The 57,671-nt window shown below is 42.5% G+C and carries 46 protein-coding genes and 1 pseudogene (2 of these 47 cut by a window edge); 30 read left to right on the forward strand and 17 right to left on the reverse strand.

Features of this window, described 5'->3' with window-relative positions:
* Positions 1-1,565: the beginning of a caspase family protein gene (locus tag H6G32_RS08680; RefSeq protein ID WP_190457150.1), read on the reverse strand. It extends 2,212 nt beyond the left edge of the window; only the first 1,565 of its 3,777 coding nucleotides appear in the window; its start codon is at positions 1,563-1,565; its stop codon lies off the left edge, out of view.
* A gap of 956 nt (positions 1,566-2,521) precedes the next feature.
* Between H6G32_RS08680 and H6G32_RS08685 the strand changes: the two genes are divergently transcribed.
* The 12 genes from H6G32_RS08685 to H6G32_RS08740 all read left to right on the forward strand — a co-directional run bounded on the left by H6G32_RS08685 (position 2,522) and on the right by H6G32_RS08740 (position 19,022).
* Positions 2,522-3,340: a helix-turn-helix domain-containing protein gene (locus H6G32_RS08685; protein WP_190457152.1), complete on the forward strand. Its 819-nt coding sequence runs from the start codon at positions 2,522-2,524 to the stop codon at positions 3,338-3,340.
* Between the two features lie 1,319 nt (positions 3,341-4,659).
* Positions 4,660-5,760: a 3-deoxy-7-phosphoheptulonate synthase gene (gene aroF / locus H6G32_RS08690; protein ID WP_190457154.1), complete on the forward strand. Its 1,101-nt coding sequence runs from the start codon at positions 4,660-4,662 to the stop codon at positions 5,758-5,760.
* A 195-nt stretch (positions 5,761-5,955) separates the two neighbouring features.
* Complete coding sequence (locus tag H6G32_RS08695; RefSeq protein ID WP_190457156.1) at positions 5,956-7,653, forward strand: HAL/PAL/TAL family ammonia-lyase; 1,698 nt, start codon at positions 5,956-5,958, stop codon at positions 7,651-7,653.
* 11 nt (positions 7,654-7,664) lie between these two features.
* Positions 7,665-9,185: a class I adenylate-forming enzyme family protein gene (locus H6G32_RS08700; RefSeq protein WP_190457158.1), complete on the forward strand. Its 1,521-nt coding sequence runs from the start codon at positions 7,665-7,667 to the stop codon at positions 9,183-9,185.
* Positions 9,186-9,279: 94 nt separating this feature from the next.
* On the forward strand, positions 9,280-11,112 hold the full coding sequence (locus tag H6G32_RS08705) for a ScyA-related TPP-binding enzyme (protein ID WP_190457161.1): 1,833 nt from the start codon (positions 9,280-9,282) through the stop codon (positions 11,110-11,112).
* 14 nt (positions 11,113-11,126) lie between these two features.
* Positions 11,127-12,260, forward strand: coding sequence for a 3-oxoacyl-ACP synthase III family protein (locus tag H6G32_RS08710; protein WP_190457243.1), 1,134 nt, complete (start codon positions 11,127-11,129; stop codon positions 12,258-12,260).
* A gap of 42 nt (positions 12,261-12,302) precedes the next feature.
* On the forward strand, positions 12,303-12,716 hold the full coding sequence (gene aroH, locus H6G32_RS08715) for a chorismate mutase (protein WP_190457163.1): 414 nt from the start codon (positions 12,303-12,305) through the stop codon (positions 12,714-12,716).
* A 169-nt stretch (positions 12,717-12,885) separates the two neighbouring features.
* Positions 12,886-14,178 (forward strand): tyrosinase family protein, encoded by a 1,293-nt coding sequence (locus H6G32_RS08720; RefSeq protein ID WP_190457165.1) that lies wholly within the window; start codon positions 12,886-12,888, stop codon positions 14,176-14,178.
* A gap of 107 nt (positions 14,179-14,285) precedes the next feature.
* Positions 14,286-14,993 (forward strand): Coq4 family protein, encoded by a 708-nt coding sequence (locus tag H6G32_RS08725; RefSeq protein ID WP_190457168.1) that lies wholly within the window; start codon positions 14,286-14,288, stop codon positions 14,991-14,993.
* Between the two features lie 82 nt (positions 14,994-15,075).
* Positions 15,076-16,029 carry a hypothetical protein gene (locus H6G32_RS08730; protein WP_190457170.1) on the forward strand — a complete coding sequence of 318 codons (954 nt, stop codon included), beginning with the start codon at positions 15,076-15,078 and terminating at the stop codon, positions 16,027-16,029.
* A 99-nt stretch (positions 16,030-16,128) separates the two neighbouring features.
* Positions 16,129-17,049, forward strand: coding sequence for a DUF5602 domain-containing protein (locus tag H6G32_RS08735; RefSeq protein WP_190457171.1), 921 nt, complete (start codon positions 16,129-16,131; stop codon positions 17,047-17,049).
* A gap of 284 nt (positions 17,050-17,333) precedes the next feature.
* Complete coding sequence (locus H6G32_RS08740) at positions 17,334-19,022, forward strand: alpha/beta hydrolase (RefSeq protein WP_190457173.1); 1,689 nt, start codon at positions 17,334-17,336, stop codon at positions 19,020-19,022.
* Positions 19,023-19,263: 241 nt separating this feature from the next.
* Here the strand turns inward: H6G32_RS08740 and murD are convergent, their stop codons facing one another.
* Positions 19,264-20,652 carry a UDP-N-acetylmuramoyl-L-alanine--D-glutamate ligase gene (murD, locus tag H6G32_RS08745; protein WP_190457176.1) on the reverse strand — a complete coding sequence of 463 codons (1,389 nt, stop codon included), beginning with the start codon at positions 20,650-20,652 and terminating at the stop codon, positions 19,264-19,266.
* Between the two features lie 85 nt (positions 20,653-20,737).
* Positions 20,738-22,912: a glycine--tRNA ligase subunit beta gene (gene glyS / locus H6G32_RS08750; protein ID WP_190457177.1), complete on the reverse strand. Its 2,175-nt coding sequence runs from the start codon at positions 22,910-22,912 to the stop codon at positions 20,738-20,740.
* Between the two features lie 924 nt (positions 22,913-23,836).
* On the opposite strand from glyS, the gene H6G32_RS08755 reads away from it, so the two are divergent.
* The 3 genes from H6G32_RS08755 to H6G32_RS08765 all read left to right on the forward strand — a co-directional run bounded on the left by H6G32_RS08755 (position 23,837) and on the right by H6G32_RS08765 (position 25,905).
* Positions 23,837-25,129, forward strand: a complete 1,293-nt coding sequence (locus H6G32_RS08755) for a glycosyltransferase family 4 protein (protein ID WP_190457179.1) — start codon at positions 23,837-23,839, stop codon at positions 25,127-25,129.
* Between the two features lie 24 nt (positions 25,130-25,153).
* A complete protein-coding gene (locus H6G32_RS08760) occupies positions 25,154-25,486 on the forward strand; it encodes a hypothetical protein (RefSeq protein ID WP_190457258.1) in 333 nt (110 codons plus the stop codon).
* Positions 25,487-25,719: 233 nt separating this feature from the next.
* Positions 25,720-25,905, forward strand: a complete 186-nt coding sequence (locus tag H6G32_RS08765) for a high light inducible protein (RefSeq protein WP_190457181.1) — start codon at positions 25,720-25,722, stop codon at positions 25,903-25,905.
* 76 nt (positions 25,906-25,981) lie between these two features.
* On the opposite strand, the gene H6G32_RS08770 is transcribed toward H6G32_RS08765, so the two are convergent.
* Positions 25,982-27,892, reverse strand: coding sequence for a heavy metal translocating P-type ATPase (locus H6G32_RS08770; protein WP_190457245.1), 1,911 nt, complete (start codon positions 27,890-27,892; stop codon positions 25,982-25,984).
* 259 nt (positions 27,893-28,151) lie between these two features.
* Between H6G32_RS08770 and H6G32_RS08775 the strand changes: the two genes are divergently transcribed.
* The 4 genes from H6G32_RS08775 to H6G32_RS08790 all read left to right on the forward strand — a co-directional run bounded on the left by H6G32_RS08775 (position 28,152) and on the right by H6G32_RS08790 (position 35,384).
* A complete protein-coding gene (locus H6G32_RS08775; RefSeq protein ID WP_190457182.1) occupies positions 28,152-28,484 on the forward strand; it encodes a hypothetical protein in 333 nt (110 codons plus the stop codon).
* A 175-nt stretch (positions 28,485-28,659) separates the two neighbouring features.
* Positions 28,660-30,207, forward strand: a complete 1,548-nt coding sequence (locus H6G32_RS08780; RefSeq protein ID WP_190457185.1) for a hypothetical protein — start codon at positions 28,660-28,662, stop codon at positions 30,205-30,207.
* A gap of 151 nt (positions 30,208-30,358) precedes the next feature.
* Complete coding sequence (locus H6G32_RS08785) at positions 30,359-31,477, forward strand: precorrin-8X methylmutase (RefSeq protein ID WP_190457246.1); 1,119 nt, start codon at positions 30,359-30,361, stop codon at positions 31,475-31,477.
* Between the two features lie 541 nt (positions 31,478-32,018).
* Entirely contained in the window at positions 32,019-35,384 is a 3,366-nt protein-coding gene (locus H6G32_RS08790; RefSeq protein WP_242046531.1) for a substrate-binding domain-containing protein, read from the forward strand.
* A gap of 137 nt (positions 35,385-35,521) precedes the next feature.
* On the opposite strand, the gene H6G32_RS08795 is transcribed toward H6G32_RS08790, so the two are convergent.
* Positions 35,522-36,415 carry an ABC transporter ATP-binding protein gene (locus H6G32_RS08795; protein ID WP_190457186.1) on the reverse strand — a complete coding sequence of 298 codons (894 nt, stop codon included), beginning with the start codon at positions 36,413-36,415 and terminating at the stop codon, positions 35,522-35,524.
* A 15-nt stretch (positions 36,416-36,430) separates the two neighbouring features.
* On the reverse strand, positions 36,431-37,204 hold the full coding sequence (locus tag H6G32_RS08800) for an ABC transporter permease (protein ID WP_190457189.1): 774 nt from the start codon (positions 37,202-37,204) through the stop codon (positions 36,431-36,433).
* A gap of 197 nt (positions 37,205-37,401) precedes the next feature.
* Between H6G32_RS08800 and H6G32_RS08805 the strand changes: the two genes are divergently transcribed.
* The 3 genes from H6G32_RS08805 (at position 37,402) to H6G32_RS08815 (ending at position 40,824) form a co-directional block, all read left to right on the forward strand.
* A complete protein-coding gene (locus H6G32_RS08805) occupies positions 37,402-37,920 on the forward strand; it encodes a Ycf51 family protein (RefSeq protein WP_190457190.1) in 519 nt (172 codons plus the stop codon).
* A gap of 496 nt (positions 37,921-38,416) precedes the next feature.
* Complete coding sequence (locus H6G32_RS08810; RefSeq protein ID WP_190457250.1) at positions 38,417-39,607, forward strand: iron-containing alcohol dehydrogenase family protein; 1,191 nt, start codon at positions 38,417-38,419, stop codon at positions 39,605-39,607.
* Positions 39,604-40,824: an aspartate aminotransferase gene (locus H6G32_RS08815; RefSeq protein ID WP_190457192.1), complete on the forward strand. Its 1,221-nt coding sequence runs from the start codon at positions 39,604-39,606 to the stop codon at positions 40,822-40,824. The genes H6G32_RS08810 and H6G32_RS08815 overlap by 4 nt, the downstream gene beginning before the upstream one ends.
* A gap of 46 nt (positions 40,825-40,870) precedes the next feature.
* On the opposite strand, the gene H6G32_RS08820 is transcribed toward H6G32_RS08815, so the two are convergent.
* From H6G32_RS08820 to H6G32_RS08830, 3 genes are all read right to left on the reverse strand, one after another.
* Entirely contained in the window at positions 40,871-41,113 is a 243-nt protein-coding gene (locus H6G32_RS08820; protein WP_242046532.1) for a DUF4351 domain-containing protein, read from the reverse strand.
* A 51-nt stretch (positions 41,114-41,164) separates the two neighbouring features.
* Positions 41,165-41,992, reverse strand: a complete 828-nt coding sequence (locus tag H6G32_RS08825; protein WP_190457194.1) for a DUF4351 domain-containing protein — start codon at positions 41,990-41,992, stop codon at positions 41,165-41,167.
* A gap of 336 nt (positions 41,993-42,328) precedes the next feature.
* Positions 42,329-44,233: a WD40 repeat domain-containing serine/threonine-protein kinase gene (locus H6G32_RS08830; protein WP_190457252.1), complete on the reverse strand. Its 1,905-nt coding sequence runs from the start codon at positions 44,231-44,233 to the stop codon at positions 42,329-42,331.
* Positions 44,234-44,333: 100 nt separating this feature from the next.
* Here H6G32_RS08830 and H6G32_RS08835 point away from each other — a divergent pair, with 100 nt between their 5' ends.
* The 4 genes from H6G32_RS08835 to arsC all read left to right on the forward strand — a co-directional run bounded on the left by H6G32_RS08835 (position 44,334) and on the right by arsC (position 46,770).
* Positions 44,334-44,663: an ArsR/SmtB family transcription factor gene (locus H6G32_RS08835; RefSeq protein ID WP_190457197.1), complete on the forward strand. Its 330-nt coding sequence runs from the start codon at positions 44,334-44,336 to the stop codon at positions 44,661-44,663.
* A 111-nt stretch (positions 44,664-44,774) separates the two neighbouring features.
* Positions 44,775-45,464, forward strand: a complete 690-nt coding sequence (locus tag H6G32_RS08840) for an MIP/aquaporin family protein (protein WP_190457199.1) — start codon at positions 44,775-44,777, stop codon at positions 45,462-45,464.
* A 217-nt stretch (positions 45,465-45,681) separates the two neighbouring features.
* Positions 45,682-46,350, forward strand: coding sequence for an arsenical resistance protein ArsH (gene arsH / locus H6G32_RS08845; RefSeq protein ID WP_190457202.1), 669 nt, complete (start codon positions 45,682-45,684; stop codon positions 46,348-46,350).
* Positions 46,351-46,374: 24 nt separating this feature from the next.
* Positions 46,375-46,770: an arsenate reductase, glutathione/glutaredoxin type gene (gene arsC / locus H6G32_RS08850; RefSeq protein ID WP_190457204.1), complete on the forward strand. Its 396-nt coding sequence runs from the start codon at positions 46,375-46,377 to the stop codon at positions 46,768-46,770.
* Positions 46,771-46,837: 67 nt separating this feature from the next.
* On the opposite strand, the gene H6G32_RS08855 is transcribed toward arsC, so the two are convergent.
* From H6G32_RS08855 to H6G32_RS27260, 3 genes are all read right to left on the reverse strand, one after another.
* Positions 46,838-47,203: a hypothetical protein gene (locus tag H6G32_RS08855; protein WP_190457206.1), complete on the reverse strand. Its 366-nt coding sequence runs from the start codon at positions 47,201-47,203 to the stop codon at positions 46,838-46,840.
* 191 nt (positions 47,204-47,394) lie between these two features.
* The gene (locus tag H6G32_RS08860; protein ID WP_190457208.1) at positions 47,395-48,090 is read right to left on the reverse strand and encodes a hypothetical protein; all 696 of its coding nucleotides are present in this window, start codon (positions 48,088-48,090) and stop codon (positions 47,395-47,397) included.
* A 173-nt stretch (positions 48,091-48,263) separates the two neighbouring features.
* Positions 48,264-49,085: an RNA-guided endonuclease InsQ/TnpB family protein gene (locus H6G32_RS27260; protein ID WP_309232574.1), complete on the reverse strand. Its 822-nt coding sequence runs from the start codon at positions 49,083-49,085 to the stop codon at positions 48,264-48,266.
* 599 nt (positions 49,086-49,684) lie between these two features.
* Here H6G32_RS27260 and H6G32_RS08870 point away from each other — a divergent pair.
* Positions 49,685-50,191 (forward strand): M36 family metallopeptidase, encoded by a 507-nt coding sequence (locus H6G32_RS08870; RefSeq protein WP_190457210.1) that lies wholly within the window; start codon positions 49,685-49,687, stop codon positions 50,189-50,191.
* Here the strand turns inward: H6G32_RS08870 and H6G32_RS08875 are convergent.
* The 5 genes and pseudogenes from H6G32_RS08875 to H6G32_RS27370 form a co-directional block, all read right to left on the reverse strand.
* Positions 50,158-50,613 carry a phage tail protein gene (locus tag H6G32_RS08875; protein WP_190457213.1) on the reverse strand — a complete coding sequence of 152 codons (456 nt, stop codon included), beginning with the start codon at positions 50,611-50,613 and terminating at the stop codon, positions 50,158-50,160. The two genes, H6G32_RS08870 and H6G32_RS08875, sit on opposite strands and share 34 nt — an antisense overlap.
* A 216-nt stretch (positions 50,614-50,829) precedes the next feature.
* Positions 50,830-51,099: a Pvc16 family protein gene (locus H6G32_RS08880; RefSeq protein WP_190457215.1), complete on the reverse strand. Its 270-nt coding sequence runs from the start codon at positions 51,097-51,099 to the stop codon at positions 50,830-50,832.
* A 69-nt stretch (positions 51,100-51,168) separates the two neighbouring features.
* Positions 51,169-52,266 (reverse strand): patatin-like phospholipase family protein, encoded by a 1,098-nt coding sequence (locus tag H6G32_RS08885; protein WP_190457217.1) that lies wholly within the window; start codon positions 52,264-52,266, stop codon positions 51,169-51,171.
* 1,123 nt (positions 52,267-53,389) lie between these two features.
* Positions 53,390-53,941, reverse strand: a pseudogene (locus tag H6G32_RS27365) (RNA polymerase sigma factor); the annotation flags it as partial.
* Positions 53,942-54,125: 184 nt separating this feature from the next.
* Entirely contained in the window at positions 54,126-54,401 is a 276-nt protein-coding gene (locus tag H6G32_RS27370) for a helix-turn-helix domain-containing protein (RefSeq protein ID WP_375539792.1), read from the reverse strand.
* A gap of 772 nt (positions 54,402-55,173) precedes the next feature.
* On the opposite strand from H6G32_RS27370, the gene H6G32_RS08900 reads away from it, so the two are divergent.
* The 3 genes from H6G32_RS08900 to H6G32_RS08910 form a co-directional block, all read left to right on the forward strand.
* Positions 55,174-55,416 carry a hypothetical protein gene (locus H6G32_RS08900; RefSeq protein WP_190457260.1) on the forward strand — a complete coding sequence of 81 codons (243 nt, stop codon included), beginning with the start codon at positions 55,174-55,176 and terminating at the stop codon, positions 55,414-55,416.
* 281 nt (positions 55,417-55,697) lie between these two features.
* Entirely contained in the window at positions 55,698-56,690 is a 993-nt protein-coding gene (locus H6G32_RS08905; RefSeq protein ID WP_199328044.1) for a 1-acyl-sn-glycerol-3-phosphate acyltransferase, read from the forward strand.
* Between the two features lie 147 nt (positions 56,691-56,837).
* Positions 56,838-57,671, forward strand: the 5' portion of a protein-coding gene (locus H6G32_RS08910) for a flavin-containing monooxygenase (RefSeq protein ID WP_190457219.1). It continues 702 nt past the right edge of the window; only the first 834 of its 1,536 coding nucleotides appear in the window; the start codon lies at positions 56,838-56,840; its stop codon lies off the right edge, out of view.

A 57,671-nucleotide genomic window follows, 5' to 3' on the forward strand; every position in this document is an offset into this window, starting at 1 on the left:
TCTTGATTTCCCGATAAGATAACAATCTCCATCTCCACATCATCTGGTTTAATGTCACTTGTCGCGGGGTTGGCGAATTGGATAATATTGTGCCAACGAGCGATATGTTCTAAACGTCGGCTCACCAAAGTGGCATTTTCCAGTGTGTAAGCTGCTGGATTCGGGTATCCTGGAATTGGATCAACTAGCGATCGCTCATCTGCCGGTTGTGTAATCCAATATTGCCCGTCACGTGCTAACAAATGGCAATCTGCATCTGAAGCTTTGTCTATTTGACTCACAAACAAGGAAGGCTGAGGCGTTTGCAGTGCTTCCTGGGCCAATTCTACACCTGTAGCATCACCCTTGATATAAACTTTCAAAGACGGTAATGCTAGGTTAGTTACTAGGGCCCAATAGCTTTTAGTTATCGATAAGCTTTCCTCACCAATCACAATTTCTACCAGACTTTTTTGTGGTAATACTTGGGTAACTCGCCCTTCACCTACAGCCGCTGAGAGTTGGTGTAACTCTTCCCTAGTAGTTCCCACAGCAAAGAAAGCTAATAAAGTATCTCTACTGTTAGCCAGTTGAGGAATACCGTGGAGATTACCGCCGTCAATTACCCAGCTTTGATCATTCTGACTGTAGTTTAAGGTGAAGTACTCAGGACGTCTGCTAATTGCACCAGCCAAGAAAGGTTGATTTAATGCTTCGGGATCATTTGCTGTCACTTGCGGCGATTGATCCTTCATTTTACTATTAACCAGGGTATGAATATTTCTGGCTATATCAAGATATGTAATACTACCATTTGTGCTATTTAAAGCTTGTAACAGAAAGTAAGAAAATGCACCTCTAAATTCACCATCTTTTGTTTTGTATTCCTTTGCCAACTCATAGTCTCTACAAGCAGAAAACATAATATGCCGACCTTGAGGCACTACTATACCATTCCTCTGCTGTTTTCCGTCGCTAGTTACAGTTAAGAATTCATCTAACGCTGTTTTGTCATCAGCAAAAATAAAGCTGCTTAAAGAACGTTCCCGCCAGTCTATTGGAGAACGACGCACGGTATTTTCTGGTGATAAATCCCTAGTTCCAAAACCGGAGTGACAGCAGTCTAAAATGCTCAAAATATGGGGGTTATTTTGTGCCACTTTCGAGATTAGGTAGGCTAATTCCTTATCTGCTAAGTCTCGACTATCTTCTGTACGGCTGTCATAGCAAACTAAAGTTTTATCTAATCGGTCTGGTTCTAAATGCCAAAATTCCTCTGGTGTCTTCTCTTCGGCACCATGACCTGCATAATAAAAGAAGACTATATCATTACTGTCAGCATTACACAGGTGCTGCTGAAAGCCGTTGATAATTCCTTGACGGGTGGCTTCCTGATTTGTCAGTATCCACGGTTGATTACTGGGTTCAATCAGTTGCCAGTCGCTATCTTTAGTGATTCGCTCCCGAAGATAAGCTGCCATTTCCCTAATGTCGTTAATGCAACCATTTAAAGTCTGTACTGGGGGAATTGATGCAGGATCATATTCGTCAATACCAACTAGTAGCGCGTAAATTTTCTTAGCCATAGTGACCCTGCTTGCTCAAACTTTTTTGACTGTTGCCAATGGATATTTTTATGAAAAAATAGTTTAAAAATTAGTAATTTTTAAACTGCTAATTTGCTTTTTAATACTTAAATAGTATAGCAGCATTGTCACCCTTAATAGTTTTCAAGCAAGAGCATATTAATTCAACGTTTAAAACAATCACTTCCTCCTATTTACATACACTATAGTCCTTGACAATAACTGGAAAACAAAAAAGACTGATAAATTCTGGTACTGAAAAAAATTGCTATAGTAATTTTACATTTGTAATTGGCGATCGCCAAGTTACCAAGTAATTTCAGTCCGATGGTATGTCAACTCTCGCTTTTGCCAAATTTTTTTGGCACACCTGAAAAATATTAGTGCTGTTTGAAATGAACTAAAGAAGTTAAACATCACAGCTAGCAATCGGCTTCAGAGCAAACAAATTGGTTATCCTACCCTTAACTCCCAACCAGTTATATGAGAGTGAGGTTCCCATTGCAACGGTAGTACCTTCCAGGCAATATATCTACCCTAAGAGGTAAGTACATATTACGAGCAAGATGGTACAATTTGCGATTGTTACCCCACTATCTATCACTGCTACGACGAACGCAACTGTCACATTCACTGGACATCCATTAGGCTACGCTATCGAGCTTTTACCCCAGTGGGTCACCAGTTTGGAAATACCACAGGTAACAGCCTGAATTTCCGGAACTCTCTGGTTATGACAGATATGTCAGTCCAAATAAAGAAATTACTCACCAGTCTGACCTGCTGATTTAGTACAAGTGCTCTGATTGCGAGAAATGTGATAAAAATTCACCATTTTGCATAAAAGTGGTGAAACTTAATGAGTAAATATATGGAGCTTTCGCCAGTAGCACTTTTTTACCTTAAACCTTAATTTATTAAGGGCTTCTCAACCAACTGGTTTTAGATGGCAGACTGTGAAAAAAATATTAGTCATAGAAGGTACAGAAGAAACCAGAAACCTTTTCCTCAAAGCTATTAGGCTTCAAGGTTTCAGCACTATAGGTGCTAAAAACGGTCTGATTGGTCTCCAGAAAGCAAAGGAATATTTACCAGATTTGATTATCTGCGAGATTGTGCTGCCGGAACTGGATGGTTACTCTATCCTCACGGAGCTACGCCAAAACTCTTCCACAGCGATTATCCCCTTAATTTTTGTCACCGTGAAAAATACTCGGTCTGACATACGCAAAGGAATTGAACTAGGGGCAGATGACTATCTCACTAAGCCCTGTACATTAGAGGAATTACTCAGGGCGATCGCTACCTGTTTGGAAAAACGAGCCACCCTCCAACAGTGGTACGGAGCAAAGTCTCAGTCAGATATAGAGCCACTACCGACTGACACTGACACCACCATAGGACAGGCTATTTGTCACTCGATGTTTCCATCCGATCCCCAGTTAATCAAGGTCTTCCAGAAGGTCTTCCATTTTATTGAAGCCAATTATCACCAACCGATTACCCTCAGCGAAGTCGCCCAAGAAGTCGCTTACAACCCTGCTTACCTCACTAACCTTGTGCGACGCCAAACGGGAAAAACTTTGCAAGGGTGGATTATTGAGCGCCGCATGGCAGCAGCACGCTCCTTACTGCTTTTGACATCAGACAGAGTAGAGGATATTGCTGCTCAAATAGGTTATCAAAATGTGGTTCATTTTTTCCGCCAGTTTCGCCAACATCATGGGACAACTCCCCAAGCCTGGAGAAAGGCCCAGCTAGATCAGGAAAAATAAGATAAGAACATCAGAAACAATCTTAATTTTGTTACATTTGTTACAAAAAACATCTAATTTTCTTGATTAAAGAAACTTTTAATTATTCTAAAGAAAATACAATTTATATCCAGTCTGAAAGCCACAATTCCTATGTGAGGAGGCTTTCAAAAATCACGGTATTTTTTTATCTAGAGAAATAGCAGCATCAATAGAATTGTTAGTTAGATCTAACAAATTGTTTATTGTTTTTTTTACTGCGGTGCAATACTATGTATTTAGTCTAGAGATAAAAAACTAGAAAAACAAATCCTGTAACTACTATCCTTTACCTAATTTAATTAGTAGATTTCAAGCAGTTACACCTATGGATTCGTGAACAAACCAAGCACTTTTTCTGCTCAGATTGCCAGCTTTTGACTGAGAAAGTAAAATTACCACAATAGTTATCCTTCGATGAAGTTGCAAGCTGTATCAAGTATCTCCACTATACGCTTGCCGAAATATGTGTTCTTCTGGATCTATCAATAGTAGCAATTTCCTTGTTTAACAGAGCTATTGAGGAAGTTTAGCTGTTTGTATTGCCACAATATGCCTAGAGTGACATGATTTTCCAAAATCTTCTCAAAAACGCATAATTTGATGTTGCTTAAACCTAATAAAAACATAGAACCAACATCTCAGAAACTTGAAATGCCATTCAGGGCATAGAGTAGAGGTTAAGATTTTTATGGCATACAAACGGATAAATTCTATGAAATAGAAGAGTTGACCTCAATTTTTAGTTCGCAGGTAAGAGATAGAAAACCTTGGCATAATAAGCATTTTGAGACAGATATCCGGTGGTTAGCTATCTACCGTAGCTCACATTGCCAGAAAATGCCAGCTTTAAATTATTTTCTATTTCTTGCATAAAACTAGAAAATACTACAGACTAATAATGAGGAGCCAATGAAGGAACCTCCTCATCCAGACCTACCGAAAAAATTACTTACATCTGAAGCAATCAGCCTTAGATGTTTAGCATTTCCAGCAAAAAAATGCTGGTTGTAAAGATTTCCAGTCATCAAGGATGCAAATGACTAAACCTCAGAATGTAAAACGTTTAGCACAGAAGCTTTAGCTGTACAAATCAAAGGTAAATTATTCAGCACAACTATTGGTTAGCACTAACCCAAGTTAGCCCAAAGTAGAGTTATAAACAACAAAAAAAACTCACTTGCTTGCATAAAACCTAAAAAGCTGACTGAGTATTATCTAGAAGTGAATCAAACAAGCCAGATGAATATGGCTTACCAATAAACACTGTATTTCGCAACATATCAGGAGTATTTGAACCAATGATTATTATCATGAATCCCTCCACCCCCTCTGCCGAAATTGAGCGTTTAAGTGCAGAAATGTGCCGTCCTAATATCACACCAGAAGTCTGCACAGGTCAGCACAAAATAGTAATTGGTTTAGTAGGCGATACCTCAGAAATTGATCCTTGCCAAATTCAAAATCTCAGCCCATTTATTGAGAAAGTTATCCGTGTAAAACAGCCATTCAAACGCGCTTCTTTAGAATTTCGTTATGGAGAACATAGTCAGATAGTTGTACAAACTCCCAATGGGCCTGTAACCTTTGGACAGAACCATCCCATAGTTATAGCTGCTGGACCTTGCGCTGTTGAAAACGAAGAAATGATTGTAGAGACAGCCCATCTAGTAAAAGCAGCAGGTGCACAGTTTCTTCGTGGGGGAGCATACAAACCCCGTACTTCCCCTTATGCGTTCCAAGGTCACGGTGAGAGTGCCTTAGGCTTGTTAGCGAAAGCTCGCGAAGCTACTGGTTTAGGAGTTATCACAGAAATCATGGATGCAGCCGACTTAGAGAAGATTGTCGAAGTCGCAGACGTGATCCAAATTGGTGCCCGCAATATGCAGAATTTCTCCCTACTTAAAAAAGTAGGCGCTACTGGTAAGGCAGTACTGCTGAAGCGGGGACTGTCAGCCACAATTGAAGATTGGTTGATGTCAGCTGAGTACATTCTGGCAGCAGGTAATCCCAATGTGATTTTGTGCGAGCGGGGAATTCGCACATTTGACCGACAATATACACGGAATACTCTTGATATATCTGCGATCCCTGTCTTGCGAACTCTGACTCACTTGCCGATTATGATTGATCCCAGCCATGCCACTGGTAAATCAGAGTTTGTACAACCTATGGCAATGGCATCTATTGCAGCTGGTGCAGATTCCCTAATGATAGAAGTTCACCCCAACCCAGCGAAAGCACTCTCAGATGGACCTCAGTCCCTGACACCGGAAAAATTTGAGAAATTAATGCAAGAGATGGCTCCTCTAGGTCAATTCTTTGGTCGTTGGTCTAAAAACAATAGCGCAGCAGCAACACCAAAATTTGCTGGACGAATTCCCGCCACCGCAAATGTCTAAACTGATGGCAGTTTCTACTCTGTGGAATCTGTCAACAAATTTAATCTTTAGCTGCATAAAACCCTGGCATATCCCCAATAGGTTCACAACGGCATAAACCAGGGTCAGCTTATTTCACAGTTTCCTAGCTGGAACAGCCAACAAATATCTAATCAGTCAATTATCTGTGCAATCTAGGTAAAAAGTAAAAATTCTATGAACACAACATCTCTCAACAAGAACGAAACTTCCAATTTTTCGGCAACTTTTCTGGGTAATTCGGCTAAAACCTTATCTGTGGGGAACCACGACCTGACAATAGACGAGGTCGTTAGCGTAGCACGTCATGGCGCCAAGGTACAATTAAGCGATAATCAAGATGTTTTGCAAGGAGTGCAGGCATCATGTGACTACATTAAAAATGCTGTGGAATCTGGTCAGCCAATTTACGGCGTGACAAGTGGCTTTGGCGGCATGGCGAATGTCGTAATTTCCCCTGAATCTGCGGAGCTGCTTCAGAACAACCTGATTTGGTATCACAAGACAGGGGCAGGACAAAGATTACCCATAGCTGATATCCGCGCTGCCATGCTTTTGCGTGCTAACTCCCACTTGTATGGTGCATCTGGTATCCGCCTAGAAATCATCCGCCGCATGGAGATATTCTTGAATGCTGGCGTCACACCCCATGTATATGAATTTGGCTCCATAGGTGCAAGTGGGGATTTGGTGCCATTGTCCTACATTACTGGGGCACTGGTTGGTTTAGATCGCTGCTATACCGTTGACTTTAAGGGCGAAGAGATTGATGCACCAACAGCACTTAAGCGGTTGGGTTTAGAGCCATTGCAACTACTTCCTAAAGAAGGGTTGGCGATGATGAATGGCACATCAGTGATGACAGGTATCGCTGCCAATTGCGTCTACGACACTAAAGTCTTATTAGCTCTGGCAATGGGTGCACATGCCTTAGCTATCCAAGGTTTGAATGGGACTAATCAATCATTTCACCCATTTATCCATAAACTCAAACCACATTCAGGGCAAAAATGGGCTGCCAGCCAAATGCTAAACCTACTAGCAGGTTCACGGTTAGTGCGTGAAGAGTTAGATGGTTCTCACGACTATAGAGGTGAACATCCCATTCAAGATCGTTATTCACTGCGCTGCCTGCCACAATATATGGGCCCCATTGTTGATGGGATTGAGCAGATTAAAAAACAAATGGAGGTGGAAATCAACTCTGTCACGGACAACCCGCTGATCGATGTTGAGAACCAGGCTAGTTATCATGGTGGTAATTTCTTAGGACAATATATCGGTGTAGGAATGGATCAGCTGCGTTACTACATTGGGTTATTGGCTAAACATTTGGATGTGCAAATAGCCTACCTTGTAGCGCCGGAATTTAACAATGGATTGCCAGCATCTTTAGTGGGTAACCCCGAACGTAGTGTCAACATGGGTTTAAAGGGTCTGCAAATAGCTGGCAACTCGATCATGCCGCTGTTGACCTTTTATGGTAATTCCATAGCCGACAGATTTCCTACCCACGCGGAACAATTTAACCAAAATATCAACAGCCAAGGTTTTGCTTCTGCAAATTTAGCCCGGCGCTCAGTAGATATCTTCCAACAATATATGGCCATCTCCCTGATGTTTGCAGTGCAGGCGGTTGATTTACGCACCCACCTGGTTGCCGACCATTATGATGCCCGTGCTTGTCTGTCGCCCGCCACAAGAGATTTATATATGGCAGTGCGTAACGTAGTTGGACAACAACCCTCCGCTGACCGACCTTATATCTGGAACGACCACGAACAAGCATTAGACTTACACATTACCCTGATTGCAGATGATATTGCATCTGGAGGGCAGATTGTCGCGGCAGTTAACAATCTTTTGTCTGAGTAGTGTTGGTAGCCATGAACATTGCACATCATATAGAGCGTGGTCATCTGTGGTTTCCTGACAAAATCGCCCTGATTTTTGAGGATAAATCTTTTACCTACAAAGAGATTAATGAGTTGGCAGGGCGAGTTGCAAATGGGTTACAAGGATTGGGAATAAAAAGAGGCGATCGCGTAGCCTTGTTTCTGCCAAACATTCCAGAATTCATTATTTCCTATCTTGGTATTCTCAAAATCGGTGCTGTTGCCGTCTCAGTTAATGTCATGTTGAAAAGTGCTGAAGTCAGCTATATCCTTCATGATTGTGCTGCTAAAGTAATAATTACAACTGAGTCACAAAGCAATCAGGTACTAAAGGCAGATTTACCTGAATTGCAACACATTTTGATTGCAGAAGGCAGCGCCAAAGATGGAATTACTTTAGCACAACTGATGGAAAGTGCTTCCCCTAAGGCAATGGCCGTGGCAATGGATCGTCACGCTCCTGCTACCATTGTCTACACATCAGGAACAACAGGTTTTCCCAAAGGCGCTACCCTTTCCCACGGCAATGTAATTTCCAATATGTATTCCCAAAACCGTTGTTGTGGAATGGGGCCGGACGACCGATTACTGCTTTACCTGCCAATATTTCATTGCTTTGGTCAAAACGCTATTCTCAACGCAGCATTCAACATCTGTGCTACCGTCATTCTGCAACGACGATTTGACCTTGAGGTAGTACTTAACACGATAGCTGCTCATAAAGTAACAATGTTTTTTGGTGTGCCGACTGTATTCATAAAATTGCTGAATACGGACACCTCTGGCTACAATTTTGAGAGCGTGCGTTATTACTTTTCAGCCGCCGCACCCTTGCCACTTGAAATTGCCCAAAGTTGGCAGGAAAAGTATGGGTTTTTTATTCATGAAGGATATGGTTTAACTGAAACCTCACCTTGTGCCTGCTATAACCATGACTTGAAATATCAACTAGGTTCAATTGGCACTCCAATTGAGAATGTGGAAATGAAGATTGTTGATAGTGATGGTCATCAGGTGCAGCCAGGTGAGTTAGGCGAGATCGTAATTCGCGGACCAAACGTCATGCTTGGTTATTGGAATCGCCCATTTGAAACCGCAGAAGTTATTAAGAATGGTTGGTTCCATACTGGTGACATTGGTCGGATGGACGAGCAGGGATTTTTCTACATCGTTGACCGATTGAAAGACATGATTAATGTGTCTGGATTTAAGGTATATCCAACTGAAGTTGAAAATGTTATTTATCAACATTCATCTGTTGCTGAAGTAGCCATATATGGCGTTCCTGATGCTTTCAAAGGAGAGATAGTTCAGGCAAATATTGTCCTGAAACCTGGTCACAGGATTACGGAAGAACAAATCATTGACTTCTGTTCTGTGAGAATGGCAACATACAAGCTTCCCCGTGTAATTAATTTTGTCGATTCACTGCCCAAAAACCCGACTGGTAAAATTATGAAGCGGCTTTTACGGCAGCAATCAATCGCTCAATTATCTGCTGTTAATGCTTAAAATAAGCAAGACTAGCTCTTCTGTTGTTCATGCACTCAAAGCAGCATTATTTCTTTAGTTAATCAGTTTTTTGTAGTAATTAAAATTCACAGATATGAGCGTTGAATCTATTAATCAAACTGCAAATCCATCTAAGCAGTTACCAATAAAAACTCCTGTCCAACCTAATCACCTCTCCGTTGAACATTCAGTTGGTTCTTCTATTTTTTCACCACCCACAGCGCCAACTCCTAATGGCAAATCTATTCAGTTAGAACCAACCAATCTGACTGTTGCACAAGCTGTAGTGAAGATGCTGGAAGATTTAGGAGTACGCCGTGCATTTGGTGTTTCTGGAGGGGCGATCGCACCCTTCTGGGCTACCCTGACCCATAGTTCCATTGAGGTACTTCATTTTCGCCATGAAGCCGGAGCCGCTTTTGCTGCCACCGAAGCTTACATTGCTAATGGTGAGCCCGTTGTTGTATTCACCACCACGGGACCAGGTATCACTAATGCACTGACTGGACTGATGGCGGCCCGCTGGGAAGGTGCAAAGGTGATTTTCTTATCGGCTTCCACCTCTGCACCACAGCGAGGACGCTGGGGTTGTCAGGAAACCAGTGCCTACACCATGCCCATTTCAGGTATTTTTACCTCAGGCCCACTGTTCAATTACGCCACTACCCTCGAAAACGATGTTGAACTGCCAGAGGTTGCTTGCAGGCTGGCCAATGGCTTGGCACGACCAGAAGGCTTTGTAGCTCATATTAGTATTCCTACGGGCATCCAGACTAGTTTAAGCAATGTATCGATGCCACGGGTGAATTCCACACACACCCTTGCAACCCTGAATGAGGAAGCGATCGCCGAATGTGTACACTTGCTTTCTGAAGGATCATTTGCGATTTGGGTTGGCTTTGGTGCAAGGAATGCAGCTAAAGAGATCCGCGATCTGGCTGAAAAAACAGGAGCAGCGGTGATGTCATCACCCCGTGGCAAGGGAATCTTTCCAGAAAATCATCCGCAGTTTGTCGGTGTCACAGGTGTCGGTGGGGATGACTCAGTTCTTGCATATATGCAAGAGCAACCACCTTTACGTACCTTAGTCTTAGGAACACGCTTGAGTGAACCTACATCATTCTGGAGTCCAGTGATGATACCCTCACAAGGTTTCATCCATGTTGATATCGACCCAGAGGTGCCAAGAGTGGCCTATCCAACCGCTGATACCTTCGCTATCCAGTCTGACATCAGACTGTTCCTCAAGGCTCTGCTGAAGCAGCTTCCAGAAGGTATGGCTCGGTTCTCGACCCTTTCCTTACCTCGTCCTCAACGTGAAGTAATCAAGCCTAGCGCGGGTGGTCTAGTGCGACCAGAAGTACTCTTAGATGCTATACAACGCTTAATTGTCGAGGGTAGCGATGCAGTTGTCATGGCAGAGTCGGGTAACTCCCTGGCTTGGGGAAATCATATGTTGCGATTTGCCCAACCGGGTCGTTACCGGGTCAGCACTGGATTCGGTTCCATGGGTCATTTCGTTACAGGGGTCGTAGGTGCGGCCCTGGCGCGGAATGGTAAGGCCGTGGCCATAGTTGGCGATGGTGCCATGCTGATGAACAGCGAAGTCAGCACCGCTGTAAAATACCAAATTCCTGCGGTCTGGATTGTCCTGAACGACGGCGGCTACAACATGTGCAAGCAAGGAATGTCCTTGCTGGGCTTTAAGGGCATAGATGGAGATGTACCCCAGGCGGATTTCGTCGAAATTGCTCATGGTATGGGAGCTAACGGTATACGCGTCGAAACTGAGTCCGACCTAGAAGCAGCGCTGGAAAAAGCAATGGCATCACCTGTACCATTTGTTGTAGATGTGATCATTGATGCCAATCAGCCTGCACCCATTGGGGGTCGCGTTAAGAGTCTAATCTCACAAGGCGCTAAGTAATCAGGAGATTTATCATCATGTATCAACCAGTAGGTATTCGCTCACTTGCAGTCAGCTTTCCTAGCATCATCCGCACCAACGATTATTACAGAGAGAATTACCCCCACTTAATTGCCGAGGCTGAGAAAAAAACCTTATCCAGGGTGTTTTCTACTGCTGACCCCACCTCTCTGAATGAGTTTGACTTGGAAATGGCCCCCTATCTATCTGACCCTTTTCGTGGTACTGTAGAAAGAAGGGTATTTGCTCCTGGGGAGACATCACTGACCATATCATACAGCGCCGCCAAAGACGCTCTGGATGCGGCAAACCTCTCCCCCAAAGAAATTGATCTGATGCTCGTTGCCACAATTTTTCCTGAGCAAATTGTACCTGGCAATGCTGCCTTTTTAGCTGGTGAACTCGGATTGCAGGGTGCTGCCTGGAATATTGATTCCACCTGCTCGAATGCTATAGTCGCACTTCAGACAGCTTCCGCATTTGTGCGTACAGGAGATTACCGCAATGTGCTAGTAGTTATCTGCACTAACTACTCCAAGTTTACCGATGAGAATGATACCCTGGCATTTTTATCAGGTGACGGGGCAGGAGCCTTTGTGGTTAGCTCAGTCAAACCTAACCAGGGCGTCCTCGGTACAAAAATTATTAACACTGCCTCAACTTGCGGGACTTTCTTTAATGAGCTGACGACGGACGACCAAGGCAACCCACGTATGTATATACGGGCAGCAAAAGGTACAGGCAAGGTGCTGAGTGATACCTCTGTCAAGTTGGTTCGAGAATGCTGCTCAGGCGCCCTAGAGGCTGCTGGCGTGAGTCTTGATGAGATTGACTTTTTTGCCTTCAATACTCCTACCGCCTGGTACGCCAACGTCTGCGCCCGCGCCCTAGGCATAGATCCCCAGCGCGCAATCAACCTCAACGATCGCTATGCAAACATTGGTCCTATGCTCCCTCTGGCCAATCTGTACCACGGCGCAGAATTTGGCAGAATTCGTGAAAATGATTTAGTTTTGGTTTACACAATTGGTTCAGTATCTAACGCAGGTGCAAGTGTGATGCGTTGGGGCGATGTCGCACTGGGCCCTGCTCCCGCTCCCCCAGTGAGCCTTAATCGTCAGGAACACAGGATTCCTACTCTTTTGTGATGTGCGGTCAGGTCTTCATAACTAATTTTGGAGGAATTTGACATGGAGTGGAGAGTTAGAGCTATTCGTGGGGCAACAACTGTAGCGGAAAATTCTGTTGTGGCAATGCGAGAAGTTGTGAATGAGCTTCTAGATGAACTGGAAGCTCATAATGAGTTAGATCCCAGCGAGATTGTCAGTGTTACCTTTTCGGTTACTCGCGATCTAGATGCTATTTTTCCGGCAGCGATCGCTCGAGAACGTCTTCATTGGAGTAATGTGCCTTTATTAGATGTGCAGCAAATGTATGTCGAGGGTAGCTTACAACGTTGTATTCGTTTATTGATCCACTTCAATACAAAAAATCCTCTTGTGCAGATTTATCATCCGTATTTACGCCAAGCCAGAAATTTGAGACCAGATTGGAGTTTATCTCAAACAATCTTGCCATTGAAGACAATGGTACAGACAGGATGATCAGGGACTGATTTGGCGATCGCGCTGCTCTGTAAATCTAGGGTACAGAGGCAGATAGCTGGCAGTTCTAGACTTTCCTACCCCTAGATGTATTTTCATGTGCCAGCATGACTTTTGGTCGAGTCCCGAAAAACTGTGAGTATGTTGATCAAACAAAAAGGAGAAAAAGATGAAAATATTTCAAAAAACATTCACAATACTAGCTGTTAGTATTACTGCTGGTCTAAACATATTCGGGACTCGATCAATAGCCGCAGACCTTGCTGTTCGCAAGAACGTTGTTGATCTCACCTCACAGGAAAAAACAGCATTCGTCAGTGCGGTGAAGACATTATTCAACACGACCCCAGAAGGTAGTACAATCAATCTATATGAACAGTTTGTTGTCACCCATGTAGAATCAATGGGATTCGGCATGTCAACCCATCACCATGAGGAAGATACAGCTTATGGTCCAGCTGCTGAGGCAGGGGTTGATGCCGCCCACGGAAATGCAGGCTTTTTGCCCTGGCATCGCGAATTATTGTCCCGATTTGAAAATCTCTTGCAATCAGTAGACCCAACTGTCACAATTCCATACTGGGATTGGACTGACCCCGAGGCACTTGACATTGTCTTAGCTGACGACTTTTTAGGACCAAGGGGTCAGGGAGGAACCTTCACCTTCAACGGACAAACTATTGATGCAGGTTTAGGAACTTCAGCAGGGGGTCCTGTTCAGTCCGGTCCTTTCTCAGAAGCTGAGGGATGGGTACTCAAAAGTGAGATAAATGTTGATATGTTTGGAAATTCGCGGGGTACATCACTAGTCCGCTTTACCCAAACACCAGCTTTTAGTAATTCTTACTTACCCAAAGAAGATATCGAATTTGCTCTTAGTCAGGACAACTATACCGATTTTCGCCATGCCTTAGAAGGAGAGCCTTACACTGATAGCCAGGGTAACTATATTTCCAAGAATTTTTATAATCACAATGGCGCCCACCCATTAATTGGCGGGCTACTTTTTAATGAGAACAACGAGCCGGTCGCCGCTCTTGGCACTATGACCACTGTGACTTCTTCCCCTTATGATCCCGTATTTTGGGTGCTTCATTCTAATGTGGATCGCCTCTGGGCGGAATGGCAAGATAATGGACATACAGGTACCGCTTATTATCCTGCCGAGGGTCAACCCTATGGACACAATCTCAATGATCGAATGTGGCCATGGGATGGAGGTCAGTCCAGACCAGGAAATGTTGGCTCAGGTCATCTTGTAGATTTATTACCAGTTCTCGCATCAGATGATATTGTCACACCAGCAGACACTCTGGATTTCAGAAAGAGATATGGCTACACCTACGACACCCTTCAGACTAAAATCCCTGAACACAATTCTACATCAGGTCTATTGGGACTGGGGGCTTTAGGTGCAGGTTCTCTGCTGAAGCGTAAACAGAAGCAGATTACTCTGTCTTAGCTTTTATCTAGGTACTTACAGCCAGAGATGGACTTGTGAAAAACGAGATGCTTTGGCTGTGAAATTGTCAACACCAAAATTGTTCTAAATCAGAAAGGAGTTTGGCTATGGAAACCCAAAATGCAGTGGTTGGAGTGCAAACTAATCAAAATATCCTTCTTAACGACCCAAATTTTGTGCAGTCCCTTCTAGGGATAGCAACTAATCCTGAGGATCTTAGCTGGTATTTCAAACTAGAGGAGGCCATGAAACAGCTAGAGACAGTAGAAGTGTCTGAATATATTGAGCAGCTGCGGCTCACCCCTGAGGCAGACAAGTTGATTGAGGAACGCTATGTGGGACCTCAGTATAAATTAGAAGACCTGAATAGGAATTGCGCTCCTGGGACACTGGGCTACGTTTACTACCATCATATGACCGGCAATGGTATTCCTGCCTATGATTACGGCGCCTATGAGTCCCCTGACGATGCCACTTATATCAAACTCCGGAAGATGCAGACCCATGACATCTGGCACGTGATCACTGGCTACAAGACAGATGTACTGGGAGAATTAGCACTGCAAGGTTTTTGTCATGGTCAAGGACCAACAGTCTACCAGACTTTGATCATGATCGGGATGACTCTACACTTTGCTACTGCCAAAAATCAGATACTAAACAAAGCACTTGATGGACTATTTGAGGGTTGGCAGCGTGGACGTGACGCCAAGCCACTCTGGTCAGTGCGTTGGGAAGAAATGTGGGATCGACCCTTAGAGGATCTCCAGCGAGAGTTGAACGTGTTGCCTGGCCGGGTGCTGTTAGCTGATTAACAAGGCCCACGCCTCCATCCAACAACAAATCAAGACATCAAATAATACTATAACCAAGATGAATTTACGGGGAGTGTATTCTGTGGTGACTCTGAATAATAACTTAGTGGTAGCTCCCCTGGGAGCAGTGCTTATCGCTCTGGGAACAGTTACTGCGGCGCCTGCGGCAACCTTCTATGGAGAGTCGCAGTCATTAGGAGAGGGTAGTGTTCGTAGCTATTTCACAGTTGATGATAATACTGGAAAGGTCTTAGAGCTTGGTATATCCCTCACAGAAGGAGCGCTTTCTGTACCCACTGGCAATGATGCTCAAGAGGTCTCAAATGAGCTTTCGTTGTCATCTGAGGCTTCGGGAGCTACGGCAGTCCAGACGGCGGAAGTTATTTACAGCCCGAACAGTGGTGGTACGGGTCCCGAATCTGTCTTTACTGTGCCCCGCTACAGATTTTCTTTTTTCTATCTCAGTTCTGAGCAACGAGACCAAATATGCCCAAATCCCGGCACCGTGACTTATACCTTCATGGACCTGGTCAGCAGCTACACTTCCTGTGTTGGTGACGAGCTGGCACAGGCGGTCAAAACACCAGAACCAGAGGCTATCCCTGATGGTTTTCAGGGATTTGAGGCAGGTAATGAATTATATGCCCAGCCGCGCTATGGAACCCGTTATGCTGACCCCAGCCTCTTCGCTCCTGTAGCCATGGGGCAAGTGCCATTCACCTCTAACTACAACTATGGGTATTTCGATGGCCAATGGAGTTTCGCCTATATTGTGGTCACGAAGGACTTTTTGGAATCGAAACCAGATGGTGTGGTTAACTCTCTAGCCCAACCCGAAAAATATCCTGGGGATGGAATTTATCCAACTGAGTATGTCGTGACCTATGATTCCACTACTGAAGAATACAGACTGGGGCTACGAGGCTGGAAAACTGTCCCAGAAAATTCTCCAGCAGTGGGTTTACTAGGGCTTGGTCTTTGCGGTGCAGTTTTACTTGGGAAGAAAAAACTGAAAAAACTGAAGCTAGCTAGCTAATAGCAATAGCCAGCGGCATGACTCCTGTCCTCCGCTATGCAAATCTTCAACCTAATCACTGAAAGTATCGCTTTTATTCATGTTTGGAGAGTCTGTTCAATGGTTACTCTAAAAAAGTTTTCTTTGGCTCCCTTGGGGGCAATACTGATGACTCTGGGAACAGTCAGTGCAGCACAGGCAGCAACCTTCTATGGAGAAACAAAGTCACTAGGCCAAGGATTTATTAGTTCCTATGTCACCCTCGACGATATTACGGGGAAACCTTTAGATATCGGCGTAGCCTTCACCGAAGGCGCTTTGTCTTTATCTACCGACCCTGATGATCCTGGTGCTCAAATAGAGCTGGCCTTGCCCTCTGAAGCTTCAAGTACAGTATTCAGCGTCATTAACGTGGACTATAGGACGCGGGGTTATCCACCAAATCCAGAAGTCTTCAATGTGCCCAATTTTCGGATTAGTTATTTCGTCCCCACTTCCGAGGAGCGCGACCAAATCTGCCCAAATCCTGATACAAGTACCCTTGTAGCCACCTGTGTTGGTGAAGAGAAGGAAAAGGCGGCCAAAGCGCCAGAGGAAGACGCTATCCCTGAAGGTTATGTCCAATTTCCCACGGCTGATGCATTCTATGCACAGCCGCGCTATGGGTCGGGTGTTTATAACCCAAATGATGCTTTTGCAGTAGTAACTGGCCAGGAGCCACTCACCTCGCTCTCTAATTATGGAATTTACGATGGCGAAATAAATTCTGTGCAGTTATTGGTCGTGAAGGATTATCTTGAGTCGCAACCAAGTGTTACCAAGTCTCTTAGCCAACCCAAGACTTATGCTGAAACTGGCTATTTTCCAACTGAGTACAGCATAAATTTTGATCAGACTACTCAAAATTACAAGGTGTCCTTAGGGGGGTTAACTTATCGTACTGTTCCAGAACCCTCTGCTGGATTAGGTCTATTAGGGCTTGGTCTTTGGGCTGCTGTTTTACTAGGGAAAAACCTACCGAAAAAACTAGGGCAAAATTGACTGGATTAGCTTTGCTTCCGACTGTTTCAGGTAAGCGGCTGGTCTATTGAGTTAACGCTGTTTTAGGTACTCTCACACTGTATGCAAGCATACAGTGTGGGCAACAAGCGCTGTACTATCGGACATTAACTCAGCTTTGCTTTGAGTTTGTCAAATCACAGGAGTTACACAGCAATTCTCCTGTGAAATTTTGGTTGTCAACAAAAACTTTCTTAGCCCAGAAAGGTAGTAAAATACACAAATATCAGCTATATTCCCGTAATTACAAATTGGTGGAGAAGTTCGTGGGAAGAAGCTGGAAAGGTCTAAAAATAGCTGCAAGTTGTGTTTGTGCCTTGGGTAAAGCCTTTACTGTAGGCATCGCTCTGACGCAATTTTTCGGGGCAAATACCTCTGCACAAGCGGCTGAGACGATTGTTGTGCGTATTGGACTGTTGGAAGAATCTATCTCTCTTGCTGAGTTACAAAAGGCTGCGGACACTGGAGCATTTCCTCCGAGTTTAAAGCCTTATATCCAGGGATTATCAGAACAACAACGCCGCTTCTTTTTGGAGGGGCTAAAAATGTCTGTACCTATAAATGTTGTCAGCATTAATAGGTTACTTAATACCCAGTTGGGTACAACTATTCTTAACGATGTCTCTACGGCCGTAGTCCGCAAGGATAAAGCTGGAGTACAAGCACTAAGAGCAGGATTTGTGTTAGGTGCTACCGCTCCTCAGGGTCTTTCTGTACTCAGTTTTATTGCTGCTTATCCGAGTAAATATTTAACAATTAATTTACCCCAGGCACTGAGAGTTGCAGGCAGTTTAAATACTTCTTTTTGGCGGACTCAGCAATTTATGCTGGCGATCGCACCCCAACTCGACCCTAGACAACCGCAGATGTCTTTCTCCTTTGATCCCAGCCAAGGGGGAATAGCTCAAGTACAAGTACTCAACTTGAATTTGAATGACCAAAAGCGAGTTCGCAACATCCCCGTTGATGTTTATTGGTCAACTGCTGCAACCCCTGAAAAACCTGTAATTGTCTTTTCTCACGGATTCGCGTCAATTCGCACTGATTTGCGCTATCTGGCACAACATTTAGCTTCTCACGGTTATGTAGTTGCAGCTTTAGAACATCCTGGAAGTAATGGGACAAATACCAACTCTGCCATCCAGGGTAAAAATAGTTTCCTCAAGCCCCAGGAGTTTTTGGATCGTCCTAGAGATATTAGTTTTGTCCTCGATGAACTAGAAAAGCTCAACCTAACAGCTAATAACCCACTGCAAGGAAAACTGGCAACCAATAAAGCGATGGTTATTGGCTATTCTTTTGGTGGTGCAACAGCTTTATCACTGGCTGGGGCTGAGTTACAACTGGGGGGACTTAAACAACGGTGTCAGAATAAATTGAATGTGTTGAGTTTGGGTGAAGGTGTCCAGTGTCTTGCTCAAGGTTTACCAGAAAACAGCTATCAACTGCGGGATGAAAGAATCAAACAAGCGATCGCACTCAGTCCCACAACTTCTTTATTATTTGGTGAAACCGGTTTAACAAAGGTACAAATCCCCACCCTAATATTAGCAAATTCCGCTGATAAAACTACCCCAGCTTTAACAGAGCAGATTATTGGATTTGCCAAAATCCCATCTCCCAAATGGCTGGTTGGTGTACTTGGTGCTACTCATCTGAGCGTGAAAGACCCCAGCACAACTTTAGATCAAAAGGAAAAATTGAATACACCCTTTAGTGGTGGTGAAATTGTTGGTGATCAAGCAACTGATGTTCGCAGATTAGTGAATGCTCTAGCCTTAGCATTTGCTGCACAGATGACTCCAGAAGCTAGCAAATATATTGTTTTTCTCACCCCAGATTATGCTCAATTTGCCTCAACTCAGACATTTCCCTTTCGCTTAGTAACGGAGATTCCGCCTGAAGCTATGGGGTTAGTAAACGAATTTACTGGAAATCAAATAAGTCAACCTTAAAAAACATAAAATTTTTGTAATTAAGATAATTTTCAGCTTATGAAAAAGGGCTTGGAAGGGAAACCAAGCCCGAACTTCACTCAGGGTAAAATTACCTTTTAGTCTAAATAATTGCAGTAGGTAAAACATCTTTCTTGGGGTGGATGCACAATAAATAGGAGAGTTAAATTTAAAGAAACTTCCTAACATTAAAATCCCCCTCGCCCCCTCAATCATCGGGGGGCTAATTTCTCTCAGATTTTCAGGATTTTGCCCAATCAAGGCACAATTGGCGGAAATGATCGCCCCGCGCTTCAAAATTTGGATATTGGTCAAAACTGGCGCAAGCAGGGGAGAGCAAGACCACAGAAGCTTGATAGTGCTTGGCTAATTCCGCTGATTTAGGAATGGCATTGGACATGGTTTCGACAATTTCATAATTAGCATAGCCCACCTCTTCCAGGCGTTGGGCAAATGCAGGTGCAGCTTTGCCTATTAGTAAAACAGCAGCGGCTTTGGCTTGAATTTTTGCTAACCAGCCAGTATCATCACCTGGTTTAGCTTCGCCACCAGCTATCAAAATTGCCGGACTTTTTACAGATGCTAAACCAACTTCGGCTGCATCATAATTGGTGGCTTTACTATCATTAATAAAATCAATCCCTTCCCAAGTGCAGATATTTTCTAACCTATGGGAAACGCCAGGGAATTCACGGATTGCACTGGTAATTGCTTCGCTATCAATTCCTGCTAACCTTGCTGCTGCTACCGCCATCAGAAGATTTTGCTGGTTGTGCTCTCCCACCATTCGCAAAGCAGATACTTGGACAATGGGTTTTGGTGGAGTTTCGGCATTTAATTTTTCTATCACCCAGCCATCTTCTATATAAAAGCCTTTTTCGCTAATCAGGAAATTTTTGCCTTTGACGCTTGTCCAATAGGCATCAGGCCAATGATTTAAACCTAATTTGCTCAAGTAGGCATCATCTCCATTGAAAATTTGCAATTGAGACTGATGCAAAAGTTTAGCTTTAATGTTGTAGTAATTTTCTAAAGTTTGATGACGCGCTAAATGATCTGGTGTGAAAGTTGTCCAAACACCGATACGGGGTGCTAGGGAAACAGAAGATTCTATTTGATAGCTGCTAATTTCTCCAATTACCCAATCGGGAGGTTTTGCAGCGAGGGCGACTTCGCAGGCAGCATAACCAATATTGCCACAGGCGGGGGCGTTTAATCCTGCTGCTTGAAAGATGGCGGCTATTAAGGCGGTGGTGGTAGTTTTTCCGTTGGTGCCGGTAATTGCTACCCAAGGTATAGTTTGCAAATTTCGCCAAGCCAGTTCCATTTCTCCAATGGTTTCTATGCCTAATTCTCTGGCTTTGACTAATGGGGGAATATCCCAAGGTACACCGGGACTGACAACTATTAATTGGGGTAAATCAGGACTATTTAAATCCAAAGAATATCCTAATTTAACGGTAATTTTTTCGCCTGCGAGTTGTTGAAGGAGGGTTTCGGAGGTGTTCCGTGAAGCTATGCTGTCCGCGCTAGCGGAATCGCAAATTTCCACCTCCCAACCTCCCCGTTTCAACAATCTTGCCGCACCAACACCGGACTTTCCCAATCCAATAACGCGAGCTTCTGGCATAGACTGTGCAATAGATATCCCTGGTTAAGCACTCCCCATGGTAGCGTTAATCGGCAAAAATTACACCTTTTTTTGCTGTTCTATGCTACAGATTTTTCACAATTGCACCGAAATCTGCCAGGACACGGCCATGATTTCGCAATAATCCGAGCAAATTCAACCGATTGCGCTTGATATCAGGATTGGAATCCATGATTAACACGCTATCTGCACCATCAAAAAAGCTACTTACTGTGGGGGCAATTTTTTCTAGTGCGGCTACTAACAGTTGGTAATTGCGTGATTCTTGGGCTGCTTGGGTTTGGGGGACTAATTCAACTAAGGCGTTATAAAAAGCTGACTCGGAAGACTTTTGGAATAGTTCTGGGTTAACTACGGCTGTTGGTTCTAGCTGTTTGGTGTCTAAATCACCCTGTGCTGCTAGGCGGGTGGAACGGTTAACGGTTTCATAGATTTTATCCAATGTACCATCTTTGCGGATTTGTTGCAGATATAAAGCGCGATCGCGTACATCTAGTAAATCTTTTAATGCCCGTTTGGTATATTCTGGGTCATTTTCGCCCAAAACCGCATTTACCAAGTCATAATCAATCTGCTTTTCTTCTTGCAATTGGGTGCGAATGCGTTGCCAGAAAAATTCTTGCAAAGCGGTAATTAATGATTCTCTATCTTTACGAAAATCTACTGCAAAATTTGTTGCTGCTTGCGCCAATAAGTTTTCTAAATCTATCGGTAAATTAGCAAACCAAGTAATGTTAATTATCGCATTTGCTGCACGTCTTAAAGCAAATGGATCAGAGGAACCGGAGGGGATTAAACCTAGTCCGAAGATGCTAACTAATGTATCTAGTCTATCCGCCAAACCCACAACTTGACCTATGAGAGTTTGGGGTAAATCATCATCAGCATTCTTGGGTAAATAATGTTCAATAATTGCTTTAGCAACTTCTGGCTCTTCACCACTAGATAGAGCATACTTTTCTCCCATAATGCCTTGTAATTCTGGGAATTCATACACCATTTGTGTTACTAAATCAGCTTTACAAAGTAAAGCTGCCCGTAACACTTTTGTGATGAAGTCAGGAAAGTCAGTCGTTGAAATTAATTGCGCTTTTGTCAGATGATGCACAATTAGCCCAGCAATATCAATAACTCGATTTACTTTGGCGCGGACAGAACCCAAATCTTCTTGGAAAGTGACTTTTTCTAACTGAACTAAAAAGCTTTCTAATGGTTTAGCTAAATCGGCTTCGTAGAAAAATCTGCCATCAGCTAAACGCGCCCGAATTACTCTTTCGTTCCCGACAGCGATGATATCTGCTTTTTGAGGATCGCCGTTAGAAATGGTGATGAAATTAGGTAATAATTCTTGCTGGGCAATATCTTTGAAGACCGGAAAATAACGCTGGTGGCTAACCATGACTTCAGTAATTACTTCAGTGGGTAATTCCAGAAATTCATCTTCAAATTTGCCGATAACGGCTGAGGGGTATTCTACAAGATTGATAACTTCTTGTAACAAGTCGGGGTAAAATACTGTAGACCCGCCTAACTTCTGTACTGCTGCTTCAACTTGTTCTTTAATGATGTGTTTCCGTTCTTCTGGGTTAACGATAACAGAAGCATCGCGCAGAATGTTTACATAATCTGTGGCTTGGGGAATGGTTACAGGTTGGGGATGCAAGACGCGATGGGCAAGAGTTAGGCGATCGCTTTTTACCCTTTTGCCACCATTCTCTAATTCTAGCGGCAAAATTTCTGCATCTAACAAAGCTACCAGCCAGCGAATAGGGCGGGAAAATTTACGATCCCCACTTCCCCAACGCATCAACCGCTTACCTTCTAAATTCCAAACCCACTGGGGAACCAATTCTATGAGAATTTCCGCCACAGGACGTCCGGGAGTCTTTTTGTTCACAAAGACAAATTCCCCTTTGTCTGTAGGGCGAACTTCTAGGGCGTCAAGTTCCACACCTTGCTTTTTGGCAAAACCCACGGCTGCTGGTGTTGGTTTACCATCTTTAAAGGCTGCTTGTGCGGGGGGACCTTTAATTTCTTCTTCCTTGTCTGGTTGCTGGGATGGTAAACCTGTGACGAGTACCGCTAACCGCCGGGGAGTACCGTAAACTTCCACAGCTTCATGCTTGAGGCTATTTGCTTCCAGACTTTGGGGAATGCGCGATCGCCATTGTACTATGGCATCACTGAGAAAGCTTGCCGGTAGTTCTTCTGTTCCAACTTCTAATAAAAACGCAGGCATAGGACTCTGTTTTCAACTTCGCGTAGCTCAACTTTAGCAGTCAATCCCAATAGTGTACCCTGCCAGAACCCTGAGGGATGCCATGCCTAGCCGTTTCAGCTAGAATTGTTACAAGAGTGACAAACTTGGTTGAGACTCCACACCCCTGGTATCAAATGAGGGGCATAGACTTGACTTTAGCAGCAGTATAGCTATTTTACTCAATCTCATTGGCTGTGTTTTATCAAATTTACTCTCTCAGGAGAATATTTTTATTTCTAATTTTTTGTTGGGAAATATAAAGACAAAACATTGATGCTTTGCTGGCGACGATCAACCGAATCTTCTCAGGGATATTGGTGCATAACTAAGTCTAAATAAAATTTGAGTACCACAAGCATAAACAAGCATAAATATTACATAAAGAGATTTTAAAGTTTTGAATAATCTAAGTAAAATTTCTCATTGAGAACCATAAATATTGAATATAATGTTACAGTAGCCAAACAAAACTTAAGAGCAAGGAGTTATAATTCGACTATTGATATCATCGTTGTTACCACTAGGTAAACTTAATACTAGGACTCACGCACCATACAAGTTAACCCTCATCTGTGGTAATGGAACTCTGTTATTTCATGCTGTTGGTAAAAGCCCAAAGATAGGTAGCAATAGCTATATTGGAAAAATCAACCTTTAATGCCTGAAAAATCCCATACCATACGTGTTTTGTTCTGTCAATAGATAAATCATAAGTACTAAACCGTGTTTTTAGTGTGTTCTTAATCACTAAAATTGAATAAAAATACAGGCTGGGGATAAATCATCAGTGTTTAAAGCAACTGATACAAGAGAATAATAACTTAGTAAGAAAAAATACTAGACTTGCCTGATGTTAGGAATTAATCTGACAATTTCGGGCAGACTTCAGGAATTCACAAACTCATGCACATTCTGATTTATTCCTACAACTATCATCCAGAGCCGATTGGTATTGCTCCCTTAATGACTGAACTAGCAGAAGGATTCGTAGAGCGAGGACATAAAGTACGGGTGATTACAGGAATGCCTAACTATCCTGAGCGCGAAATTTACGAAGGTTATCGGGGCAAGTGGTACGTTACTGAAGAAAAAAATGGTGTTACCATCCAGCGAAGTTATCTGCGAATTAAGTCTAAACCCAACCTCATAGACAGGTTGTTACTTGAATTAAGTTTTGTCTTAAGTAGCTTGCCCCAAGCCCTCAAAGGCGAGCGTCCAGATGTAATTATTTTAACTACTCCTCCTTTACTAGTTACTTTGCCTGCAACCCTACTTGGTTGGTTATACAACTGCCCAGTAGTGCTAAATTTGCAAGATATTCTCCCAGAAGCTGCTGTGCGCGTCGGCTTGCTAAAAAACAAATTGATGATTCGCGGCCTGGCGGCTTTAGAAAAATTTGCCTATCGGACTGCACGCAGTATCAGCGTAATCACAGAAAGCTTTAGTGATAATTTAGTGAGCAAGGGAGTGCCTGTTAAGAAAATTGTTTGCATTCCGAATTGGGTAAATGTGAATTTTATCCGCCCCTTACCAAAGAAGAGCAACCCTTGGATATCTACCCATCAATTGCATGACAAATTTGTGGTACTCTACTCCGGTAATATTGCCCTAACGCAAGGATTAGAGACAGTAATCGCAGCAGCAGCTCGCTTGCGTGACATCAGAGAAATTGCTTTTGTCATTGCTGGCGAATCAACAGCTTTGACAAGATTGCAAAATTATTGTCTGTCTTGTGGAGCAGATAATGTTTTGCTGCTACCATTGCAACCACGAGAAGAACTACCCCAAATGCTAGCGGCGGCTGATGTGGGGTTGGTTGTGCAGAAGTGCAATATAATTTCTTTTAATATGCCTTCTAAGTTGCCTCTGCTGCTTGCAAGTGGTTGCGCGATTGTGGGTTCAGTTCCCGCCACTGGCACAGCTGCAAAAGCCATCAATGAGAGTGGGGGCGGCTTAGTTGTCAAGCCAGAATCACCAGCAGCTTTAGCGGAGGCAGTGCTAGATTTATATCATAATCCCGTGCTAGCGGCACAGCTAGGTAAGAAAGGGAGACAATTTGCTCTAGAACGCTATTCTTTGGAGCAAGCGCTGGATCATTATGAAGAGCTATTTTCTCAGATTATTACCAAGCGATCGCCTATTTGTCAGTCACAATTGAGAGCCAAAGAATCAGTGGAGTCAGCTATAGACCTTTAAACATTGGGTATGGGGATTGGTTCTATGAATACCAGCTTTTTATCTGACTTTCTGGCGAGAAAAATTCTGGGTGGCATTGGTGTAGAAAACAATCTAGACTGGCGTTATGTTTGGTATGGACTTGATCAAGTGATCCGCTTTGGTGCTAGGGCAGATCAATTAGAATTTGAGGCGTTGCTGATTGAGAATATGAATTTGTTTCGCGCAGAGGCGCAAAGGCTCAAAGGTACGAAGAAAAAGAAGGGTAATTTTGGCATTTCATACTTTGATTCAGCAACGCCGAATTTGATATGGGTACTTGGTCGGATGGCCAAGGTGTGCAGCCGATTACGGTTTATTTGCCATAACCACCTTTAATTTGATGCTGGGGAATTTCTCCCGATGCTTGGTTTACCACGCCTTTTTCTCACGATGAGTGGAATCTGCTGCAAATGGAGCGGATTAGACAGTTAGAGCAAAGTGCAAAAGATTGATTGCTGGGTTGTATTCTTCTAAGGTAAATGCAACATTCTTGCATTCTCTTAAAAATCTGTTACATTACGTTACAGACAGTTGCAACTGTCATAACGCAATACATTGGAGTTTTACTTATGTCAGGTTTCAAAAATCCTGCGCCTTCTCCTTCTACTTCAGAAGATCCAAATGCTTTGCGTTGGGGATTTACTCCTCAGAGCGAAAATTGGAACGGCCGTTTTGCAATGCTTGGTTTTCTCTCTGTGGCTTTGATTGAATTTTTCTCTGGCCAAGGATTTCTGCATTTCTGGGGCATCCTCTAAATTGGTGTAGGAGTTTTCGCCTACATTAAGATCCCTCCTAGCCAAGATAGGTTAGGGGGATAACCTAGGGTTGAGATTAGTTTTTCAGCAATCTTAAACCGCTGAGGGTAACTAACACAGTTGAGCCTTCATGGCCAATGACGCCGATGGGGAGGTTGATATTCCCTAAAAAGTTACCAATCAATAGTAAAATAATGAAGGCAAGAGCTACGGCGATATTCTGTTTTACTATATTGTGCGATCGCCTGCCCAAATGAATCGCCACCGCAATTTTTTCTAACTTGTCTGCCATCAATACTATATCTGCTGTTTCTAAAGCCACATCACTACCAGCGCCACCCATGGCAATACCTACATTCGCTTGAGCTAAAGCAGGAGCATCATTAATCCCATCCCCCACCATTGCTACAGTTTGATATTGTTTCTGGAGACTGCGAATTACATCTAGCTTATCTTCTGGCAAAAGCTCTGCATACACCCGCTCAATCCCCACTGTTTGGGCGACACTGTGGGCGGTTCGCTGGTTATCGCCAGTTAACATGACAATTTCTGCAACTCCCAGTTTCCGCAACCGGGTAATAGTTGCAGCGGCTTCTGCTCTTACTTGATCGGCAGCAGCAATTAATCCGATTACTGTTTCTGCTTGCGCTACCCAAACGACGGTTTTACCTTCTTTTTGCAAAGATTCCGCCATTTCCTGTAATTTATCTGGTAAATTGCCAACATAGCCCTGCACAAAATTGGCATTTCCAACAATGATCTTTTGTTCCAGAGCCATCCCCACAATACCTTGTCCTGGGATAGCTTGCACCTCAACAGTATGTACCCAATCTAAATTACCAGCCGCTTCGACAATTGCCTTACCGATGGGATGTTCAGAAGATGATTCCACAGATGCAGCGGATTTTAAGACATCTGCTGCGGTGAACTCATCAGCAGCAATCACTTGACACACCTGCACCTGTCCTGTTGTTAGGGTACCAGTTTTATCAAATGCGATCGCTCTGACTCTGCCAATCTTCTCCAACTGGGCACCATTTTTAAACAAAATTCCCTGTCTAGCACCATTAGCAATTCCCGACAGCAAAGTGGGCATAATAGCCGCCATTAAAGCACAGGGAGATGCTACCACCAAAAAAGTTAGCGATCGATAAATCGTTATTTCCCAATTCCAACCCAAGATAAACGGCGGTAAAATTGCCAGCAATATCCCAGCAATCACAATTACCCGCGCATAACCCCGTTCAAATTTCTCGATAAACTCTTGAGAAGGTGGTGCTTCAGTTTGCGCCTGTTCCACCAAACGAATTACCCGTTGGATTAAACTGCTTTCAGCCGGTTTGTGTACCTTCAACTTTAAAGCACCATAACCATTAATTGTGCCAGCAAAAACTTCCTCCCCCACAGTCTTTTCTACAGGTAAAGATTCCCCTGTAATAGCCCCTTGATTCAGAGCGCTGTAACCTGACACAATCAAACCATCAGTAGGAATTATCTCACCTGGTTTAACAAGAATTTCATCCCCCACCTGTAGCTGAGAGATAGGAACTTCCTCTTCTCTTCCCTGACGCAAAACCCGCGCCGTGTCAGATGTCAGTTTCATCAAACTGCGGATACTGCGTTCAGTGCTACGCATAGCGTAACCTTCCAAAGCGCCGCTAATGGCAAAGATGAGAATCAAAATTGCCCCATCAATAATTAGATGGTATTCCCGTTTCCATAATCCCAAACTAGCAGCACCTAAAGCCGCCACTATCATCAGCAAATCTACATCTAGTTCTTTTTCTTTAAAAAGGGTGGTTAGTCCCTCACGGGCGCTTTCATAGCCACCGATGACATAGGCAGCAGGTAACAGCAGCAGGGCTAATCCCAACCAGCCGAGATGCAAAGAGAACCAGCCGAGAAATAGTAGCAAGCCGCAAACTAAGGCGGCGAAGGCGTCGGCGTGTTCTTTGGTGAATTGGTTTAAACGCTGGGGGTAGAGCATTATGGGTTGCATTAACAAGGAGTGCTCTTACTCTAAACCTTGACATTAATGTCAATGTCAAGGCTTATAATGATTTTGAAACGCAAAGGGACGCTGAGGGAAGCGCAGAGGTACGCGGAGTAAAATCTTATTTTGGGTTGCTCAAGAATGAGGCAAGTACAGCAATTTGCTGTAAGATATGACACTGTGTTAGGAGAATAAATCAAAGAATACCGCAAACAAGTAAATTATTTATCTGTCGGTTTGGTTGTTTTGATTGATGCGGATAAAAAAAACAGTTGAGGAAAGGTTGAAACAATTAGATGTCGCACTGACAGCAGATTCTCAAGAAATTTGTAAGCCTGATGAAAGAATAGCAATCTTTGTGCCGAAAAGAAACATTGAAACTTGGATACATTACTTACAGGGAGAAACTGTTAACGAAACAGATGCTTATACTAAATTCCGCAAAAATGAGGCAATTTGCAAACCCGGTGTTGAACAATTAGTAACCCAGTGTTCTCAAGGAAATTTAGATGAAAATGTACCGCCATCTCTTCAGGCTGCTTGCGGTGAATTACAAAGACTTTTACCGCTATTAGATAGAATATGAATGCTGGTTTAACTATTAAAGAACTTACAGTTGTAGTCGATAGTCGCATTAACCAGAGTACGATTCCTCTTTTCACTCCAAGGCTTGGGGGAATTATATCTGTGTCAACCTGGCGGAAAATTGGTATAAAATATAAACCGAACGCAAAAAGAAATTTTTTCTAAAATACACACCAATGCTAGCAAAGAAAGTCAGCAGTCGTATTTCCCAGTTACCTTTTAATTCTCCTTGGTTTACTATATCTATTTTTGCATTTCTCGGTTTAATAGGCATTCTCAATCATTCGATGTGGAGAGATGAACTAAATCCCTGGCTGATTGTTAGAGATAGTGAATCTTTTGCAGGTTTACTGGCAAATATTCATTATGAAGGACATCCTGTTCTGTGGTATTTTTCTTTGGCACTGCTGAGAAGAATTGCAGATACACCTATTATTATGCAACTATTTCATTTAGGGATTGCAACCGGTTCTGTGGCTATTTTTTGGTTATACAGTCCCTTTAATTATAGACAAAAGTTACTTTTTAGTTTCGGCTTTTTTCCTTTTTCTGAATATCTGCTGATTTCTCGCAACTATGCTTTTAGTATGTTGTTTATTTTTGCTTTTTTGGCAGTTTTTCAAACTAGAGGAAAGACTTATTTATATTTAGCGATTTTCTTGGGATTATTGGCAAATAGTAATGCTTATGGGTTATTTGTATCATTTGCCTTGTTATTAACTTTGTTGGTGGAATTTTGGTTTGATATTGAACAACGAAACCAGTATTTGATTAAAAGTAAAAAATACGATTCCTTTTTAAGTATTGTAATTATTTTATTTTCTTATCTTTTAGCTATCTATATTATTACTCCTCCCGCTGATAGTTATCTTCATGGTGGGTTAAGCAATGGATGGTTGCTGCAATTAGATATGCGCCATTTGTTGAAAAGTATAGGCAGATTATTTGGTGGTTATTTTTTAATAATACCCACATCTAAAAGATGGCTGGATTTAATTATATGTGCCTCAATCGCCTTATTCATGGTGGGTTTAACCTTAATTAAGTTATGGAAAAAGCCTTTCGCACTCTTTTTTTATATCATAGTAAATTCTGGAATACTGGCATTTTCCTACTTTAGATTTATCGGTAGTACTCGACATTATGGGCATTTTTATTTAGTTCTTTTAGCAGCGTTATGGTTAGGAAGTTATTATCAAGAATCTAAGATTTTGATTAACAACAAATTCTCTCTACCAGAAAAATTAATCAAAGTTGTTAATCAATGGCATCATTTTACCTTAATGATAATTTTATTTATCCATTTTTGCGGTGGAATTTACTATTTTTCTAAAGACTTAGTTGTACCATTTTCTAGTAGTCGAGAAACGGTTGATTACATTCAGCAACACAAGTTAGAAAATGAATTTATTGTTGCCAGTCGCGATGCGAATATGGCAGGAATATCAGGTTATCTGAATCGAAAACTTTACTATCCTGAACGGCAAGGCATGGGAAGTTTCACCCTTTTTAAAAAAGGACGCCAAGGTGTGGAACAAGATGAGGTTCTCAGACAGATTAGTTTGCTTTTGAAAAATCAAGCAGACAGAAAGAGAATTCTGATGATTTTACATAACCAACTCAAGTTAAGCCGCAAAGATTTGAAGATTATGCCGATCAAGAATTTTGAGAGGGGATGGGTGGATTCTGAACGATTTTATCTTTATTGGGTGATGGAGAATTAAACATGACTTATACAACTGATTAGTAGGGTGCGTCAGACTCGATAATTCGTTAAAAATCAACAGATTTTCGACATCTGACGCACCCTACAATCTTACATTGAGTGTGAAATTGTAATATTTACATAAATCCTATTAAAGTAATATGCTGCCGATGAATGCAGGTTGCTTAACTATCAAAGAACTGACTGATGCGGTAGGTGGTGGTATGACACCGCGGATGGTAAGGCATTATCATCAATTGGGGCTGATACCGCAACCGATGCGATCGCCTAGTAATTATCGCCTATACACTCAAAAGGATGTCATCCGCTTACAGCGCATTGTGGCACTGAAGCAGCAAGGGTTTCAACTCAACCACATCCGTCACATTTTGGAAGTGGAACCGGAAGCAGACACCAATAACAACCTGATGGTGCTGCTTCAACAACAATATCGGGCGGTGATGCAACAAATTTCTCAACTACGACAAACAGCAGCAGCCTTAGAGGGTTTACTGGGGCGAGATCAGCATTGTCAAATTATGCAAGCTGAAGTTTTAGCCCAACTTAAGTTATTAGAAGTAGACACCCAAGCCGGATTGGGGGGACTAGAAAAACTGTGGCGTGGTTTGGATGCAGAGGTTCATACCCACTCAGAAGTGTTTCCCGAATCGTTGCAGCGCTTGCTACCTGATTTATCTGAACGTTCGGAAATTGAACAACACCTCATCTCTCAGTTAGTTTTAGCTTGTGGTGATGTGAGTTTAGTATCTTTTGTGAGATTGAGTAGAAATGCTATCGCCGCTAGTCGTCAATGCCTCAAGTCAGGCTGTGAGATTATTGTCGATATCCCCGCAGTTGCAGCCACCTTAGATCAAACCCGATTAATTAACTTGGGCTGTCGGGTGACAACATTAATTGATAACTCCCACATTACCACTGCCGCAGAGGCAGAAGAGTCCTTTTGGCAAAATCAGCAATGGCGTGATAAATTGCTGCAAATAACTCCGGGTAGTTTGCTGGTGGTTGGTTATGCTCCCTCAGTGCTGCTAACAGCCTGTACAGCCCTAGAAAACCAGAAAATTCAGCCTGCATTAGTAATTGGTATGCCCATTGGCTTTAGTCATGCACCCGCAGCCAAGCGACAACTGATGCAACAAGATGTGGCTTTTATCACTATTGAAGGGACTTTAGGCGGAGGCTTGTTAGCGGCTACTGCTCTAAATGCCTTGGTGGAATCACTGATTGAGAAGCCAGATTGTCATTGTTATCTGAAGGATGCCTTTAGGTAAAAGTTATTGGGGGTTTTTATCAAAAATCGCGGCAATTTAGGACTTTGTTAAAAAATATTGAATTTGTGATAAATAGCAACTTTTAGCAATTGAATAATTTATACTGTGGCGACAAGCTATCAACAGGGTATAAGTTGCACAGTCAACAACTCAATAATTTTTCCTAAATGATGCTTAATCAACAAAGTATAGATTATCATGTTTTCAATGCGGAGATAATTTTAATTAACTGGCAGAATATCGAGTCCTAACTCTAGAATCAAATCTAAAAATCTATCGCTTAAACTCAGCAATAGATTGAGGAAAATTCCCTCTAATCCTGGTTAAAACCCTAATTTAAAGGAATTTAAAACAATTAACACTCCATAAACATTGCTCGTAGACAAGCTAGAATTAGACGAAGTATAGATTTATATAAGTATAGTCAGTAACTGAGAAGAAAGAGAACAAGGATGTATAATTAGCGCGTCTCCTCCATAAATAAAAAGATAACCTTTAAGACTGGTCAGATTTCTGTTTCCAATCCGTTGATAAGGGGCATATGTGGCAACAAGAAAAAAAAGATAGGGCGATTGTCAATCTGGCATTATGGCTGGCCTTAGCTACCGCCCCAATGACAGCAACTTTATTGATGTCAGCACCCATGCTGGCAGAGACGGCAACTGATGATCCCACTTTCCCGCTGCCGCAAACAGTGGACAATGGAACTACAGTGCGGATTGATGGTTCAAGTAGCTTGGCGGCAATCAACCAAGGGCTAAAAGAAAATTTTGAGAAAGAGTTTTCAGGCACAAAGGTTGAAGTTGGAGTTAACGGTACGGATGCTGCCCTAAAAGCTTTGCTAGATGGCAATATTGATGTAGCCGCGATTCCTCGTGGACTGACCCCAGCAGAAAAGGCACAAGGTCTAGAGCAAGTCCCCTTGTATCAAGAAAAGATTGCGATCGTAGTGAGTACGGAGAATCCTTTTCAAGGCAGTTTGACTAGTAAGCAATTTGCTAGGATTTTCCGGGGGGAAATTACGGATTGGTCGAAACTAGGAGGGCCTAGGGGTAAGATTCGGTTAATTGATCGCCCAGCAACCAGCGATACCCGCAACGCGTTGCGCGATTATCCAGCCTTCAAGACTGCTGAATTTGCCACAGGCTCTAATGCTACCCAACTAGTTGAGGACAACACCGCAGAACTGATTAAACAACTAGGCAAAGACGGCATCACCTATGCGATGGCTAATCAGGTGTCGAAACTGCAAGATGTGCGAGTTCTGCAATTACAACAAATGTCGCCAGATGATCCCAAATATCCCTTCTCCCAGTATTTGGTTTATGTTTACAAGCAAAATCCCAGCCCAAGCGTAGGGGGTTTTCTCGGTTTTACCCTTGCACCACCAGGAAAGAAAGCGATAGAAGAAGCTAGAGCAGCTGAAGCATCTGCGATCGCCTCAAGTGTATTGCAAAAATTCACCACAGCAAATCAGCCTACCTCACCAACTGAGACTGCACCTGTTGCAACTGCTTCGCCAATTGAGGCTTTACCAGGGGTGACTGTTTCACCAACTGAGACTGCACCTGTTGCAACTAATAGAGAGCAGCTTAGGCTGCCTGCGGAAAACAACTCAGTTGTAGAAAGGGATACACCCTTGTGGTTGCTGTTACCTTTATTTGTTGTTTCTATAGGTGGAATCTTACTCTGGTGGTTCCTCAAAAGACGCCCATTATCAGATGGGGAAACAGATAGTCTAGCGGAATCAACTTCTAGTCCTTCCATCGCGGCGACTGATGACCCCAGCATTGCTTTCCCCCTTAACAACGGCAACGGTACCCAAACAAACGGCAAGTCTCATCTGACTGAAGACACAAACTCAACCGTATCCAACGTCATAGAAGATATCACCGCAAATAAAGCTGCTACTGCAAAAGGTGGTACAAGCATCTTGTCTGCCTTTGCTGCCAAAAGTTCACATACTGCAGTGACTAATACAGCAACAGTTAGTAGTACTGCTGAGATAATTTCTCTAGATTCTGGCGAAGTGGCATGGGATATAGAAGCACCCGTGGCTGTTGTAAATACTTCATATCCCCAAATGCCAAATATTTCAGAGTTGGCAGCCGATACGAAACCAGCAACAAATGAGGAAACAGATTCGCTTCCCGAATTACCGGATATAGAAACAGATTCTTTTTCTGAATTGCTCGAAATGCCAGAAGAGGCATTAAATCTGGAACTAGCAACAGCACCAGAAACAGATTCTCTTTCTGAATTACTAGAAATACCAGAAGAGGCATTAAATCTGGAACTAGCAACAGAATCAGAACCAGAAACAGATTCTTTTTCTGAATTACTAGAAATGCCAGAAGAGGCATTAAATCTGGAACTAGCAACAGCACCAGAAGCAGATTCTTTTTCTGAATTGCTCGAAATGCCAGAAGAGGCATTAAATCTGGAACTAGCAACAGCACCAGAAACAGATTCTTTTTCTGAATTACTAGAAATGCCAGAAGAGGCATTAAATCTGGAACTAGCAACAGCACCAGAAACAGATTCTTTTTCTGAATTGCTCGAAATGCCAGAAGAGGCATTAAATCTGGAACTAGCAACAGCACCAGAAACAGATTCTTTTTCTGAATTACTAGAAATACCAGAAGAGGCATTAAATCTGGAACTAGCAACAGCACCAGAAACAGATTCTTTTTCTGAATTACTAGAAATACCAGAAGAGGCATTAAATCTGGAACTAGCAACAGCACCAGAAACAGATTCTTTTTCTGAATTACTAGAAATACCAGAAGAGGCATTAAATCTGGAACTAGCAACAGCACCAGAAACAGATTCTTTTTCTGAATTACTAGAAATACCAGAAGAGGCATTAAATCTGGAACTAGCAACAGCACCAGAAACAGATTCTTTTTCTGAATTACTAGAAATGTCAGAAGAGGCATTAAATCTGGAACTAGCAACAGAAACAGAAACAGAAACAGATTCTTTTTCTGAATTACTAGAAATGTCAGAAGAGGCATTAAATCTGGAACTAGCAACAGCACCAGAAACAGATTCTGCTTCTGAATTGCTAGAAATGCCAGAAGAGGCATTAAATGTGATAGCAGATGAAGCTGAACCCACTGCCAATTTGACAGAGAAAATATCTCAGGTATTGCCTACTCCAGAGGACAATATCGCCAAAACAGTGTCTAAAGTTTCGGAAGTAACAGCTGAAGATGTAGCCTTAGCAGCAGGTACAAGCATTGGAACTTGGGCTACTGGTTATGAATTGAAAAACAATCTAGACTCAGAGGCAGAGGGGCAAACTAATACTGAAGAATTTGCTAATTTGTCAGATGCAAATAATGTTAGTAGCCGTGTTGTCCTCACACCCCGCACTCCCAAGTGGGCTTATGTTTCTTGGTATGTTTCCGAGACTCAGAAGAAAGCACTACGACAACAGGGCGACTCCTTATTAGCAGTGCGACTGTATGATGTTACTGATATTGACTTGAGTTATCAGAGTCCCCATCTAATACAGCAGTATGAATGTGAGGAAGCGACACATGATCGCTATGTAGCAATTCCCGCAGGCGATCGCGACTACATGATTGAAATTGGTTATGCTACTAAAGGCGATCGCTGGTTACCCATAGCTCGTTCAGTGACTGTTCGCATCTTCACCCGTCCCCATACAGATTTCTGGTTTGTCGCCGATACTGAGTTAATTATTCACGGAGCAACAGAACCAGATGCCAAAGTGAGCATTGATGGTCATCCCATTAAACTCAAGCAAGATGGTACTTTTCACTTGCGTATCCCCTTCTCAGACAAATTAATTGACTATCTCATAACAGCATCTGCTGCTAATGGGAAACAGACTAAAACTATCCATAAGAAGTACTCTCAAGACACTTCAGATAGTTAAAATCTCTTTCCTAGGGGCATAATTGCGCTGTAAGGGTTTACGCAAAACTAGACGATGTAGGGACAATTCATCAATTGCCCCTACGCCAATAAAGCGCAACCTCACATAGAATTGGTATTACAAATTACATACAACATTTAATTCCTTTGGGTTACTTCCACATAAATATGCTCTAATCGCACAGGCTGACGGGAAATAGAATCAATTACAATTCCTTCAAACCGGGAAATAATTTCCTTTAATTCCAGAGGTTCTGATAGCCAAAAAGCCAAATCGCTACCATAACGCCGGGGTGTAAAACCATATTCTTTTGCTCTAGCGATGGCTAATTCCTCTTCTCCAGTCTGTACTACGACAATTTCTTGAGCAGGAATCAAAGTGCGTAACTCGGCTAAACTACCTTCAGCCAAAATTTGACCATTTTTCAAAATGCCAATTTTCTGGCAAAGACGTTCTGCTTCATCTAATAAATGAGTAGTTAATAAAATTGTAATTCCCTGTTGTTTTAGTTGCCGAATTAACTCCCAAATTTCATATCTTGCCTCAATATCTAACCCCGTCGTCGGCTCATCTAAAATCACTAACTTTGGCTGATGTACCAAAGCAACTGCAATATTCAAACGCCGTTGCATCCCACCACTGAGAGTTTCTACTGGACTTTTTGCTCTGTCTAATAAATTGACAGATGCTAGTGTTTGTTTTACTTGTTTTTCGCGTATTTCTCGATTTAAACCGTAAATATCAGCAAAAAATCTGAGATTTTCTTCACAGGAAAGAGTTTTATACAGTAAATTTTCTTGAGTAGCAATACCAATTAATTTTTTTGTTGCTTCCGAAATAGGCTGATCATTAATCGTAATATCACCACTGTCAGCCTTGAGTAAATTACAAATAATATTTATTGTTGTTGTCTTGCCAGCACCATTTGCACCTAGTAAACCATAAATTTCTCCAGAGTCGATATGTAGTGTCAAATCTTGGAGAACTTTTCTTTTTCCGTAAGACTTATTTAATTTTTTAATTTTGAGCATAATTCAATTTTGACTTCACAGCCTTTTCTCTACCATCAACATCCGCCGATAAGATAACCACCCACCGACTACCATCACCATAGCAAACACTAATAAAAAAACAAAACGAGATGTAATTTTACTAATTTCTTCCCCCCTAGCTGAAACTGCTAAGAGAGCTTCATTCATGTGATAAATTGGGTTATATTTAGCAATTTCCAATAGTGTTGGAGGAAACAATGAAGTAGGCAAAAATGCCCCACCAAGAATTAATAAAGGCACTCCAAAAGCTGCTATTAAAGCATTAACATCTTCGGTACGACGGGCTAATTGTGTACCAAAAATAAAGCCTAAACCAACATAAGCAATAATGCTCAAGAAAATAATTGTGATTCCTAAGAAAATAGAACCTTTAAATGTAGCACCCCAAAAGGCAGCAACAGTATAAACCAAAAGTGTTTGTCCAATGCCAATGCAACTATGAGCGAGAAAAATTCCCAAAAAATAGGATAGACCACTCAAGGGAGAAATAAACAAACGTTTGAGGGTTTGCTGTTCTCTTTCTGCAACTACAGTGGCTACACTACCACCCAAACAGCTAAAAAAAAGTGCCGCCCCCACCAAGGTTGAAGGTGCAGCATTTTCAAAAGCAACAGCCATTGATAGTTTTGCCCCTTCTGCCAAAATAAATCCGTTGATAATCAATATTGAGATGGGGAAAATACTCCAAAAAATGAGGCTGCGTCTGCGGCGCAATAGTTCAATTAAGATGCGCTTGGTTACAGCTATAGTTTCACGATAATATTTCATCTTAAACAGTTAATTTAGTAGTATTTGAATCAATTATCTTCATCATCATTAGTAATTAGGGGTAGTTTAGCGGGTTTAGCTTGTGTATATCAATTGATTCAGCGGGGATTTAATCTAGTAATTCCAGGAAAATCCAACCACAGAAGCACCAGGGTGCAAGCAATCGGTAAAATAGGTGTGTTCGCAATTCAAACCTTATGCCCACAACATCTGATTTCCTTCAATATACCCAATGGTCAGGGATTGCCACCTTGATATTTGCTGCCGTGACAATCCTAGCCTTTATTGTCAAATGGGGCTTTCGCTTTCGGCTGGTGGGTACAACTGGCTTTATGCTGGTGTTGACGGGAGGTTTATTTGCACTCTCGTTAATGCCTTTGAGTCGGACTGTCATTCCCGGTGCCGTGAAGTATACTCTAGTTTATGACAACGGCTCAACCCAAACGGTTATTGCCACTTCACCCCAGATTTCCCCCACACAGTTAGAAGCCACCTTGCGTCAAGCTGCCAGTAACCTTTACTCTTATGGTCGCTTAGGTTCACGGAACAACAATCAACTGATAGTTCGCGCCCGTACCATTGTCCACCCCAAAGCAGGGGTTTCTGTACCAGTTTACTTGGGTCAGGTGAGGCGATCGCTAGCAAGTCGTGAAGATACCGCAATGGATGTGGAAGTATACCTAGACAAATTCGCCGAATTGCCACCGGCAGCTTAAGAGGTTTGGGAAGGAGGACTTGGAGCAATTAAAGATTTAACTCTCTGTCCATCTTCCCATCTTCCTTGTCACCCAGAACTTACTATGCATCAGAATAACAAGGCTTTTTTTGTCATTTACTATACAAAAAAGGTTATACTAAGATTAAGATATGAGAACTTATAGTATTCTGCTAACAGCTAATGGTGACTGAGTAACTTATCGGTTCCTAGGGGGAATTAGTCCTAATCCGCTAAATCCTCAATTTTTAATCACCAATTCTCAGAAACTTTTCGGAGAGAATCTGAGAATGGTAATGTTATTTAGTTATACAGTGATTCCAAACTTTGGGACTTCGGAAATTAAGGCTAATGGGCATGATAGGCTCAAGCCACGCTGTCAAAGTGCTGAACCAGTCGGCAAAATGCTTTTACGGCGCGGCAATCAGAATCCTGGAGAGCCACAAGTCTATCTAAATTTGATTAAGAAATATCAAGGTTTTGGCAAAATAGTTGTTATGCCTAATCAATTTTCTACTCAAACTTTGTCTACTCAAACCCCTAGTTCATTATTTACGCTCTTAGTTGCTCCGGCAAAAGTTATCCGTGGCGCCAGCGTGTTGCAGGCAGCTGCGGAAGAGATCGCCTATTTGGGAAGTCGTCCCTTAATTGTGACAGGCAACTATACTTTGTCCCTCAGTCAACAGAGTTTACAACCGATTTTAGAAGGGCAACTGTTGGATATTGCCCAAGCTTCCTATGGTGCAGATTGCTGTGAAGCCAGTCTGAAATCCTTACGCCAGGCGGCACAAGAACATAAAGCTGATGTAATTATTGGTGTTGGTGGTGGCAAAGCACTGGATACAGCGAAGTTAGTCGCCCAACAGTTGCAGTTACCCGTGGTGACAATTCCCACCTCTGCATCTACCTGTGCGGCTTGGAGTGCCCTGTCGAATGTGTATTCAGAGGCGGGGGCGTTTCTCTATGATGTCGCCCTGTCGCGCTGTCCCGATTTACTGATTCTCGATTATGACTTGATCCAAACTGCACCGCAACGTACCTTAGTGGCAGGTATCGGCGATGCGATCGCCAAATGGTACGAAGCCTCAGTTAGCAGCGGACACTTACAACAAGCCTTAATCATTGCCGCTGTTCAACAAGCGCGAGTCTTGCGGGATATCTTATTACAAAAGTCTGCCACAGCCTTGCAAGAACCAGGCAGCGAGGTTTGGCGAGAAGTGGTAGATGCTACTGTCCTCCTCGCTGGCGTCATCGGTGGATTAGGCGGGGCCCAATGTCGCACTGTTGCCGCTCATGCCGTGCATAATGGTTTAACTCATATTTCTGGGCATGGCAGCATTCACGGCGAAAAAGTCGCTTATGGAATTTTAGTGCAACTACGTTTAGAAGAAATGGTGCAGGGTAATCAACTAGCTGGGACATCCCGGCAACAATTGTTAAAATTCTACGCAGAGATTGGACTGCCGCAAAAATTAGGGGATTTGGGATTGGGCAATATCACCCTGAGTGAGTTGCAAACATCTGCCGAAATTGCCCTTGCTCCTAATTCTGACATCCATCGACTACCTTTTAAAGTGGCATCAGAACAGTTAATGGCGGCGATGGTTTCCACCACTGCACCAATAGAGAATCGAGACGGAATTAATAGAGTTTCTAACAGGGTAATGAGTGACGAGGTGACAGAATGAGTTTGAATTGGATTACACCCGCCGAACGCATCCAACAGCTGCCGCCTTACGTCTTTGCCCGTCTCGATGAACTGAAGGCAAAAGCACGGGAACAAGGGCTAGATTTAATAGATTTGGGGATGGGAAACCCTGATGGCGCCACACCGCAACCGGTGGTAGATGCAGCAATCGCCGCTTTGCAAGATCCTGCTAATCATGGTTATCCGCCTTTTGAAGGTACTGCCAGTTTCCGCCGTGCTATTACTAACTGGTATAATCGCCGTTATGGTGTGATTCTCGATCCTGATAGTGAGGCTTTGCCCCTACTTGGTTCTAAAGAAGGATTAACTCATTTAGCGATCGCCTATATCAACCCCGGTGATCTGATTCTCGTTCCTTCTCCCGCTTATCCGGCACATTTTCGCGGCCCGGTAATCGCTGGGGGAGAAGTCTACAGCTTAATTCTCAAAGAAGAAAATGGCTGGTTAATAGATTTAGCTGCCATTCCCGACGAAGTAGCCCAAAAAGCCAAAATCCTCTATTTCAATTATCCCAGCAATCCCACCGCAGCCACCGCCCCCCGCGAATTCTTTGAAGAAATCGTCGCCTTCGCCCGCAAACATGAAATTCTCTTAGTACATGACTTGTGTTACGCCGAGTTGGCTTTTGATGGTTATCAACCCACCAGCTTGCTAGAAATTCCCGGTGCCAAAGATATTGGCGTCGAGTTTCACACCTTATCTAAAACCTACAACATGGCAGGTTGGCGCGTCGGATTTGTGGTGGGTAATCGCCATGTAATTCAAGGTTTGCGGACATTAAAAACCAACTTGGACTATGGCATTTTTGCCGCTTTGCAAACTGCCGCAGAAACCGCCTTGCAACTACCAGATATGTATTTGCATCAAGTACAACAACGCTACCGCACCCGTCGAGATTTTCTGATTGAGGGTTTAGGTAAATTGGGTTGGGATGTGCCCAAAACTAAAGCTACAATGTATCTTTGGGTAAAGTGTCCCGTGGGGATGGGTTCCACAGATTTTGCCCTGCAAGTATTACAGCAAACTGGCGTTGTTTTAACCCCTGGGAATGCCTTTGGCGCTGCTGGTGAGGGTTATGTGCGGATAAGTTTGATTGCAGATTGCGATCGCTTGGGCGAAGCCTTAGCTAGATTTAAAGAAGCCGGTATCCGCTATCAACCAGAAGCCGTCGTCGCTGCTTCCGAATTAGGAGTGTAATGCGCGGTTTTCAAATTCTTTAAGTCCCCGCTTAAAGAATCTGAATTTAACTATTATCTTGCTGGTTTAACCAAGTTACTAAATCAGCAACTTCTGAAATATTAAACAACGCAGCACCTAAATTTTCTAGCTGTTCAACAGATAAAACTTTTATTCTCTCAACTATCAAGGAATCAAGTTCTCCAAAACGTTGATTAAGTAGACGCAGACAAAATTTAACTGCTCCTTTTTGTTCTCCTTTTCCTTCTCCTTTTTGCAAAATATCCTGATAAATTACTGATTCTTGCATAATATCCTCGCTTATAAATTAGCTTGGGTTGAAAACTCAACCCAAAAATCACTATTTATCATTATCTTGCTGATTTAACCAAGTTACTAAATCAGCCGTTTCTGAGATATTGAACAACGCAGCACCTAAACCTTCTAGCTTCTCAACAGATAAAACTCTTACTCTCTCAACTAGGGATGAATCAAGTTTTCCAAAACGTTGATTAAGTAGACGCATACAAAATGAAAAAGCTTCTTGTTGTTTTCCCTTCTGCAAAATATCCTGATAAATTACTGACTCTTTCATAATATCCTCGCTTAACAATTGACGAATAAAGTTTTTCTCGAACCGCAAACCTGCTAAAATGTCTGTGTAAGCTGCAATATCCTGTTTAGTCTCCCTATCTGCAATTTTAGCAACATTCTGAGAAACCTGGGATAGTAAGCTTTGGGGTGAACTTGTTCGTGTTAATGGTGCTAAGGGTAATAACGCCAGATTATCGAGAAATAAAGCCGAATCTTGTTCCCACATTCGGATGACGCGATAGCGGTGATTTGTGGTTTCATTGATGTATTCTTCGGTAAAAACGACTTCGCTATTTGTTTCTTGCAAGAAAATCACTACTTGAGTGACAGGAACTTCATATTTACGTATTAATCTCACCGAATAATCTAACATCCTTAAAGGAATAGGAGTTTTAGAGGTTGCTTCAGTTTGAAATTCAATATGTAAAATCCGATTTTCTGTTTGTAAGAAGGTGACGAAATCAGCGCGAATTGGTTCAATACTTAATTCTGTTTTTAATACTTTGATTGTTTGTGGTTCTTCGGGAAGTAACCACCGGGCAAAATCCTGGGGATATTTTTCAGCTAATACTTTACAAACGTTATCAAAACTCACGGGTTTATCAAAATTTATATGACAATCAGGATTATAAAATTAAATTGGATAATTGGAGATTGGGATTGATAAAATAAACTCTAATTTTCTATGTCTTTTAAAGATTAAACGGGCGGTTATAAACCGCAGCTACACAGGCAAAACCCACCTCCGTGGGTTTCAAACAGCTAGTTTTTCCTTAGACCAGGTCGGTGGACTTCGTTTGTGTAGCCGCGATTTCTAATCGCCCTGGCTGGCTCTAGATGATCTCCGTTGGTTGATTGTTGAATATTTGCACTTCTATAAATCTAAGGACTTTAGTCCTTACTACAAACTTTGTTTTAATTACCCTATTTATCACGGTGCAACCCGCCAAATTTTGATAGTTTTGTCATCACTACCACTAACAAGCGTCTTGCCGTCGGCACTGATTGCAACGGAATTAACCGAATAGGAATGCCCCTTGAGGGTGCGAATTTCCTCTCCTGTAGCCAGATTCCACAGTTTGATGGTGTTGTCTAAACTACCACTAACAAGGGTCTTGCCATCGGCACTGATTGCGACGGAAAGAACCAAATCGGAATGCCCCTTGAGGGTGCGGATTTCCTCTCCTGTAGCCAGATTCCACAGTTTGATGGTTTGGTAACCACCACTAACAAGCATCTTGCCATCGGCACTGATTGCGACGGAACGAACCAAATCGGAATGCCCCTTGAGGGTGCGAATTTCCTCTCCTATTGCCAGATTCCACAGTTTGATGGTGTTGTCATAACTACCACTAACAAGGGTCTTGCCATCGGCACTGATTGCGACGGAAAGAACCGAATCGGAATGCCCCTTGAGGGTGCGAATTTCCTCTCCTGTTGCCAGATTCCACAGTTTGATGGTGTTGTCATAACTACCACTAACAAGGGTCTTGCCATCGGCACTGATTGCGATGGAATAAACCGAACCGGAATGCCCCTTGAGGGTGCGGATTTCCTCTCCTGTTGCCAGATTCCACAGTTTGATGGTTTGGTAACCACCACTAGCAAGGGTCTTGCCATCGGCACTGATTGCGACGGAAAAAACCGAATTGAAATACCGCTTGAGGTTTTTTTCTAAAAAGAAACTACTAGGAAAACTATCAATCAAAAATATTGGATTGGCAGAGAATCCATAGCGAGTATAACTATAGATTTCAATACCAATTAATCCCAACAATAAAACACCTAAAAGCCAGTTTCTGAATTTACCAGTTTTGATTAGCTGTGTAAGTGCAACAGGTTGCTTGAACTGCGGCTGAGGTGGAGTTACTTGTCTTTTAGGTATTGGTAGTACTGTCCGCTGAGGTGGTACAGGTATTGTTGGCGGTACTACCGGCGTTGGTGGTTTCGGACTCAAATCATTAATAACTTCATCCGCAGATTGATAACGTTCTTGAATATCTATTTTCAACAACTTATCTAAAACTTCCCCCAATCTCCCACTCACAGAACTAGGTAAATATTGCCGCCAGTCATTCACCCAAGCATAACCATTTTCCGCCCATAAATCAAAAGGTTGAACCCCAGTTAAAAGATGAAAACAAGTTGCACCTAAAGCAAATAAATCACTGGCTGGGTAAGCTTCACCACCCTTTATTTGTTCTAGTGGACTATACCCTTGAGAACCTATTTGTGTTCCTATTTGCGTGTGAACTGTGACAGTTAATTGTTTCGATGCGCCAAAATCAATTAATACTAACCGTCCATCACTTTTACGGCGCATGATATTCTCTGGTTTAATATCTCTATGAATGACATTGCGCTCATGAACAAACTTCAAAGGTGGTAATAAATCTAGTAATAATTCTCGAATTTGGCTTTCGTTATATTCCCCGCTTTGTTCTAATTCATTTAATAAATTCTCCCCTGCAATAAACTGCTGTACTAAATAGAGAAAATTATTTTCCTCAAAATAAGCAAAAAGCGTGGGAATTTGGGGATGTTCTCCTAAATCTTGTAAACGTTTGGCTTCTTCTTCAAATAACTCTATCGCTTTTTTAAAAGCCCAACTTCCCTGCTGTTTCGGTGCAAGCTGCTTAATTACACAAGTTTCGTTTAGCTTATGGGTATCTTCGGCTAAATAGGTTTTACCAAAACCACCTTCGTTAGAAAGTACCCGCAGAACCCGAAAGCGATTGATTAATAATGGTACTAATGGCGTGCTACAAGCTTGGCAAAACTTGTTACTATCATGGTTTAAGGGTTGGTGACACTCTGGGTTTAGGCAGCATATCATCATTTGTGTCAGGTAACTGTTTAACCCTTATGATAAAGCCTAAGTGATTTTGCTGCCTAATATTGTGATATAGCAATCTTATTTGATTTTCGAGAAGTTAATGCTCACTCCTCCTGCCACAATTTCCCATCTCATTGCTGAAGGGTTTCATGCCCTTTCTGACCCTATCAGAATTAGGGTGTTAGAACTGTTGCGACAACAAGAACTCTGCGTTTGTGACTTGTGTGATGCTTTAGAGGTAAGTCAGTCGAAACTATCTTTTCACCTCAAAACCCTTAAGGAAGCTGGCTTAGTCCACTCTCGTCAGGAAGGGCGCTGGATTTATTACAGCTTGAATCTTGCCCAATTTAGCGCTTTAGAGCAGTATTTGGCAGGTTTTCGCCATAATATTCTAATTTGTCCTGCACCTCCCTGCCAAGACCTTAGCTGATACATCAAATAAAATTGATGTATTTTGTGTATTGTGTTATGCTCTGCATTGACACATCAAGTTTTTTTGAAATGATAGAAAGATAACTTTAACAAAAGCAGTTTTAGGTTAATGAAGTCATTTTTTCAGGAAATTTATCAATTTAGGCGAGAAGCTTTAGCAGAAGCCATTGGCACATTTACCTTAGTATTTGCCGGGACTGGTGCAGTGATGGTAAACAACATTAGCCAAGGCACTATCACCCATTTAGGTATCAGTTTTGTGTTTGGGGCGGTAGTAGCAGCACTGATATACGGAATTGGTCATCTGAGCGGCGCACACTTTAACCCAGCAGTGACACTGGCATTTTGGACTAGTGGTTTTTTTTCTAAGGGGCGAGTGATACCGTATATTTTAGCACAATCATTTGGGGCGATCGCCGCCTCAGCTTTATTGCTCACTAGTTTAGGACGAGTTGCCAACTTAGGAGCTACTCTACCCCTGCATGGCAATTGGTGGCAATCTTTGGTGCTAGAAACCGTTCTCACCTTCATTTTGATGTTTGTGATTTTGGGTTCTGGACTAGACCGTCGCGCACATATCGGTTTTGCGGGGTTAGCTATTGGCTTAACGGTAGGAATGGAAGCGGCGTTTATGGGGCCAATTACTGGTGCAAGTATGAATCCGGCCCGTTCTTTTGGCCCTGCTTTTGTGGGGGGAATTTGGCAGCATCATTGGGTTTATTGGGTTGCACCAATTTTAGGGGCGCAATTAGCCGTGATGGTTTACAGGCAACTTTCTCACGGTTTTAGGGATTTTTAAGAATCAGGAAAAACGAACCGCAGAGGTGAGCCAGCGCGCAGAACAGGGGGTTTCCACGCCACGTGCTTTAAGCCGGGGAACCCGTCCAACGCAGTGGCTCCCCATGAGCGACTGGTGAACCCGAAGGGCGCAGAGAACGCAGAGGGGAAGAGTTTATGAAAATCTAATGTTAATTTTTCAGGATATTTCTGTTAGTTAGAGTTGATTAATGGTTTCTATGACTTCTTTTGAACATCCACCAAGAATATTGTTTTTATATGGTTCTTTGCGAGAGCGTTCTTATAGTCGCTTGTTAGCAGAAGAAGCCGCGAGAATTATTGAGGGGTTTGGGGCAGAAGTCAGGTTTTTTAATCCTGATGAATTGCCCATTTATGGCAGTGTGCCGGATACTCATCCTCAAGTACAGGAATTACGGGAATTGAGTATCTGGTCTGAAGCGCAAGTGTGGTCTTCTCCTGAAATGCACGGCAATATTACTGGCATTATGAAGAACCAAATTGACTGGATTCCTCTAAGTTTAGGAGCAGTCAGACCAACTCAAGGTAGAACATTAGCGGTAATGCAAGTAAGTGGTGGTTCTCAGTCTTTCAATGCTGTCAATACAATGCGAATTTTGGGGCGTTGGATGCGAATGTTTACGATTCCCAATCAGTCATCTGTGGCGAAAGCTTATCAAGAGTTTAACGAAGATGGAACAATGAAAGATTCACCTTACCGAGATCGCGTTATTGATGTCATGGAAGAACTTTATAAATTTACCTTGCTGTTGCGTCACCAGGTTGATTACCTCACAGACCGCTACAGCGAACGTAAGGAAAAAGCAGCAGCAGAAACTGTCAAGTTAGCAAATAGCGCCCTGGAAGTTAATGCTAATCGAAGCTTTTAAACAATTCCAAATTAAACTAAAATCATGAAAAAAGTAATGTTCGTTTGCAAAAAAAATTCCCGCCGTTCCCAAATGGCAGAGGGGTTTGCTAGAACTTTAGGAGCAGGTAAAATTGCTGTCAATAGTTCTGGTTTAGCAGGTAGTCAAGTAGACCCTATTACTGTAGAAGTGATGTCAGAAGTAGGCATTGATATTAGTAATCAAATTTCTCAGTCTTTAAGCGATTTTCAGCCTGAAGATTATGATGCTGTAATTTCTTTATGCGGTTGTGGGGTTAATTTACCCGAAGCATGGGTATTAAGAGAAGTTTTTGAAGATTGGCAACTCGACGATCCAGAAGGAAACTCAATTGACACCTTTCGCCGTGTGCGCGATGAAGTTAAGGAACGAGTGGAGAAATTGATAGCATCTATCAACTAAAATGTGTTGGAGAAAGCAATATTTTAAATAATTGCTTTCTTGCCCATATATCCAAATCTGGATAACCTTAAAAGGTTGGTAGAGGTATAGTGATAGTTATGGCATTTTTGGGGGAAGTTCTGGTAGATGGATCAAGCCCACCTAAGCGGGGTAATTTGGTGGGGGGTAAAGGAGAGTAGAAAGGGACTTTACCAAGTCCGCCATATCCTATTCCTAGTGGAATGGCCTTGTCATTTCCTACTTTAGCTGGAGGTTCACTTTTATTTTCTCCTGCTGTAGTCTCCGGAGTATTAATTGCACCCCCACATACTTTTTCGGCTGTAGCATCGCTAAGTTGTTCTACTAGAGCCGAAGGGTATATTTCAACTTCTCTGTAGTTGTAATTAGTGCTAGCGCACTGAGGGTATTTTGTGCCTTTTTTAGCAGAAAACATTTATTAACTCCATTTTCATAACGCATTTTGCAAGAATAATTTAAACAAATTCAATTTATAATGCACCTTTAGAGATAATTCTTTATTTAAATAAATAAAGTGGAAATTAAAGCCCTGTAACCGTTTCGTTGATTGGATTCTCCCACTCTGACAAAAGACGGATATTTTGATTGAGCAACGCCAGACATTTTCTATCCATTTTTCGGATAGGCTCTAATCCCGAACTTCTCCAGCACCATGTCAGCCGTCTCCAGCGCGCCTTCGACCCAGCCCTGAGCGTCTGAATAGGCTTCACCGCAGATGTAGAGTGAACGGTCAGTGCCGAACGGTTGGATAATGTTTTGCTTGACTTCCCAACTCTTCACGCCAATGTTCCAACTGTTCCATCCACCACCAAATGGGTCGTCGCCCCAGTCGCGGAATGCGGCTTCCCGCACCTTCGGTGTATAGTTGAGACCGTGGATCGTCGCGAGCTGGCGTGCCACCTCCTCAACCATCGGTGTCGGCGCCACGTATTTGTCCCATTCGCTATTAGACTGTTGCTTGCTTGCGCCCAGGTATGGATTTTTCACCAGTTCCGCAACCTGCCGACGCGCTTGCCAGGTCTGATGCCTTCGTGGGCGGAGACCGTCCCAGAAGCCGATGTCTGTGCCATCATCATAACTTGCCATCAGCATCGACGGTCCCTTGGTCGCTGGTTTGCCGTCGTCCTTGGGCCAGTAATAGGTTTGCCGCACTGGCAGGTCTGTGACCGTTCGTCCAGACTCAACCGGAACGAACTTACCATCGACTGTGTAGCCTGCTGCACGCCACCACGGGTTGGTATAAGTTGTGAACAGCTTGAAGAGTGGGCGCGGCGTGACGCTGGCGATGAGGTGCTGAATCATGAACTACCCACAGTTGGCTTCGCCTGAACTGTGGGTTTCTACATCCCCCAGTTCGTTTTTAGCAAAATTTTCTGTAGATTTCTGACGCTTCTTCGTCCCTAGTTGCCGCATACTTCCAGCTTGCTTACGCTTACTGGTGAATGCAGTAGAGCTAGGCGAAGAAAGCGTCTACGTTAGCGTAGCGGCGCGTTAGCGCGGTTAGTTCCTAACCCCGGTAGAATTCCTTTAGCCCAGTAAAGCATAACCTCAGCAGCTGCAATATCTCGATCCTGAACATATCCGCAGACACCACACTCATGTACTCGAATATCAAGTGTTTTCTTGTGTTGATGCCCACATTGAGGACAAGTTTGAGAAGGTTTAACTTGACGAGTTGGAACTTCTATAAATACACCACCAATTTGCTCAACTTTGTATTTGATAGATGCTCGAAGCATTCCAAACCCGACATCAAGAATTGACTTATTTAAACCTGCTTTTTGCTTTTTGCGCTTACCCCTCTTAGCCTTACCAGTCATGTTTTTCACAACTAGAGTTTCGGTAGCAACGAAGCTATTACCGCTAATTATTTCTGCTGCTACCTGATGTACCCAGTTGTGACGTTGATTACCAACTTTACGAGTTAGTTTACTAATCTTTGACTGAGCTTTTTTAAATCTTCTAGCAGCCTTGATTTTCTTATTTCTATTTGGTGCGCGTTTGCGTCTTTTATCTTTTGATGCTTTTTTAATTTTGTGTTCAGCATTCCTTAAAAACTGAGGAGCATCAATTTGGTGATGATTCTCTCCGTCAGTAATTGATAAAGCTGATGTACAACCTAAATCAATTCCTATTGCCCCAACAGGCAGAATTTCAGGTTTAAGGGCTGGCTCTAAAACATTAACTGTAATAGATGCGTACCATTTACCATGACGACAAACGATAGTACAAGTAGTTGGTTTACCCCAGTATTTAGCTTGTCCACGCATCTGATAGCGTAGCGTGGCGTAAGCCATATCTTGCCAATTTTGGAGAGATTTAGATACCCGTTTTCGCCATTAGATTCTACTTTAAAACCTGCACAGTCTGGATATGTCCAACCTGAATAATGTCTAATTGATTTAAATCTAGCACGTTTTCCTAATCCTTTAAACCAACGTTCAAAGGCAAAATCAACCCGTTTTAAAGTTGCTTGCAAAGCATGACTAGGAAGCTCTTTGTATTCTATCCAGACTTCTTTGAACGCTGGCAAACAATTCTGCTGCTCAAAATAATCAACCTTGTGGTTAAACTTTTGATATTGAGTAAACCTGTTATTAACTGCGGCATTGTACAAGTCTTTGTGTAACTTTCGGTGATACCGCAATTTAAATTCAGTTGTTTGATTTGGGTATAAGCGAAAAGTTATCCGTCTTGTTGCCACAGTGTTTTTATCTCCTGCGATTATGTTATATGTTCTATAATATCAAGATACTCCAATTCAATAAATATAGATTGCTTATTTCCGCTTCGCACTCAATTTCCCGCTCTAACCCCTACCCTATGAGTACATTGAGGGTAGGGACTGCCGCGAGTAGTTCAGAAACTTCAGGGGCAGGGGGACAATGGTAATGTCGTGTTCAATCCTGACGACCCTGATGGAGATGAACAGAAGATATTAAACATCTTCTACTTCTGCAACTATATGCACGATTTCTTCTACCTGTTGGGCTTCAATGAAGCAGTCGGTAACTTTCAAAAGATAAATTTTACAGGGGAAGGAACTGCTGGCGATCCGGTGGATGCTCGCGCTTTTCTTGGTACCGTTAGAGGAACAGCGAACATGTTAACCCTGGCAGATGGGCGAAAAGCCATTATGAACATGGGATTGGTAGCTCCTAGTAGTCGGCATACTGCTTTTGATGCAGATGTAGTTTTCCATGAATTTGCTCATGGTGTGACTAATCGTTTAGTTGGTGGTCGGATGAATAGTCCCCAAGGACTCCAACAGCCTCAAAGTCGGGGAATGGGTGAAGGCTGGAGTGATTATTTTGCTCTGACGAATGAACTACCCACAGTTCAGGCGAAGCCAACTGTGGGTAGTTCATTTTATGACCATTTATCTACCTTGATTCCTTCATGAGCGAGTTCTAAAGTTTCAATTGCTAGTTCATTAGAGGTGGCGTTAAAGTCTGCTCCCGACCAAGTTATAGGCCAGCAGTTGCTTAAGTTCCAACGGATTTTTTCTGTACCTGTGTCATCTAAGAGAACAATGGATATCTCTCTGCGAGAATCGGGTTTTCCTTCTACCACGCTTTGTCGCCACTTCCACAATTCGTCATTATTGGTAATACCTCGTTTGAGGGTGATATTGTTGTAAGTGACTAAACCTGCCAGTTTCCTCACGGTTGATGGGTCAGTTCCTTCCCGATACTCTGTTGGTGTTTGGGTAGAGTTGACACCCGTACATTCTCGAAACCCAGCATGAATGATACCATTCCACTCCACATAAAAGCGATAGGCTAAGTAGGGATCGGGTTTGTGAGGGGCTTTAACATCTGGCACAGTCAATGCTCCTTTGAAGAATTATTAAGGTTGAGTTGATTGAGTCATGTTAACTCCAGTGCTGCCGTGAATCAGGCGAACGACAATAAATTCATTTTTCAAAAAAACCATGCACTGCATGAGACAGGTAACTCCCAGATGGGTGCTGAACGAAGAATTGCTCAAACTGAGTCCAAAGCTTTAATAGTTTGGGTTGATTGACAGCAACACCGTGACTTATGGCATCTTTACTGTAATCAAATAAGAACAATCAACTCTCGCTGGAGGCTGATATTTGAGTGCAGTTCCATCACCTTGACGCTGGACTAACCAATCGTTGCTGCGTAATTCTAAGTTTTCTCGAATGTCATACAAAAAAAGGTTAACTGTTTGCTCTTCAACCTCACTACCGGGTGCAGCAAAGCTAATTTTCACTGCCCCAATTGGGGTTTGAGAGAGTCCTACTTCAAGCAGTTTTTTCAGTGTTTCATCTAGGTCTTGGAGCATTGTTTACACTCCTGATTCATCTCAATTATGAGTTCATCAACGTTATACATTTGTTGATGTGCATTTAACTTACACAATTTGGTTTTCTCGCACCGAATGATTAAGAACATCAATAAGATCATCCAGTTTTTCTTTGTTATCTTTCACGAAGTTATCGCCTAAATTTTTCAGATTTTGAAGCTCCGATTCCTCAATGCAATCCATTTCAATATCTTTAGAAAATTTTGGATTGAAGCGATAATATGAACTCTTATTTTTCAAATTTTTAGTCAAGTCATCTTTTGATTCTTCTAGCAATTGCTCTAAGTGTTCGTCAACCGTGGCTGAAACACCTTTCATCATGTAAGAGATTAAAGGTCTTACCCAACCCACAAAACCAGCATTTATCAATTTTTCCGAATCCTCTTCGGAAAAATCGCCTGTTCCGAGAGAGACTAACACATATTTTTCTGCACCAGGATAAAGTTTTATAGCTCTAATGAAAAGATCCATTGCTGGATTATTAATAAATATTCCGCCATCAACTAAAATTCTCTTAGGAGAGGTCTCAGATTTTAACGCAGGAAAAAAAGTTGGAGCGGCTGACGTTGAGCGAGCAGCTTGCCATACATAATAATCATGTTCTTCAGGATGCTTTTTAGCTTTTTTTGTGTTAAACGAATAAGGTTTGCAATTCTCTATATCATAGCTATATACTGTTACATCACAGTCTGTTGTTAATTGTGACATTTTTAGTTCTTTACCAAATTTCTCTTGGATAAACTCTTCAATTCCTTTACCAGTATACTCTGAACTTGTTATTCCTGCACCATGCTTCTTCACCCAGGGCGTTTTGGAAAGTATATTGTCTCTGAATAAGTTTTTCCAACCTTCCCATGACAAGATGCTTGTGTCTTTGTTAAAAATCTTCTTCACCTGATCCTTTTCGATGTAAAACTTTAATATCTCCTGTGGAGTATATATTTTTTCTGTACCAGGAATTTTTGAATTTAAGCCTAAAGCTATAATGCCACCAGTTGATGTCCCTCCAATTACATCAAATAACTTATGAATAGGCTTTCCTGCTGTATCTGCTATATATTTAAGGATGATCAAAGGAATGATTCCTTTAATACCTCCGCCATCAATAGATAAAATATGAACGATTTTTTTATTCAAGTCCGACATTTGTTTTTCCTTTAGTGGCTTTAGAGTTTCTAGATATTAGACGCTTCTAGAAGCAAATTTGTGAATTAATCGATTGTAAAGAAGACAAAGTTGACGCCTTTTTCAACATTCAGATTCAGATCAAAATTACGCAACGCATTGGCACGCTCTCTGGGACTGAGTAGCTCTAATGAGCGCGATCGCTGAAAGCAGCAGCGCTGAGTGCAAAGCATCCCGTCAGGGATACGCGATCGCACTCTTACACCAACCAGAGGCTATCAAATATCGCTCACCCTGGTGCTAAAAATTAATTCAAAGCGAACAATGCCCACTCAGACTGTGGGATAACGAGGATTGCCCAACGCAATTCTTTGTGCAAATATTGTGTAATTTTCTCCTTTTACCCACCTATTTTTCACACTTAAGAAAGCCAACAGCCCCCACTATCCATCCAAACTCTCCAGCACCGTCTAAAAATCTCCAGCATCTCCTGGACTAAGGAGTGTAGCAAGTCCTGTTTCTCGATAGCAGGCAAAATTTCGCACCCATAAACTTGGGTTAAGTAAGGGTTGGGCTGATTTGCAGAAGATTGGCTCACTGGAAATGAATCCTCATCTTCATTCCGGATAGATTCTCGCGTAGGGATTTGGGATTGCAAAGATGAGAGAGAGTAGGAAAGTAGGAGAAAATTCCCCATCCCCCGTTCCCTGTAGTCCAAGCTTTCCCAAACTTGTAGAACAGACATCTCCTCTGTTCCAGTATCTTTAACCGCAACAATTGCAGGCACTCTCTGCACAATAGACAGTGCAGCATCTTTTGGTTCCTCACCAGCAACAATTTGTACCTCTTTATCAGCTACTAATTCTTTGTCACCTATGGGGTTTTCTCTGGCTATGACTACAGTTTCTCTTATAGCTGGGTGCTGTGCGATCGCTGTCTCAACCTCGCCCAGTTCGGTGCGGAACCCGCAAATTTTCACCTGATTATCGATACGACCGAGAAATTCAATGTTGCCTTCAACTCCCACATTCCCCTTGGACTTGTCTACAATTGCAGACTCCGTTGCCGCCGAGGTTGGCGTAGCCGATAATTCCCTATCAGAAGCATCCTCCCCGATAAAATATCTCCTCAAACCTTCTTGCAGAATTGCCCTCGCCTGCGAAATGCGCTTGCGGACATTTTGATAGGATATATCTTGCAGTTGGGCAATCTCTGCATAAAACAGTTCCTCATAAAAATGCAAGATAAACGTTTCGCGTAGCTTAGTCGGTAAGTTAGCGATCGCACGGTGAATTACAATCTTTTCCTCGTCTATCTCCACAGCACTTAGGGGCATATAGGACTGAAAATCCTGTTGCTGTTCCTCTTGTGCGGAGTAAACTTCTATATTCTCTACTCTATTCGCGCCGCGATTTCGCTCTTTATGAATATCTACACATAGATTATGAGTTAGTCGTGTCAGCCAAGCCTTAAAGTTGGTAATTTCCCCTGAGTACTTTTGAAACTTTTCCCAAGCTTTGAGCATTACCCGCGAGAGCGCATCTTCAGCATCGACCAGGATAGAGTTCATCCACTTGAGACAGCAACGGAAAAGATAGTCTTTATTCTTCTCCCATAGTTGCCAAAAAGCTGGATTTATATCTTCAGTACAACTACGTAGTTCAGAAATTGTAACTACTTGAGTACCCACGGTCACTCCTTTGGTTGATGAATTATGTATCAAATTTTTCAATACACAAGCGAGTGCAATAATTTGTTAACCAAGATGCACTCTGTTTGTAGCTTATTCCAGACATAAAAAGCTTTCGTCAAATTCGGATGTCTGATGACTTAGATAGATATCTTTTGTTGCCACTTAGTTACTCCACTTTTCCCAATGGTTAGCAGTTTGCAAACATACCTCTGGCAGAAATACCCCTGCTAATCGGGGTATTTCTGCTGTAAATTTTGTCCCTGTGTACCCAAGTCCCGCAGCTTTTTTTCTCCATAGCCAGGGGTGACGGCTGAAAATGGCTATTTTCCCAATGGTTAATTGTGGGATAAGTGATACCTATATGTGCTGCAAACCGCTCTTGTGTTAGAACAGTCAAGGTGTGAAGCTCACGTATCAGTCGCCCAATTTCCGGCTGTCTGACTACCAACAGTCTGATTGTCATCTACCTAAAGGCTTAATTTAACAAGTGATAATCACACTAAACAATAGTTGTAATTATGACCAATTGCGACAAATAATTTATAAAAGTTTATGCAGATATTTCATTATTGCTCAGTAAATACCTCATAGTAAATACCGCAAAATTATAAATTTTAGATAAATAAATAACTGCTTTTCAATAATAAAAATCACCCACAGATAGCACAAATTTGACCGTCACCTATTAAGCTGTTTAATTTCTTTCCAGAGAAAAATATTTAACCGCCGAAAGAGAGGTCACAACTTGCTATTGCTAGAGTTGTCTGTATATTTATCAGAGTTAAATCAACTCTTTATGCAAATTCCTGAAAAAAGATTGTAATAGTTATTTTGTACTACTAAATTAGCCCACAATTAAGAGAGCCAAATTCAAGGAACTTCCAAAAAATAAAACATCCGTATAAGATAATGATAATTATTGTAAAGGATTATCAGTGACAATATCACGAGCTAACCACAACTCCCAAGTCATGAACGGCATGTTTGTCACTCCATCGCTCACATAGTTTGCAGACCAAGCAAAACTGGACTTATTAGCCCTCTTCTGTCACTTTCCGGGTTTTCTAAATAAAAGAATGAACAGAAAAAACCCTGAAAGGTAAGTAGGGCAATGGCAGTAAACCCCAGCCCAATCGCGATATCAGCTACATTTATAGCGCTTAATTGCGCTTTGACCTTCCGGCTTGTAATCGGATGCACTGAGGGAGGCGATCGCTTATATTCTGGGAACTGCCTTGAAAATCGCCACCGCTGGAAATAACCCACAATCCCACAAGGCTATGAGATGCTATGGCGTGGCGGTCATCCTGGAAGCAGTGGCGATGCTTGGGGCGATTGGTACTCCAGCCCTTCCACCCAAACCTCGCGGAAAGTCTCCAGGCTGGACACCAGGAAAACTCCGTCTACGTAAAACCCGCTTTTCAATAGTTAAAAAGACAGCAACACCACCCCGGCAAAAACCATCTGTAGCTGTTTAATATCAAAGATTGTTCATACTTTCGGTAAGTCTCTGATTAACTCAGAGAAAGCTGGGTAGTTTTGCATTGCTTAGTCTAAACTCCAGGCAATAGAGAGAATATTTATATCTCAGGAAAGTTGAGATTAATGCTTGATTTAGCAAATACTCCAGAAACACAATAAATATATCGTAGGGATCACAAATCTTACTTCTATAGAAGGATAACTGTAGCAGAGCTATAGAGATACCATACCTCTTGCTTAACACAAGTGTTGGTTAATCTACATTCTCAAACCACAATTGAAAAAATCTTCAGGTCAAGGCTATAAATTTAGCAGATTCGATTGGTTTTGCCTATGGTATCCCCCAGGCTGGCTGATTTTATTTAATCGACACTGGCAGCACTATCACAGCGATCCAGATGGTTGGAATTGGCTAGAATATGGATTATTTTTACTTCCTGGCGGTTTTTATTTGGCGCTGTTGATTCGCTGGTTACGTCTTGGTTGTCGTTCACCACGAAAAGAAGTAGGGGAATTTGATCCCAGGTATCAACAAGCTTTTAGGGAGGAAGTTCTTGCTCCCATAGTTAAATATTATTTTCGTGGGGAATTGCAACAAATTGATAATTTGCCCCCAACAGGCCCAATAATTGTGGCCATGAATCACGCAGGGATGTGTTTTCCTTGGGACTTTATCACCTTGGGTTATTTATTAAGTCAAGCAAGAGGATGGGTGGTGCAACCCCTAGCAGGAGTATCATTGTTTGAGCATCCTTGGGTGGTTTGGTGGTTACCACCTAGATGGTCACAGGTATTAGGTGCTGTCAGAGCAGAGTTAAATGATTTTGAAGAGGCGATCCAAGGGGGTAAAACTGTCCTCTATGCACCCGAAGGTTTACGTGGGCCCCTTAAAGGTTGGGGAAGACGCTATCAACTGCAAAAGTTTGATGTGAGTTTTATTCAGTTAAGCGATCGCTATCAGATTCCCATTCTCCCAGTTATTTGCATTGGTAATGAATCTCTGCATCCTTGGACTGTAAATCTCAAAAAATTGCAACGACTAACTAAATTACCCTTCTTACCTATCTCACCTTTGATGCTGGTCTTGATTTTGTTTCCCTCGATGGGGGTTTGGGCAATCAGAACTCGCCTACAATATTTTATTCAGCCTTTGGAACCAGCAGGATTAGATACTCACCCCGGCAAAACCCGTGTAGCAGTTTATCAACAGGCTCAAAAATTCCGAGAAAAACTGCAACTTCAGATTTATGAATCGTTCTATACTAATTAATAGATTTTAGTCAACTCCATAAGGTATGGTTTACCGAATTTTGACGCTCCCCGCCCTATAGAAGAACGGGGGTTCTTGTCTCAATGAGCAACCTTGGACAAACTTGTCACCAAAATAGAAATTAGTTCAGTATTTACGCTGATAAAAATGGAAATCAAACAAATTTGCGTGATTGGGGCTGGAATTAGCGGTCTAGTAACAGCAAAAACTTTTTTGGAAGAGGGCTACAACGTTACTGTATTTGAGAAGCAGCAAGGACTCGGCGGCGTCTGGGAAAAATCTCGGACTTACCCAGAACTAACTAGCCAGAATACCTCTGACACATACTGTTTCTCAGATTATCCCATGCCTGCATCCTACCCAGAGTGGCCCAGAGCAGAGCAGATACGGAATTACTTAGAGTCTTATGCCCAACATTTTGGGGTGATTCAGAGGATTCGCTTCCGAACAGAAGTGACCGATGTTTCTAAAAAACCGGGAGAAAACCCAGGATGGGTAGTTACCATCAGGGGAAAGGATGCTGATGGCGATGAAATAAAGGCAGAAAGTCACGAATTTGACTTTGTTGTGGTTTGCAATGGTGCATATAACCAACCAAAAATTCCTTCCTTACCTGGTCTAGAGGAATTCACAGCATCTGGAGGTCGGGTACTCCATTCTACTGAGCTTAACGAAACCGCAATTATTGAAGGTAAGCGGGTAGTAGTAGTTGGTTTTGGCAAGTCTGCCTGTGACGTTGCAACTGTGGCAGCGGAAACAGCTCAAGAATGTACCCTGATTTTCCGCCGGTCTCTGTGGAAGGTTCCTCGGTTTTTTCTGGGTTTAGTTAATCTTAAGTACATTTTGTTAACCCGCTTTTCAGAAGCTTGGTATCCCTATCATCAGATGGGACGGATTGAAAAAATGCTGCACAGTCTTGGTAAGCCATTAGTGTGGGCTTTCTGGCGTAATGTCGAGACCCTGCTACGCCTACAATTCCGT

This window comes from Cylindrospermum sp. FACHB-282, assembly GCF_014697195.1.
Lineage (GTDB): Bacteria > Cyanobacteriota > Cyanobacteriia > Cyanobacteriales > Nostocaceae > Cylindrospermum.

Bases quoted from the DNA above. Each gene is read 5' to 3' on its own strand.
- aroF (WP_190457154.1), top strand. From the start codon at position 4,660: ATGATTATTATCATGAATCCCTCCACCCCCTCTGCCGAAATTGAGCGT.
- H6G32_RS08695 (WP_190457156.1), top strand. From the start codon at position 5,956: ATGAACACAACATCTCTCAACAAGAACGAAACTTCCAATTTTTCGGCA.
- H6G32_RS08700 (WP_190457158.1), top strand. From the start codon at position 7,665: ATGAACATTGCACATCATATAGAGCGTGGTCATCTGTGGTTTCCTGAC.
- H6G32_RS08705 (WP_190457161.1), top strand. From the start codon at position 9,280: ATGAGCGTTGAATCTATTAATCAAACTGCAAATCCATCTAAGCAGTTA.
- aroH (WP_190457163.1), top strand. From the start codon at position 12,303: ATGGAGTGGAGAGTTAGAGCTATTCGTGGGGCAACAACTGTAGCGGAA.
- H6G32_RS08720 (WP_190457165.1), top strand. From the start codon at position 12,886: ATGAAAATATTTCAAAAAACATTCACAATACTAGCTGTTAGTATTACT.
- H6G32_RS08725 (WP_190457168.1), top strand. From the start codon at position 14,286: ATGGAAACCCAAAATGCAGTGGTTGGAGTGCAAACTAATCAAAATATC.
- H6G32_RS08735 (WP_190457171.1), top strand. From the start codon at position 16,129: ATGGTTACTCTAAAAAAGTTTTCTTTGGCTCCCTTGGGGGCAATACTG.
- murD (WP_190457176.1), bottom strand. From the start codon at position 20,652: ATGCCAGAAGCTCGCGTTATTGGATTGGGAAAGTCCGGTGTTGGTGCG.
- glyS (WP_190457177.1), bottom strand. From the start codon at position 22,912: ATGCCTGCGTTTTTATTAGAAGTTGGAACAGAAGAACTACCGGCAAGC.
- H6G32_RS08755 (WP_190457179.1), top strand. From the start codon at position 23,837: ATGCACATTCTGATTTATTCCTACAACTATCATCCAGAGCCGATTGGT.
- H6G32_RS08760 (WP_190457258.1), top strand. From the start codon at position 25,154: ATGAATACCAGCTTTTTATCTGACTTTCTGGCGAGAAAAATTCTGGGT.
- H6G32_RS08765 (WP_190457181.1), top strand. From the start codon at position 25,720: ATGTCAGGTTTCAAAAATCCTGCGCCTTCTCCTTCTACTTCAGAAGAT.
- H6G32_RS08770 (WP_190457245.1), bottom strand. From the start codon at position 27,892: ATGCTCTACCCCCAGCGTTTAAACCAATTCACCAAAGAACACGCCGAC.
- H6G32_RS08775 (WP_190457182.1), top strand. From the start codon at position 28,152: ATGCGGATAAAAAAAACAGTTGAGGAAAGGTTGAAACAATTAGATGTC.
- H6G32_RS08780 (WP_190457185.1), top strand. From the start codon at position 28,660: ATGCTAGCAAAGAAAGTCAGCAGTCGTATTTCCCAGTTACCTTTTAAT.
- H6G32_RS08785 (WP_190457246.1), top strand. From the start codon at position 30,359: ATGAATGCAGGTTGCTTAACTATCAAAGAACTGACTGATGCGGTAGGT.
- H6G32_RS08790 (WP_242046531.1), top strand. From the start codon at position 32,019: ATGTGGCAACAAGAAAAAAAAGATAGGGCGATTGTCAATCTGGCATTA.
- H6G32_RS08795 (WP_190457186.1), bottom strand. From the start codon at position 36,415: ATGCTCAAAATTAAAAAATTAAATAAGTCTTACGGAAAAAGAAAAGTT.
- H6G32_RS08800 (WP_190457189.1), bottom strand. From the start codon at position 37,204: ATGAAATATTATCGTGAAACTATAGCTGTAACCAAGCGCATCTTAATT.
- H6G32_RS08805 (WP_190457190.1), top strand. From the start codon at position 37,402: ATGCCCACAACATCTGATTTCCTTCAATATACCCAATGGTCAGGGATT.
- H6G32_RS08810 (WP_190457250.1), top strand. From the start codon at position 38,417: ATGCCTAATCAATTTTCTACTCAAACTTTGTCTACTCAAACCCCTAGT.
- H6G32_RS08815 (WP_190457192.1), top strand. From the start codon at position 39,604: ATGAGTTTGAATTGGATTACACCCGCCGAACGCATCCAACAGCTGCCG.
- H6G32_RS08820 (WP_242046532.1), bottom strand. From the start codon at position 41,113: ATGCAAGAATCAGTAATTTATCAGGATATTTTGCAAAAAGGAGAAGGA.
- H6G32_RS08830 (WP_190457252.1), bottom strand. From the start codon at position 44,233: ATGATATGCTGCCTAAACCCAGAGTGTCACCAACCCTTAAACCATGAT.
- H6G32_RS08835 (WP_190457197.1), top strand. From the start codon at position 44,334: ATGCTCACTCCTCCTGCCACAATTTCCCATCTCATTGCTGAAGGGTTT.
- H6G32_RS08840 (WP_190457199.1), top strand. From the start codon at position 44,775: ATGAAGTCATTTTTTCAGGAAATTTATCAATTTAGGCGAGAAGCTTTA.
- arsH (WP_190457202.1), top strand. From the start codon at position 45,682: ATGACTTCTTTTGAACATCCACCAAGAATATTGTTTTTATATGGTTCT.
- arsC (WP_190457204.1), top strand. From the start codon at position 46,375: ATGAAAAAAGTAATGTTCGTTTGCAAAAAAAATTCCCGCCGTTCCCAA.
- H6G32_RS08855 (WP_190457206.1), bottom strand. From the start codon at position 47,203: ATGTTTTCTGCTAAAAAAGGCACAAAATACCCTCAGTGCGCTAGCACT.
- H6G32_RS08860 (WP_190457208.1), bottom strand. From the start codon at position 48,090: ATGATTCAGCACCTCATCGCCAGCGTCACGCCGCGCCCACTCTTCAAG.
- H6G32_RS27260 (WP_309232574.1), bottom strand. From the start codon at position 49,085: ATGGCTTACGCCACGCTACGCTATCAGATGCGTGGACAAGCTAAATAC.
- H6G32_RS08880 (WP_190457215.1), bottom strand. From the start codon at position 51,099: ATGCTCCAAGACCTAGATGAAACACTGAAAAAACTGCTTGAAGTAGGA.
- H6G32_RS08885 (WP_190457217.1), bottom strand. From the start codon at position 52,266: ATGTCGGACTTGAATAAAAAAATCGTTCATATTTTATCTATTGATGGC.
- H6G32_RS27370 (WP_375539792.1), bottom strand. From the start codon at position 54,401: ATGACAATCAGACTGTTGGTAGTCAGACAGCCGGAAATTGGGCGACTG.